This is a genomic window from Desulfosporosinus shakirovi (genome assembly GCF_020595055.1).
GTDB classification, from domain to species: Bacteria; Bacillota; Desulfitobacteriia; order Desulfitobacteriales; family Desulfitobacteriaceae; genus Desulfosporosinus; species Desulfosporosinus shakirovi.
The window spans coordinates 1-57,671 of sequence record NZ_JAJDOO010000010.1 but is presented as its reverse complement, the minus strand read 5'-3'; the positions used below and the strand labels follow the sequence as shown (position 1 = coordinate 57,671).

58 protein-coding genes and 2 riboswitches (1 of these 60 running past the window's edge) are annotated in these 57,671 nt (G+C 43.6%); of the genes, 50 read left to right on the top strand and 8 right to left on the bottom strand.

Annotated elements, in window-relative coordinates; all coding sequences use genetic code 11:
* The 16 genes from LJE72_RS26515 to LJE72_RS26505 all read left to right on the top strand — a co-directional run.
* A protein-coding gene (locus LJE72_RS26515; protein ID WP_312038918.1) for a xanthine dehydrogenase family protein molybdopterin-binding subunit crosses the window boundary here: on the top strand, positions 1–984 show its 3' portion. The gene continues 282 nt to the left of window position 1, outside the view; 984 of the gene's 1,266 nt are visible here — the last part of the coding sequence; its start codon lies off the left edge, out of view; its stop codon occupies positions 982–984.
* Positions 985–1,002: 18 nt separating this feature from the next.
* Complete coding sequence (locus LJE72_RS26510) at positions 1,003–1,986, top strand: xanthine dehydrogenase family protein molybdopterin-binding subunit (protein WP_312038917.1); 984 nt, start codon at positions 1,003–1,005, stop codon at positions 1,984–1,986.
* Positions 1,987–2,011: 25 nt separating this feature from the next.
* The gene (locus tag LJE72_RS10765; RefSeq protein WP_229247585.1) at positions 2,012–3,172 is read left to right on the top strand and encodes an amidohydrolase family protein; all 1,161 of its coding nucleotides are present in this window, start codon (positions 2,012–2,014) and stop codon (positions 3,170–3,172) included.
* Positions 3,173–3,208: 36 nt separating this feature from the next.
* Complete coding sequence (locus LJE72_RS10760) at positions 3,209–4,681, top strand: indolepyruvate ferredoxin oxidoreductase subunit alpha (RefSeq protein ID WP_229247584.1); 1,473 nt, start codon at positions 3,209–3,211, stop codon at positions 4,679–4,681.
* A gap of 475 nt (positions 4,682–5,156) precedes the next feature.
* Positions 5,157–6,275, top strand: a complete 1,119-nt coding sequence (locus LJE72_RS10755; protein WP_229247583.1) for a UPF0280 family protein — start codon at positions 5,157–5,159, stop codon at positions 6,273–6,275.
* Complete coding sequence (locus LJE72_RS10750; RefSeq protein ID WP_229247582.1) at positions 6,262–6,840, top strand: amino acid synthesis family protein; 579 nt, start codon at positions 6,262–6,264, stop codon at positions 6,838–6,840. The genes LJE72_RS10755 and LJE72_RS10750 overlap by 14 nt, the downstream gene beginning before the upstream one ends.
* 39 nt (positions 6,841–6,879) lie before the next feature.
* Positions 6,880–7,767 carry an NAD(P)-dependent oxidoreductase gene (locus LJE72_RS10745; protein WP_229247581.1) on the top strand — a complete coding sequence of 296 codons (888 nt, stop codon included), beginning with the start codon at positions 6,880–6,882 and terminating at the stop codon, positions 7,765–7,767.
* A gap of 25 nt (positions 7,768–7,792) precedes the next feature.
* Positions 7,793–9,214: an L-serine ammonia-lyase, iron-sulfur-dependent, subunit alpha gene (locus tag LJE72_RS10740; protein ID WP_229247580.1), complete on the top strand. Its 1,422-nt coding sequence runs from the start codon at positions 7,793–7,795 to the stop codon at positions 9,212–9,214.
* 20 nt (positions 9,215–9,234) lie between these two features.
* The gene (locus LJE72_RS10735) at positions 9,235–10,461 is read left to right on the top strand and encodes a 3-isopropylmalate dehydratase large subunit (RefSeq protein ID WP_229247579.1); all 1,227 of its coding nucleotides are present in this window, start codon (positions 9,235–9,237) and stop codon (positions 10,459–10,461) included.
* Positions 10,445–10,951 carry a LeuD/DmdB family oxidoreductase small subunit gene (locus LJE72_RS10730; RefSeq protein ID WP_229247578.1) on the top strand — a complete coding sequence of 169 codons (507 nt, stop codon included), beginning with the start codon at positions 10,445–10,447 and terminating at the stop codon, positions 10,949–10,951. Before LJE72_RS10735 ends, LJE72_RS10730 begins: the two co-directional genes overlap by 17 nt.
* A gap of 33 nt (positions 10,952–10,984) precedes the next feature.
* Positions 10,985–12,832 (top strand): cobalamin-dependent protein, encoded by a 1,848-nt coding sequence (locus LJE72_RS10725; RefSeq protein ID WP_229247577.1) that lies wholly within the window; start codon positions 10,985–10,987, stop codon positions 12,830–12,832.
* Between the two features lies 1 nt (position 12,833).
* Positions 12,834–13,973 carry a 2-methylaconitate cis-trans isomerase PrpF family protein gene (locus LJE72_RS10720; RefSeq protein ID WP_229247576.1) on the top strand — a complete coding sequence of 380 codons (1,140 nt, stop codon included), beginning with the start codon at positions 12,834–12,836 and terminating at the stop codon, positions 13,971–13,973.
* A gap of 34 nt (positions 13,974–14,007) precedes the next feature.
* On the top strand, positions 14,008–15,453 hold the full coding sequence (locus LJE72_RS10715) for a glutamate mutase L (protein WP_229247575.1): 1,446 nt from the start codon (positions 14,008–14,010) through the stop codon (positions 15,451–15,453).
* Between the two features lie 13 nt (positions 15,454–15,466).
* Positions 15,467–16,333 carry an isocitrate lyase/PEP mutase family protein gene (locus LJE72_RS10710; protein WP_229247574.1) on the top strand — a complete coding sequence of 289 codons (867 nt, stop codon included), beginning with the start codon at positions 15,467–15,469 and terminating at the stop codon, positions 16,331–16,333.
* Between the two features lie 217 nt (positions 16,334–16,550).
* Entirely contained in the window at positions 16,551–17,588 is a 1,038-nt protein-coding gene (locus LJE72_RS10705) for a PTS transporter subunit IIC (protein WP_229247573.1), read from the top strand.
* A gap of 389 nt (positions 17,589–17,977) precedes the next feature.
* Positions 17,978–18,787 carry a methyl-accepting chemotaxis protein gene (locus LJE72_RS26505; RefSeq protein ID WP_312038916.1) on the top strand — a complete coding sequence of 270 codons (810 nt, stop codon included), beginning with the start codon at positions 17,978–17,980 and terminating at the stop codon, positions 18,785–18,787.
* 98 nt (positions 18,788–18,885) lie between these two features.
* Here the strand turns inward: LJE72_RS26505 and LJE72_RS10695 are convergent, their stop codons facing one another.
* Positions 18,886–19,266: a RidA family protein gene (locus tag LJE72_RS10695; protein WP_229247572.1), complete on the bottom strand. Its 381-nt coding sequence runs from the start codon at positions 19,264–19,266 to the stop codon at positions 18,886–18,888.
* A 382-nt stretch (positions 19,267–19,648) separates the two neighbouring features.
* Between LJE72_RS10695 and amrA the strand changes: the two genes are divergently transcribed.
* From amrA to LJE72_RS10615, 16 genes are all read left to right on the top strand, one after another.
* Entirely contained in the window at positions 19,649–20,911 is a 1,263-nt protein-coding gene (gene amrA / locus LJE72_RS10690; protein ID WP_229247571.1) for an AmmeMemoRadiSam system protein A, read from the top strand.
* A complete protein-coding gene (gene amrS, locus LJE72_RS10685; protein ID WP_229247570.1) occupies positions 20,904–21,899 on the top strand; it encodes an AmmeMemoRadiSam system radical SAM enzyme in 996 nt (331 codons plus the stop codon). Before amrA ends, amrS begins: the two co-directional genes overlap by 8 nt.
* A gap of 113 nt (positions 21,900–22,012) precedes the next feature.
* Positions 22,013–23,770, top strand: coding sequence for a LytS/YhcK type 5TM receptor domain-containing protein (locus LJE72_RS10680; RefSeq protein ID WP_229247569.1), 1,758 nt, complete (start codon positions 22,013–22,015; stop codon positions 23,768–23,770).
* A complete protein-coding gene (locus tag LJE72_RS10675; protein WP_229247568.1) occupies positions 23,767–24,576 on the top strand; it encodes a LytR/AlgR family response regulator transcription factor in 810 nt (269 codons plus the stop codon). The genes LJE72_RS10680 and LJE72_RS10675 overlap by 4 nt, the downstream gene beginning before the upstream one ends.
* Positions 24,577–24,736: 160 nt before the next feature.
* Entirely contained in the window at positions 24,737–26,152 is a 1,416-nt protein-coding gene (locus tag LJE72_RS10670) for a carbon starvation CstA family protein (protein ID WP_229247567.1), read from the top strand.
* Between the two features lie 732 nt (positions 26,153–26,884).
* Complete coding sequence (locus LJE72_RS10665; protein WP_229247566.1) at positions 26,885–27,382, top strand: Na+/H+ antiporter subunit E; 498 nt, start codon at positions 26,885–26,887, stop codon at positions 27,380–27,382.
* Entirely contained in the window at positions 27,375–27,641 is a 267-nt protein-coding gene (locus LJE72_RS10660; RefSeq protein ID WP_229247565.1) for a monovalent cation/H+ antiporter complex subunit F, read from the top strand. Before LJE72_RS10665 ends, LJE72_RS10660 begins: the two co-directional genes overlap by 8 nt.
* 34 nt (positions 27,642–27,675) lie before the next feature.
* Positions 27,676–28,068, top strand: coding sequence for a monovalent cation/H(+) antiporter subunit G (gene mnhG, locus LJE72_RS10655; RefSeq protein WP_229247564.1), 393 nt, complete (start codon positions 27,676–27,678; stop codon positions 28,066–28,068).
* Positions 28,069–28,098: 30 nt separating this feature from the next.
* Positions 28,099–28,656 carry a DUF4040 domain-containing protein gene (locus LJE72_RS10650; RefSeq protein WP_229247563.1) on the top strand — a complete coding sequence of 186 codons (558 nt, stop codon included), beginning with the start codon at positions 28,099–28,101 and terminating at the stop codon, positions 28,654–28,656.
* Positions 28,653–29,141 carry a Na(+)/H(+) antiporter subunit B gene (locus LJE72_RS10645; RefSeq protein ID WP_229247562.1) on the top strand — a complete coding sequence of 163 codons (489 nt, stop codon included), beginning with the start codon at positions 28,653–28,655 and terminating at the stop codon, positions 29,139–29,141. The genes LJE72_RS10650 and LJE72_RS10645 overlap by 4 nt, the downstream gene beginning before the upstream one ends.
* Entirely contained in the window at positions 29,134–29,505 is a 372-nt protein-coding gene (locus LJE72_RS10640; RefSeq protein ID WP_229247561.1) for a cation:proton antiporter subunit C, read from the top strand. The genes LJE72_RS10645 and LJE72_RS10640 overlap by 8 nt, the downstream gene beginning before the upstream one ends.
* Positions 29,498–31,009 (top strand): monovalent cation/H+ antiporter subunit D family protein, encoded by a 1,512-nt coding sequence (locus tag LJE72_RS10635; protein ID WP_229247560.1) that lies wholly within the window; start codon positions 29,498–29,500, stop codon positions 31,007–31,009. Before LJE72_RS10640 ends, LJE72_RS10635 begins: the two co-directional genes overlap by 8 nt.
* A gap of 13 nt (positions 31,010–31,022) precedes the next feature.
* Positions 31,023–32,507 (top strand): monovalent cation/H+ antiporter subunit D family protein, encoded by a 1,485-nt coding sequence (locus LJE72_RS10630; RefSeq protein ID WP_229247559.1) that lies wholly within the window; start codon positions 31,023–31,025, stop codon positions 32,505–32,507.
* Positions 32,507–32,749 (top strand): hypothetical protein, encoded by a 243-nt coding sequence (locus tag LJE72_RS10625; protein ID WP_229247558.1) that lies wholly within the window; start codon positions 32,507–32,509, stop codon positions 32,747–32,749. Before LJE72_RS10630 ends, LJE72_RS10625 begins: the two co-directional genes overlap by 1 nt.
* Entirely contained in the window at positions 32,742–34,526 is a 1,785-nt protein-coding gene (locus tag LJE72_RS10620) for a Na(+)/H(+) antiporter subunit D (RefSeq protein WP_229247557.1), read from the top strand. Before LJE72_RS10625 ends, LJE72_RS10620 begins: the two co-directional genes overlap by 8 nt.
* Before the next feature lie 395 nt (positions 34,527–34,921).
* Positions 34,922–35,746, top strand: a complete 825-nt coding sequence (locus LJE72_RS10615; protein WP_229247556.1) for a manganese catalase family protein — start codon at positions 34,922–34,924, stop codon at positions 35,744–35,746.
* A 254-nt stretch (positions 35,747–36,000) separates the two neighbouring features.
* On the opposite strand, the gene tsaA is transcribed toward LJE72_RS10615, so the two are convergent.
* From tsaA to LJE72_RS10600, 3 genes are all read right to left on the bottom strand, one after another.
* Positions 36,001–36,579 (bottom strand): tRNA (N6-threonylcarbamoyladenosine(37)-N6)-methyltransferase TrmO, encoded by a 579-nt coding sequence (tsaA, locus tag LJE72_RS10610; RefSeq protein WP_229247555.1) that lies wholly within the window; start codon positions 36,577–36,579, stop codon positions 36,001–36,003.
* A 14-nt stretch (positions 36,580–36,593) separates the two neighbouring features.
* On the bottom strand, positions 36,594–36,794 hold the full coding sequence (locus LJE72_RS10605; RefSeq protein WP_229247554.1) for a CooT family nickel-binding protein: 201 nt from the start codon (positions 36,792–36,794) through the stop codon (positions 36,594–36,596).
* Positions 36,795–37,034: 240 nt separating this feature from the next.
* Positions 37,035–37,502, bottom strand: a complete 468-nt coding sequence (locus tag LJE72_RS10600) for a Fur family transcriptional regulator (RefSeq protein ID WP_229247553.1) — start codon at positions 37,500–37,502, stop codon at positions 37,035–37,037.
* 229 nt (positions 37,503–37,731) lie between these two features.
* On the opposite strand from LJE72_RS10600, the gene LJE72_RS10595 reads away from it, so the two are divergent.
* The 3 genes from LJE72_RS10595 to LJE72_RS10585 are packed head-to-tail and all read left to right on the top strand — an operon-like array spanning position 37,732 to position 40,320.
* Positions 37,732–38,661: a metal ABC transporter substrate-binding protein gene (locus LJE72_RS10595; RefSeq protein WP_229247552.1), complete on the top strand. Its 930-nt coding sequence runs from the start codon at positions 37,732–37,734 to the stop codon at positions 38,659–38,661.
* The gene (locus LJE72_RS10590) at positions 38,658–39,473 is read left to right on the top strand and encodes a metal ABC transporter ATP-binding protein (RefSeq protein ID WP_229247551.1); all 816 of its coding nucleotides are present in this window, start codon (positions 38,658–38,660) and stop codon (positions 39,471–39,473) included. Before LJE72_RS10595 ends, LJE72_RS10590 begins: the two co-directional genes overlap by 4 nt.
* On the top strand, positions 39,457–40,320 hold the full coding sequence (locus tag LJE72_RS10585; RefSeq protein WP_229247550.1) for a metal ABC transporter permease: 864 nt from the start codon (positions 39,457–39,459) through the stop codon (positions 40,318–40,320). Before LJE72_RS10590 ends, LJE72_RS10585 begins: the two co-directional genes overlap by 17 nt.
* Positions 40,321–40,501: 181 nt before the next feature.
* Here the strand turns inward: LJE72_RS10585 and LJE72_RS10580 are convergent, their stop codons facing one another.
* Positions 40,502–40,810, bottom strand: coding sequence for a ferritin family protein (locus LJE72_RS10580; protein ID WP_229247549.1), 309 nt, complete (start codon positions 40,808–40,810; stop codon positions 40,502–40,504).
* 297 nt (positions 40,811–41,107) lie between these two features.
* Positions 41,108–41,293: riboswitch (cobalamin riboswitch) on the top strand.
* Positions 41,294–41,412: 119 nt separating this feature from the next.
* Between LJE72_RS10580 and LJE72_RS10575 the strand changes: the two genes are divergently transcribed.
* The 4 genes from LJE72_RS10575 (at position 41,413) to LJE72_RS10560 (ending at position 45,216) form a co-directional block, all read left to right on the top strand.
* Positions 41,413–43,500 (top strand): ribonucleoside triphosphate reductase, encoded by a 2,088-nt coding sequence (locus LJE72_RS10575; RefSeq protein ID WP_229247548.1) that lies wholly within the window; start codon positions 41,413–41,415, stop codon positions 43,498–43,500.
* Complete coding sequence (locus tag LJE72_RS10570; RefSeq protein ID WP_229247547.1) at positions 43,500–44,183, top strand: anaerobic ribonucleoside-triphosphate reductase activating protein; 684 nt, start codon at positions 43,500–43,502, stop codon at positions 44,181–44,183. Before LJE72_RS10575 ends, LJE72_RS10570 begins: the two co-directional genes overlap by 1 nt.
* Positions 44,176–44,856 carry a class I SAM-dependent methyltransferase gene (locus LJE72_RS10565; protein ID WP_229247546.1) on the top strand — a complete coding sequence of 227 codons (681 nt, stop codon included), beginning with the start codon at positions 44,176–44,178 and terminating at the stop codon, positions 44,854–44,856. Before LJE72_RS10570 ends, LJE72_RS10565 begins: the two co-directional genes overlap by 8 nt.
* Positions 44,857–45,030: 174 nt before the next feature.
* Positions 45,031–45,216: a hypothetical protein gene (locus LJE72_RS10560; RefSeq protein WP_229247545.1), complete on the top strand. Its 186-nt coding sequence runs from the start codon at positions 45,031–45,033 to the stop codon at positions 45,214–45,216.
* Here the strand turns inward: LJE72_RS10560 and LJE72_RS10555 are convergent.
* Positions 45,213–45,404 carry a CooT family nickel-binding protein gene (locus tag LJE72_RS10555; protein WP_229247544.1) on the bottom strand — a complete coding sequence of 64 codons (192 nt, stop codon included), beginning with the start codon at positions 45,402–45,404 and terminating at the stop codon, positions 45,213–45,215. The genes LJE72_RS10560 and LJE72_RS10555 overlap by 4 nt on opposite strands.
* A gap of 419 nt (positions 45,405–45,823) precedes the next feature.
* Between LJE72_RS10555 and LJE72_RS10550 the strand changes: the two genes are divergently transcribed.
* From LJE72_RS10550 to LJE72_RS10515, 7 genes are all read left to right on the top strand, one after another.
* Positions 45,824–46,984, top strand: coding sequence for an iron ABC transporter substrate-binding protein (locus LJE72_RS10550; protein ID WP_229247543.1), 1,161 nt, complete (start codon positions 45,824–45,826; stop codon positions 46,982–46,984).
* A gap of 94 nt (positions 46,985–47,078) precedes the next feature.
* Positions 47,079–47,675 carry a class I SAM-dependent methyltransferase gene (locus tag LJE72_RS10545; RefSeq protein ID WP_229247542.1) on the top strand — a complete coding sequence of 199 codons (597 nt, stop codon included), beginning with the start codon at positions 47,079–47,081 and terminating at the stop codon, positions 47,673–47,675.
* 254 nt (positions 47,676–47,929) lie between these two features.
* A complete protein-coding gene (locus tag LJE72_RS10540; protein WP_229247541.1) occupies positions 47,930–49,417 on the top strand; it encodes an alkaline phosphatase in 1,488 nt (495 codons plus the stop codon).
* Positions 49,418–49,529: 112 nt separating this feature from the next.
* Positions 49,530–50,699 (top strand): YibE/F family protein, encoded by a 1,170-nt coding sequence (locus tag LJE72_RS10535; RefSeq protein WP_229247540.1) that lies wholly within the window; start codon positions 49,530–49,532, stop codon positions 50,697–50,699.
* Between the two features lie 107 nt (positions 50,700–50,806).
* A riboswitch (cobalamin riboswitch) is annotated at positions 50,807–50,982 on the top strand.
* Positions 50,983–51,224: 242 nt separating this feature from the next.
* Positions 51,225–51,548 (top strand): hypothetical protein, encoded by a 324-nt coding sequence (locus tag LJE72_RS10530; RefSeq protein WP_229247539.1) that lies wholly within the window; start codon positions 51,225–51,227, stop codon positions 51,546–51,548.
* An 11-nt stretch (positions 51,549–51,559) separates the two neighbouring features.
* A complete protein-coding gene (locus tag LJE72_RS26230; protein ID WP_312038915.1) occupies positions 51,560–51,979 on the top strand; it encodes an ABC transporter permease subunit in 420 nt (139 codons plus the stop codon).
* Positions 51,980–52,124: 145 nt separating this feature from the next.
* Positions 52,125–53,171 carry a DMT family transporter gene (locus tag LJE72_RS10515; protein WP_229247538.1) on the top strand — a complete coding sequence of 349 codons (1,047 nt, stop codon included), beginning with the start codon at positions 52,125–52,127 and terminating at the stop codon, positions 53,169–53,171.
* A gap of 138 nt (positions 53,172–53,309) precedes the next feature.
* Here LJE72_RS10515 and LJE72_RS10510 read toward each other — a convergent pair whose 3' ends face one another.
* Together LJE72_RS10510 and LJE72_RS10505 are read right to left on the bottom strand one after the other, a co-directional pair.
* Positions 53,310–53,549, bottom strand: a complete 240-nt coding sequence (locus LJE72_RS10510) for a DUF2922 domain-containing protein (protein WP_229247537.1) — start codon at positions 53,547–53,549, stop codon at positions 53,310–53,312.
* Between the two features lie 36 nt (positions 53,550–53,585).
* The gene (locus LJE72_RS10505; protein ID WP_073032673.1) at positions 53,586–53,810 is read right to left on the bottom strand and encodes a DUF1659 domain-containing protein; all 225 of its coding nucleotides are present in this window, start codon (positions 53,808–53,810) and stop codon (positions 53,586–53,588) included.
* A 265-nt stretch (positions 53,811–54,075) separates the two neighbouring features.
* Here LJE72_RS10505 and LJE72_RS10500 point away from each other — a divergent pair, with 265 nt between their 5' ends.
* The 4 genes from LJE72_RS10500 to LJE72_RS10485 all read left to right on the top strand — a co-directional run bounded on the left by LJE72_RS10500 (position 54,076) and on the right by LJE72_RS10485 (position 57,494).
* Positions 54,076–54,867 (top strand): DUF3102 domain-containing protein, encoded by a 792-nt coding sequence (locus LJE72_RS10500; protein ID WP_229247536.1) that lies wholly within the window; start codon positions 54,076–54,078, stop codon positions 54,865–54,867.
* 376 nt (positions 54,868–55,243) lie between these two features.
* A complete protein-coding gene (locus LJE72_RS10495) occupies positions 55,244–55,795 on the top strand; it encodes a GNAT family N-acetyltransferase (RefSeq protein WP_229247535.1) in 552 nt (183 codons plus the stop codon).
* Between the two features lie 316 nt (positions 55,796–56,111).
* A complete protein-coding gene (locus LJE72_RS26225) occupies positions 56,112–56,579 on the top strand; it encodes an alpha/beta hydrolase (protein ID WP_312038923.1) in 468 nt (155 codons plus the stop codon).
* A 339-nt stretch (positions 56,580–56,918) separates the two neighbouring features.
* Positions 56,919–57,494 carry a reverse transcriptase domain-containing protein gene (locus LJE72_RS10485; RefSeq protein ID WP_229247533.1) on the top strand — a complete coding sequence of 192 codons (576 nt, stop codon included), beginning with the start codon at positions 56,919–56,921 and terminating at the stop codon, positions 57,492–57,494.
* Positions 57,495–57,671: the final 177 nt, after the last annotated feature.

Sequence of the window (57,671 nt, the reverse complement as noted above, 5' to 3'; positions counted from 1 at the left end):
CGTAAGATTGGGGATCCGTTAGTAGTTGTTGCTGCTGAAACTGAGGAAATTGCCCTCCGAGCGCTTTCGCTTATTGAAGTGGAATTCGAAGAGCTTCCGGCAGTGTTTGACCCTGAAGAAGCTATGAAACCAGAGGCCCCCAAAGTTCATGACGGAGGAAATATTCAATCCATCAGAAAGATACGTAAAGGGGATATTGAGGCGGCCTTTGCCCATGCAGACATTGTCGTTGAAACTAGTTATCGTACGCAAATGCAGGAACATGCTTATATAGAACCGGAGGCGGGCGTAGCATATTTGGATGGTGATGTTGTGGTTCTGCGTGTCTCCACACAGAATCCCCACTTTGACTGTAAAGAGGTTGCTCGGAATCTTGCTTTGCCACTTAATAAGGTGCGAATTGTTCAAGCCCCAACCGGTGGTGGATTCGGCGGTAAGCTGGACATTTCAGTACAAATCTATATAGCCCTTCTGGCAATTCGTGCGAAGAGACCGGTGCGATTAGTGTATACCCGAGAGGAATCTATGCTTGCCTCCACAAAGCGTCATCCCTATGTGATTAAGTATAAAACGGCTGCGGATAAGAACGGTAAATTAATGGCTATTGATGTAATTGTGATCGGTGATACGGGGGCCTATGCCTCATATGGGCCAGGTACATTGACTCGGTCGGCTGTTCACGCTACGGGTCCCTATGAAGTACCTAATGTCAGGGTCGATGCCTATACCGTCTATACAAATAACCCAACAGCCGGAGCGTGTCGTGGTTTCGGGGTTCCTCAATTAGCGTTTGCTCACGAACAGCAAATGGATATGGTAGCCCAAAGAGCAGGAATTAGTCCAATTCAAGTACGTTTGTTGAATGCTTTGCGGCCAAACAGTCAAACAGGTACTGGCCAAGTCTTAGAAACTGGTGTGGGTTTTGTCGAGACTATTGAAGTGGCCCAAGCTAAGGCACTGGAAGTTCTAGGCCGAATTTGCTAAGAAAGGAGGGCTAAGGAGATGAAAAAAAGAGGTGTCGGTATAGGTTGTATGTGGTATGGGATCGGAAATACAGGCTTGCCGAATCCCGCAGGGGCCTTTGTAGATTGGAAGGATGATGCTACCGTTAGCCTGATGGTTGGAGCTGCTGATATTGGACAAGGTTCTAACACAGTCTTAGCTCAAATTGTGGCAGAAGAACTCGGCGTTGGTTATGAGGATGTTTTGGTAACCTCAGCAGATACGGGAGTTACTCCAGATGGGGGAGCGACATCTGCCAGTCGTCAAACTTATATATCCGGCAATGCAGCACACTTAGCAGCGCAAGAAGCGAAAAAAGTGGTTTTAGAAGAAGCGAAAGAAATGTTTGGGGTAGAGAAAAACCAGGTCATTATCCGAGATCGCCGTGTGTTTGTAAAAGGCCAGGAGGAAAATTACAAGAGCCTTGAAGAAGTGATTGGAGGCTGTCGAAGAAAGGGGAAAATGACCATCGGGCATGGCTGGTTTAATCCAGATACGACAGGATTAGATGGAGAAACTGGAGCGGGTAGTCCCTATGACACCTACGCTTTCGCTACTCAGATTGTTGAAGTTGAGGTGGATACGGAAACTGGTCAAGTTGAAGTACTCCAGATTATTGCGGCTCATGATGTGGGTCGAGCCATCAATCCACTCCAGGTTGAGGGACAGATTGAGGGCGGAAGTACCATGGGATTAGGACTCGCGCTTTATGAAGAGGTTAAAGTATTAGATGGAAAAATTAAGACCCCTTCCTTTGCCACTTATTTAATTCCAACCTCTATGGATGTTCCTACTATGCACCCATTAATCGTTGAAGAACCAGCAGAAAGCGGGCCATTCGGAGCCAAAGGGGTCGGAGAACCTGCCCTTATTCCGACGTCAGCGGCAATTGCTAACGCGGTTTTCAATGCTGTGGGAATCCGGATTACTGAATTACCTATAACACCGGAAAAGGTGTTAGACCAACTAGCCGAAAACCAATAAATAAGATTCTCAGGAGGTCAAAAGGATGGCAACTATAGCACTAACTAACATTGGAACACTCCTAACTGGGGATATACAGCAACCGTTGAGCAAAGCGAATACGATTGTTGTCCAAGATGGCCTAATTGCTAAGGTTGGGCAAGCAGATATCCTCAAAGATTATAATCTAGAGAAGACCATTGATGTAGCAGGGATGACAGTTACCCCAGGCTTGATTGACTCCCATGTGCATCCTGTGATTGGAGATTATACCCCTCGTCAAAAAACCCAAGATTATCTGGATGGTGCTGTCCATGGAGGAGTAACGACCTTTATCTCAGCAGGTGAACCCCATTTTCCCGGACGTCCTAAAGATCCCGCTGGCACCAAGGCTTTAGCAATACTCGTTCATAAGTCCTTTGAGAACTTACGCTCATCCGGGTTGAAAGTTCACGGTGGTGCGGTAATCCTGGAAAAGGGACTTGTGGAAGCTGATTTTGCGGAAATGGCCAAGGAAGGTGTCTGGCTCGTCGGGGAAGTCGGTTTAGGAAGTGTAAAGAAACCAGAAGATGCTGCGCCTATGGTTAAGTGGGCCAAAAAATATGGCATGAAAATAGCGATGCATACTGGTGGGACTTCAATTCCGGGCAGCTCAACCGTGACAGCGGATGACGTCATTGCTGTACAGCCTACGGTTGTTTCTCATGTTAATGGTGGTCCTACGGCAATTGCCCCTGCCGAAGTTGAAAAGTTAATTAACACGACAGATCTGGCCCTTGAGATTGTACAATGTGGCAATCCTAAGATTGCTGCTTTAACCGTACGTAAACTGGCAGAGAAAGATGCCTTGCAGAGAGTTATCTTCGGAAATGATGCTCCTTCCGGCACGGGTATTATTCCATTGGGAATCTTGCGGTCGATCAGTTTTATAGCTTCCATGACGGATGTCCCAGCCGAAAAAGTCATCGCCATGGCTACAGGCAATACGGCCCGGGTCTTTGGTTTGAAGACGGGCCTTATCGCTGAAGGTAAAGAGGCTGATTTGGTCATAATGGATGCTCCCATGGGCTCAATAGGCAGTAATGCTTTAGAAGCCTTGGCGGCGGGTGATTTGCCAGCTGTAGTTCTGGTTATGGTCGATGGAGTTATCAAAGTTACCAAGAGTCGCAACACTCCCCCTTCTGAACGTAACTATTCTATAAAGTGATGTTGTAGTTAAGGGATGAAGGAGGATTAAAACTAAATGGCAGTTGTGATTGACATTGAGTTATGTAAGGGATGTGGCATCTGTAGCAAGGAATGTCCCAATCAGGCTATCCTTATCAAGGATAAAAAGGCTTTCATTCAAGATAGTTGTACTAGCTGTGGGATCTGTACTAGAGTATGCCTTTTTAAGGCGGTTGCCAAGGTCAGTGAAATTAAAGAAGGGGCAGTAAAATGTACCTCTTGTCCTGTACAATGCGAGATTTTAGACGGGTACACGGGAGCTTGCCAGCGTTATAGGAATGATAGAGGGCAGCTTATCCGTAATCGGAAATTAGTGACGGATGTCACTCCGGGAGGCCCCCTGATCACTGCAGTTGGAGCTGGAACTGCCTATCCCTGCTGTCGACCAGCACCCTATATTGTTCAGGATACCATTGATGGAGTAGAGATGGTTACAGTGGTTACCGAAGCACCTTTGAGTTACAGTGGAATCAAGGTTAAGATTGATACAAATTTGTTCGTAGGTGAAGAAGGCACTAAGGTTAAGCGCAATGGTAAAGTTGTAGGGATGGTTGATACTGAGGAGTACGGTTCCAAAATGCTTTCAATTGGCGGTGCAAACCTTCTTACCGGTAACGATGGATTTATCGTAGCTCGAACCATTGTGGAAATCGCCAATGGAGAACGAGTGACGCTGAAGGTTGAGAATAATACCTTGGAACTTCAAGTCGGTTGCCCGCCCATTATTAACGGAGTAGCAGATACGAAGATGCGTGTGGGGTGCGGAAGTGCAACGATTGGTATGTTTGCTGCCAAGCTCAAAGAAGTTGTTGATGAAGCGATCATTCTCGATCACCATGTGGTCGGCTTGCTCTCGGAGCATATGGCTGGGGAAGCAGTCGGAATGAGCTGGAGCGGAGTGATTCCCAATGCTAGACGGAGTACGCGAGGACGTTACTTTGGCGAACATGGCCTAGGTTGGGGGGGGACTAATATAGAAAATCCCAACGATGCTATTAAGTCTGTCGATATGTCCCAAGCTACGTTAGGGATGAAAATACTTGTAACCGAAACTACTGGAAAGATGGCAGCCCTATTCGAAGTTCAAATCAATGGTTCAGTGCTTGAAATACCCATGACTGATGAGGTTAAGGCGGCAGTTGATGCTATCCGTGATACGTGTGAAAATGCACGAGTTTCCGCTCTCTATGTGGGAGGAACAGGTGGGAGCGCTCGTGCCGGAGTGGCGGTAAATCCACTTAAAGTAACCCAGGCCGTCCATAATGGAGAGGCATTATTAACCATTGGTGGCGCTCAGGTCTATGTGCTCCCTGGTGGGGGAATCAACTTCATGGTCGATGTTGAAAAAGTAGTATCTAAAGCCTTTACTTGGGTTCCCACACCTGCAACAGTTGCTCCCGTCGAATATACAATGCCCTTGAAAAAGTATGAGGAAATTGGTGGGCATATCCAGGCGATCAAGAAGCTAAGTCAGATCGTGTCCGAGTAGACGGGGGGGCGGTTCTTCTGTCTGGCTCTGGGGGCGGAGCGCTTTTCAGCACGCGTCTGCGAGTTCCGCCGCTGGCTCGCTGGACGGTTCGCGAGCGCGTCCGAACCTCTGGGTATTTCTGCATGTGTGCCGCTCCTTGCCATCCTTGGCACCGCGGCATCAGTCCATCCATGGACAAGTCCTGCGGCGCGCTACGGGGACGCGAACCGTCGGCGCTCGCCTTAGCGCGGCTCCACTGACGCATCCGCTTAACAGACAAGCGCTCCTCCTGTCATGTTTACTGGGAATGTAAGCAGAACTTTGAGGGTGCTCAGGTAAGGCTTCGCAGAATTTTTCGCGTGTTAGGTATTTTTCATCCTCTGCTGGTGCCGCAGCAGCGGCATGGGGGTCTACTCTGAAAAAAGATCCTACAAAAATAACCTGAACAATCCGCAGACCTCAAAGTCAGGCAGCTTCTTCCACAGGAGTGAACACATTGCATGGAGAGGCGGTAAGGCCCACAAAGCTGACCTGGGAAGCGCAGCCACGGGTTCACTTCAGGTATTACCCAGAGGTTTGGCGAAGCTCCCGGGTCAGCGCGTGGGCGAGCCTCGGAGTGCTGCGTGAACGGAGGTGGGAGAAGCTGCCCGACCCAAAGGACACTTTTGCATCTGTTGGTGTGCGGCAGCGGCATGGAGCGCTATCCCCAAAGGAACTTCGTGGCGAAGGGGGAGTCTACCCAATGATCAATGTCTTAGCCGAAGATCGAGTATTTCTAAATTATGGCCCAGTTCAAATGCAGTTAATGGCCAGAGCACATGGTCTGGCCATGACAAAGCAACTGCAGGAAGCTGCAGAGTATGTGATCAGGATTCTGTCAGATTTAGCCGAAGTCCAAAAACAAGCCAAAGATGTTTTAACATTGGATGAATTGGATCTTAGTGCCTATCCCTTGCCTTTACGATTGATGGTCGAGGCTGTGTTAGAAGTCGGAGATCGAACTTTAACGCCCATGGCAGCGGTAGCGGGTACCTTTGCGGATTTAGCGGGTGATTGGTTGGTGGAAAAAGGTGCCACCAAGGTCATGATCAATAACGGTGGGGATATTGCGCTAAGATTGCTAGGAAACGAAAAGACGAAGCTGGGGCTGACGTCGAGTATTGAAGCTTCAGGGTATAGCCATATCCTTAACATTACCGCTGGAGACGAGATTGGGGGAGTCGCAACCAGTGGTCTGGGAGGGCGCAGCTTTACAAAGGGTATCGCTAGTGCTGTGACAGTTGTGGCAAAGACTGCTCGAGTTGCAGATGCTTGTGCGACGCTGATAGCTAATCATTGTTTAGTGGAAGACCCCGGAATTTTGAGATTGCCGGCGGAACAATTGGACCCGAATACAGACATACCAGGTCATCTGGTTACAGTTAGGGTTGGGGATCTGAGTCCTCAAACCAAGGCGATGGCTTTGGAAAATGGCTTGCAAAAAGCCATTGAACTTAAGTCGCTAGGCCGTATTCACGGTGCGGTACTCTTTCTTGATGACCTGGTGGTTATGATACCGGATGATTTGTGTCAAGCAGTGAAATTTGAGGGAGGAAATCAAGATGGAAATTCGTAAAATTGTAACGGTCGTCGAAGAGACTCATAAAGATGGCGAAAAGACTGTAGCAAAACCAACACGTAAGGCGGTGGCTATGGCCGTTATTAAAAATCCCTTTGCTGGGAAGTACGTGGAAGATTTAACAGAACTGATGGAAGTCGGCGAACAATTGGGTTCAATCCTCGCTGAACGGGCAGTAAAAGCACTTGGAATTGCCAAAGAAGATGTTGAGAGCTATGGCAAGGGAGTCATTGTTGGTGAGAAAGGTGAACTTGAACACGCCGCTGCTATTTTACATCCTCGTTTAGGCAAACCTTTTCGGGAAGAGGTGGGAGGGGGAAAAGCGATTATTCCTTCTGCTAAGAAGCTGGGTGGAATGGGAACGGGCTTAGATGTACCTGTACATTACAAAGACGCTGCCTTTGTGCGTACACATTATGATGCTATGGAAGTGAGAATTGCGGATGCGCCTAGAGCGGACGAATTAGTTGTTGCACTGGTAGTTACGGATGCTGGGCGTCCACATCCCCGAATTGGTGGGTTGCAAAAAAGTGAAATTAAAGGGGAAGACGGTCTTAGATAAGGTGAACATTACATTAGTAGTATTGTAGGAGGCTTTACATTGAAAGTAGGCTTTATTGGAATTGGAGTCATGGGAAAACCTATGGCCAAAAATATACTAGGTGCGGGGTATTCGTTGTTTGTCAATGATGTGAATGAGGTGGCTGTTCAAGAGCTCGTTGTTGACGGGGCAAAAAAGGTACAGAGTCCCCGGGAATTAGCTCAAGAGGTCGATGTGGTTATCACAATGTTGCCGAATGGGGGGATTGTTGAGCAGGTCCTGCTGGGAGAGCAGGGGATTTTTGCCGGGGCAAAGCCGGGATTTACGATTATTGATATGTCGAGTGTTGCACCGACATTTACACATAAAATGGCAAAACTAGCCTTCGAGCAGCAGATTGGCTACATCGATGCACCAGTGAGTGGTGGGGTAAAAGGCGCAAGGGCAGGAACCTTAACCATCATGGTGGGCGGCGAGAAAGAACTTGTGGAGCGCTATCAATCCTTGCTAGAGGTCATGGGTAAAAATATTTATCACGTGGGTAAGGCAGGAGCCGGAGATGCAGTCAAGATCGTCAATAACCTCTTGTTAGGCGTGAATATGGCAGCAGCAGCAGAAGCTTTTGTCTTAGGAACCAAGCTGGGACTGGATCCTAAAGTCCTTCTGGAAATTATTGGAGTTAGTTCTGGCAATAGCTATGCACTGGCGGCTAAAATGCCTAACTTCGTTTTTAAAGGTCAGTTTGAGGCAGGATTTGCCATTGACCTCCAATATAAAGATCTTGAACTTGCTATCCAAACAGCCAAAGAGGCTAAGGTTCCGATGATTCTAACGAATGTTGCCCAACAGGTCTTTGAGCAAGCGCGTGCTGCAGGGTTAGGGCGGGAAGATATTTCAGCTGTAATCAAACCGCTGGAAGATCTGTTGAATCTTAAAGTCAGAGTTTAATACTAGAAGAAACTAGGTGAGCCAAGTGGACAAAATTATAAAACTGATTCAAGCCAAGGGATATCAAATTGGGAATTTAACTTTAGGTGAGGTTACTGAAATTGCGGAGGACTTAAGCTTGCGCACCAGTGATGTGATTATCACCGAGGCCATGTCCCAGAATGCTATGACCCGAGAAGAGGTTATCGATGCGGTGATCAATGCCTTTGCGCACAACGTTTATGCTGCAGAGGTAGGTATTACTTCTGGTTCTAGTTTTTTGCTTGGTAAAGTACCTCAAGAATTAGCTTATAATGACTTTTCTAATCGTTTATTTGAGGATGACCTCATCAATAAGATACTTGTTTATACTCTAGCCGCTCAAATTGGCAATCATTCTTGCGGATTGCAACCTTGCGCCGGAACAGGGGATTCTTGTACCTACACTGGAATTTTCCGAGCGCTGAAGGAGATTATTGATGATAAAGAAGAATTGGCACGAGTCATCGCTGTGATGTTAAAGGTAGGGACCATCTTTCGGGCGGGCAAAACATCGACGGGTTGTAATATGGAAGGCTTCGGTGCTGGTGCAGCTGCCACAGCTGCAACATTGGTCGAATATCGCAAGGGACAACCCCAAGCGTTGGCTAAAGCTGTCGTATTGGCCTTATCTCCTACGATTGGCGTACCCTGCACTCCTCGAGTAATGGTATCCGGGCTATGTGCCACTCATATCGGTGGTGGCGTGGTTATCGGCAATTTGGCAGCAAACCTAGCAATGCATACTAATATACCGGTTGATGTACCGGTTGATGTCATGATTGCCATGGCAGCAGCGGTACACCCAGTTTCAGCGGAGCAAATTGTGCCTGTGGTTAACGATTATATGCAGCCTTTCTTTAAAACGAACCTTGAGGTTGAATACTTTGTAGAGGATTCAATCAAGGAAAAAGAAAGGAAAAACATTGAAGTGACTATGGACAGGGCCTTAAAAGAGGCCCGTGGGCTGGCGGAAAAAGCCAATTCGATTGTAAAACCTTTTGGCGAAGCAGTGGTTGGGGGAAGTAGCCAAGCCGTAGGGTCACCGACGAATACTGGTCGTATTGCGCATGCCTTGGCGAAAGGGGAAATCACGGGAGTCAAGATCGAATTGTACGCCGAACTTTTCGCACGTCGTGGAATTAATGTTCCGGGAATTCTGATGGCAGCAGTCCTGGGGGCAAGCACAGATGATGGTAAAGCCTATCGAGAAATCATGCAAAGAGTCCGGGAAAAAAAGTTGAAGATTGAAATAGTCAAAGTGGCTGAGCCTCAGATGCAAAGGATTACTATCTACGCTACGGAGCGAGATTCAATGGTTGAAGCTTTGAACAGAGGGGGAGCTCGACTGGTTCTTAAAAAGGCCAAACCGTCCATGGAAGAAGCTAACATGGCAGCAAAGCGGTTAGGAATTGTTCTGGTCGATTGATCGAATGGAGGAGAAGTAGAGTGAACCAAATAGAAGGATATCTGGCAATGGCAGCAGGCAAAGATGAGGTTCACAACGGTGATGATATAACGGTAAAGGTTGATCTGGCTATTGCCCATGACATTACAGGGCCCATGGCAGTTGAACAATTCAAGAAGATTGGTGTTGGTCAGGTTTTTGATATGAAAAAGGTGGTCTTTGTCCTGGATCATATCATTCCGGCAGCTACGGTAGAGGCCAAAGTATTGCACAATGTTCTTCGAGAGTTCTCTAAAAGATACGGAGTAAAACTTTATGACAAAGGAGAAGGGGTTATTCACCAAGTTATAGCCGAAAAACACCGTTTAAAACGAGGTTCGATCTTGATTGGTGCAGACTCTCATACCTGTACTGCCGGTGCTTATGGTGCTTTAGCAATTCCTGTAGGTGCTACTGAATTAGCGGCTACGATGGCCACAGGTACCCTTGATTTAGAGGTGCCGGAAATCTGTGAGATTCGTATCGATGGGAAGCTGAAGCCTGGAGTTTATGCCAAGGATGTTATTTTGCACTTGATTGGACATTTTGGGACGGCAGGATTTACCGATCAAGGAGTTATTTATACGGGTAGCTTAATGGATCAGCTTACTATGGATGATAAAATGACGATTTCTAACATGGGTATCGAGATGGGAACCATGATTAGTTACTTTGCCGATCCGGATCAATCCGTCGGAAGGGTCAAAGAGGTGTATACCTTCAAAACTGAGGATATTCCAGCAAGTGTAGCTTGTCCGCCAAATCCCGGTAACGTAGTCAGAGCAGCTGATCTCTCCTCAACTAAGATTTCTCAAGTGGTTATTGGAAGTTGTACGAATGGACGCTTAAGTGACATGTTGGTAGCTGCTGAAGTGCTTAAAGGCCGCAAGGTAGCTGAGGGTGTTACTTTATTGATCATACCCGCTTCTGTAGATATTGCTCAGCAAATGGAGGATCAAGGTTTAAACCGAATCTTTCGAGAAGCTGGTGGTGTGATAACTAGCCCAGGATGTGGTCCTTGCTTCGGTGCTCATATGGGGCTTTTAGCTGCGGGGGATGTGGCCGTTTCTACAACGAATCGAAATTTTCCTGGCAGAATGGGTCATCGGGACGGAAAAGTATATCTGGCATCCCCTCGCCTGGCGGCAGAAAGTGCGATTGCGGGCACTATCGTATCTCCAGGCCAGGTGGTACCTTTAGGAGGTTTGGCTGATGAGCTGGAAGTGTAAGCTGCACGGTCGTGTTTGGAAGTTAGGTGGTAACGTTGATACAGACCAGATTTTTCCGGGCTATGCCATGGCAGCTCCAGCAGATAAGTTTAAAGACTATGCGCTGGCAGGCAGTGAGATTCCGGATTTTGCCGGGAGGGTGCAAGCTGGAGATATTATTGTAGCGGGTGAGAATTTCGGTTGTGGCTCGAGTCGGGAGCAAGCGCCCGTCGCTCTGAAGGCAGCAGGGGTTGGCTTAGTAATCGCTAAATCCTTCGCTCGGATCTTTCGGCGTAATGCTATTAACATTGGTTTGCCGGTTTTGGTATGTGACTTGGAACAGCAGGTGGAAAATGGACAGGAAATTGAGGTAGACCTAGTAGCGGCTGAAGTTACAATTTGTGCGAGGGGCGAAAAGATCCGGGCTACTATTTTAGCCGCCAACGTTTTACAGACCTTAGAAGCGGGTGGGCTGATTGCCAAAGTCCGAAAGCAATTGAAGATTTCATAATAGTCCCCCGTAAAAGTCAGGAGGAAAAGCCTAATGCAGGAAAAAACAAAGCAGATTATTAGAGAAGACTATGAACGAGTTCAAGCCTACGAAAAGGTTTTTGGAGTAGAAATGCCTAAAGTTGGCCCGGATGGTTCGATTACAGGCTTGCCGGCACCTTTTCCCAGAGTTGTTAAGGGGGTTGAACGCAGCGGTTACCGTATAACGGAATTAGGGCGTCTGGCAGCCTGGACGGGTATTCCTGCCCAAAACCCTATTTTGGGTCGTAACTCTGCTGAAGAAACTTATCAGGAATCAAAAGCCATGTATAAAGTAGCCGAGGAATTCAACATAGATCTTTTCCATTTTGTGCATTCTGAAGCTACTCGGCACATTGATCCTTTAGACGGGGCAGATTTGATTGAGCAGTCCCGGGGTAAGGGGGGTATAACCCCTGCCGGAGAGCGTCAATTTATAGAACTGGGTGGTGGAGCTAAACATCCTCTGCGTATTAACGCTACCGGGGATACACCGCACTTATCCATCATTAATTCCCTGATCGCTGGCTTCGATGGTACAGATATTGGTCCTGTTATCCACGTTCATTTCGGTGGGCGGGGTATTCATGATTATAAAACGAAGGTCTTTAATGGGTATAAAGCCCTGCAAATTTGCGCTGAAAATAATATTTTCGTCCAAACGGATTCCCATAAACACCTCAATAATATTGGTGGAACAGACGGCATGGCCCTAGCAATGTGTTTATTAGCTGAAGGTCTAGCAATCCATGCCGGGTTACCCAGCGCACTTAGCGGTATCCAAATGAATGTGGCTGGAATCAATTTACTGGCTGACTTGGCGGTCATGCGGGCCTTTAGGCAACTTATGTGGAGTGAGTTCTTAATTGTTGTGCCTGAGACCTTCCAGAACCCTCCGGCTGATCTGATTGCCGAGCAAGCTCACTTTGCCCGGATGGCGATCAGTGCCAAATTAGGCGGAGCAAACTTCTATAGGCCAAAAGCAGCGGAAAACGTCGGGATTCCGACGGGAGTATCCATGGCTAAGGCAATTTGGGCCACGCAAAACGTCTTTGAAAATACCGCCTCCTTTAATATTGAGGATCCGGCGATTGAGCGCCGCCAAGCTGAAATAGTGACAGAGGCTTTAGCTATTTTGACGAGCACATTCGGATTGTCTCGAGAATTAAGTCCGGAAGAGATCGGGCCGGAATTTTGGCTGAGATATGGGGATGAGGAGCTTGTCGATATCATTGTCGCTGCCGGCAAAAAGGGCATTCTCGATGCTCCGAGAGCAGCTGCCTGGGATCTAAAACGGGGGGTCAAAACTCACCGTGGGAAAGATGGGATTCGCCGCTATATTCCGGGTTATGGTCCAGTTGATGTTCCAGCGGATAGAATCTCCTATACCGTTGAGAAGGTTACAGTGGAAGATGAGAAGCCTATTTCCAAAAAGGAAAAGATACTTTTGGCGACGGTGGGTGCGGACGCTCATGTGGTAGGGATTAATGTTATTCGTGAGGCTTTTGAGCAGGACGGTTATGAAGTGATCTATTTAAGAGGAATGAATTTACCTGAAACTGTGGCTGAAGTCGCTGCAGAAACTAAAGCAGATGTGGTTGGGGTCAGCAATCTCTTAGGCTTAGGTTTGACCTTATTCCCGCGTGTGGAAAGGCGTCTTAAGGAACTTGGCATTAGAGATAATGTCCTGCTCATGGCTGGAGGACGGATCGCAGAGAAGGAAGAGGAACACGCTCAGATCGAAGAAAAGATTAAAAACGAAGGAACGGATTTTCTAGGAGTTGAGAGTTTCTTTGGTCCTGGTACTGAGCCACAAGATGTCATTAGGTGGGTAGAAGAGAGAATGAAGGAAAGGGGAAAATAGGATGAAGGAGCAACGCAGGATACGATGTGCAATCTTAAGGGCGGGTACGAGTAAAGGAATTTTCCTTATGGAAAATGATTTGTCATCAGATAAACAAAGCAGAGATCAAGAGATCCTGGCCATCTTTGGCAGCCCGGATGTAAGGCAAATTGACGGCTTGGGTGGGGCAGATCCTCTCACGAGTAAGTTAGCCATTATCGGTCCTTCCACACGAGGGGATGCCGATGTCAATTACACATTTGGGCAGGTGAGTATCGGAACAGGACTGGTTGATTTTTCCGGAAACTGCGGGAATATATCGTCCGGCGTGGGGCCTTTCGCCATTGACGAAGGTTTAGTAAGGGCCGTCGAGCCGGTCACCAAGGTCCGTATACACAATACAAATACGGGTAAGATTTTGGTGGCCGAGGTTCCTGTGCAAGAGGGTAAGGCCAAAGTAAGGGGTGACTATAAAATCGCCGGAGTTCCAGGCACTGGAGCAAAAATTATGTTGGACTTTGCCGGTACCGCAGGTGCCGTAACTAATAAGATGTTGCCGACAGGGCAGGTGGTTGATGTCCTTGATATCGAAGGTTTTGGCGACTTAGAAGCCTCAATTATTGATGTGGCCAATCCGATGGTTTTTGTACGAGCCAAGGATTTAGGTCTTACAGGGATTGAAACTCCAGCTCAAATTAACGCCAATCAGGAAATGCTTGATTTGTTAGAAAAAATCCGGGGCAAAGCTGCAACGATGATCGGTATGGCTAAAGATGAAGCAGATGCCTTAAAAAACAGCCCTGCCTTTCCGATGATTGCCTTTGTCAGTGAACCTCAGGATTATCTCGACTTTACTACGGGCAATACCATTAGAGCTGATCAAGTCGACTTTGTATCCAGACTCATGTATATGCAAGTGATGCACAAAACCTATGCCGGTACTGGGACAACTTGTACCGGGGCAGCAGCAAAAATCCCGGGTTCGATTGTTAACCTTGTGACCCCTTCAAAATCTTCACTGGTTAGAATCGGCCATCCAGCGGGTGTTATTGATATCGAGGTAGAAGCTGAAAAAGAGGGAGACGGGATTAAGCTCCAACGAGCGGCTTTCGGACGTACTTCACGCCGCATTATGGACGGTTATGTTTATATTGCAATGTAGCTGGGAAAAGCGGTGGCAAAGGAAGTGAATGATAATGCCTCAGGTTGATCTTTTAGTCTACGATGTGGGAAGCACTTATACCAAGGTATCAGCATTCAAGCGTCTGGAAACCAACTTAATGTTTATGGGCCGTTCCCAAGCTCCAACCACAGTGGAAAACATAGAACTGGGACTTATCAAGGCTTGCCATAATCTGGCGTGTGATCTGCAGTGGGATGAGATAACTTCTTTCCGCACCTTGGCAACGAGTTCAGCTGCAGGGGGGCTGCGGATGGTTGGGATGGGATATATGCCCAGAGTTACTGCCAAGGCTGCGAAAGAGGTGGCCATGAGCGCCGGTGCCCGGGTATTGGAGATTATTTCCCATGAGACACCTGTTGATTTTCGCTTAGAGGTTTTACAAGAAATCAAGCCCGATATTATTCTCTTGGCTGGTGGAACAGATGGAGGGGATCAGGATTCTCTCCTGGAGAATGCTGAGGTTATTGTTAACAGTAAGGCGCATAGTGTGGTCATTATTGCCGGAAATACTGAAGCTCAAGCAAAAGTAGAAGAGGTCTTGAAAATAGGCGGGATTCTCACGATTCGAGTGCCTAATGTTATGCCAACCATCCATGAGTTGAGGGTCAAACCCGCTCGGGAAGCCATTCATCAGGAATTTATCAGGCAAATCACCAGGGCCAGAGGTTTAGGGCGTCTGCTGGAAATTGTCTCTAATGGACGGGTTATTCCCACCCCCGGTGCCGTGCTCATGGGGACAGAGCTCTTAGCTCTGGGTACCCATGAAAAAGAGGGCTATGGCAATAGCTTAGTCATAGATATTGGTGGAGCAACTACGGATGTTCATTCTGTATTACCTGATTTGGCAAACCTAACTAAAGAAGAAACGGGCTTAGTTGTTGCCAATGAGAAGCAGTTATCCTACAGAACCGTCGAAGGTAACCTGGGATTAAGGGTAAGTGCCACAGGCATTGTGGAAACGGTTGGAGCAAGCGGAGTTTTGGCAAAGGTTGATTTAGAAGGGGAAGATTTAGCGGAGGAAATCCAAGCTTATGCCCAGTATCTGGAGAAGAACCCAGGACACATCAGCATTAGTGAAAAAGAGCTGAACTTTGACAAAGCGTTAGCCATTAGTGCCATTGAACTTGCTCTTAAGCGACATGCTGGGTATTTTGCTCAGAGTTTTGATCCGATTCTGGGTATTGTGCCGGGAACACCCGTCGGTCGCGATTTGCGTAAAGTTCAGAGAGTTATCGCAGTGGGTGGTATTTTCGCTCATTCGACAAAAGAAGGGGCCTTGGAGATTTTACACAAATCCTTCGCCAAGCGAGGAATTTCTTTACTGCCAGAAAAACCTGAGTTTGTGGTCGATCATAATTATCAGTTATATACCATTGGGGCTATGGCCGAAGAATATCCTAACGAAGCACTTGCTTTAGCAGAAAATAACATTTTAAATGATAACAAAAGTTTGAATTAAGGAGCTAATCATCATGAATAAGGGTAAAGTGTTAAGGAGTCTATTGGCTGATAAGAAAATTTTAGTGGCCCCTGGGGCACATGATGTCTTAACAGCAAAGATCATTGAAAAAGCTGGTTTCCAGGCCGTTTACATGACAGGCTATGGCCAAGCGGCAAGTCATTTGGGGACAGCGGATGTTGGATTAATGACCATGACTGAGATGTTAGCTAGGGCAAACAATTTTGCCAGCGCTGTAGATATTCCGGTAATAGCCGACGGGGACACGGGATTTGGAAATGCTATTAATGTTATGAGAACCGTGGGTCAATATGAAATGGTTGGGGTAGCTGCTATACAATTGGAAGACCAATTGGCACCTAAGAAGTGTGGACACATGACGGGGCGTCAAGTTATTCCAATGAAAGAAATGGTGGGCAAAATCAGGGCGGCTGTCGAAGCGAGGAATAATCCTGATTTCGTGATCATTGCCCGAACGGATGCCCGAACTATTCATGGAATTGACGAGGCTATTCACCGTGCTAAAGCTTATGAAGAAGCCGGGGCAGATATAATTTTTGTTGAATCACCAGAATCGATTGATGAGATGAAGAGAATCACAGCTGGCTTTAACGTTCCGGTTTTAGCAAATATGGTAGAGGGTGGACGAACCCCTCTTTTACCAGCACAAGAATTGGAAAATTTAGGATATAATATGGTCATCTTCCCGACGGCTTCGACCTACATGGCAGCACAAGCTATGAAGAATTTAATGGAAGAACTTATGAAGACAGGTACGACTGAAAGCTTAATATCGGAAATGATTTCATTTCCAGAATTTAATGAGCTAATTGGTCTGACGGAAATTCGTGAGTTAGAAGATAAATATGTGATAGGTTAAGATCTATTCTAAAGAGGCTTCATTCCTTAAAAACAACATTTGCATGTCTGATTTTCTGGGAATGGAGCCTTTATCCACTGTAAATAGCGACTAGGGCTATTTTATCAACCACGCTACTGGCTTTTGAAGTCATTAACATATCCATCATATCTGGGCTAATTTCGCCTTTACTCAATCAAATATAGTTGTCTAGTAAACGAATTAGGAGGTAGAAAAAATGACTGAAAATCTAGTAAATCAAGAAGAAAAGGTTAGCTTTTTACAACGCAAAAACATAATATTCTCTGTAAAAAGGTATGGGGTTGATGCCTTAGGTGCAATGGCTTTAGGTTTATTCTCCAGTCTTATCGTAGGACTTATTCTTAAAGTGATTGGAGAGCAGCTTGGCGTACAATTACTCATTGATTTTGGGAAACAGGCTATGGCAATGATGGGGCCAGCCATCGGTGTAGCTGTGGCCTTCGGCCTTGGAGCTCCTCCACTCGTATTGTTCTCTTCAACGATTACAGGTATGGCAGGTGCTGCAGTTGGAGGACCCGTCGGTGCCTTCGTAGCAGCTGTTGTAGGGGCTGAATTCGGAAAATTGGTTTCCAAAGAGACAAAGGTGGATATTATTGTAACTCCTGCTGTTACTATTTTGCTGGGGGTCGCTGCTGGGACCTTCATTGGACCACCTTTAGCAGAATTCATGAAGTGGTTGGGAGCTGTCATTATGATGGCGACAGAGCTTGCCCCAATTCCGATGGGTGTGTTGGTGTCCGTACTTATGGGTATGATTTTAACCTTGCCGATTAGTAGTGCCGCTTTAGCGATGATGCTTGTTCTCGGAGGTCCAGCCGCAGGGGCCGCAACCGTTGGTTGTGCTACACAAATGGTCGGCTTTGCAGTAGCGAGCTATCGGGAAAACGGCTGGGGTGGTTTAGTTTCCCAAGGGCTGGGAACATCTATGCTCCAAGTACCTAATATTGTTAGGAACCCGTTAATATGGATACCTGCTACATTAGCCAGTGCAATCTTAGGTCCTTTAGCTACCACTATCTTGCCAATGTCGAACATCCCTGCCGGTGCTGGCATGGGCACCGCAGGGTTAGTCGGACAGTTTGGCACAATCTCAGCAATGGGAATGAGCGCTGGTGTTTTATTCAAAATTGGCTTATTACACTTCGTTTTACCGGCTATTCTAACTCTGGCTATTGCGGAGTTTATGCGGAAAAAAGGTTGGATTAAGTTTGGAGATATGAAATTAGATGTTTAGTTTAACATAGAGACCTAGGCATCATTTATGCCTATACCCCAAAGCTATCCGGACCCCATTAAATTGTTTTTGAGGGTGTTTACCCTCAAAAACAATTTATGTGGATTAATTACATATTAAAAAGGAGTGCACTATTTGTAATTACGAATAGATCCATGCATCAGTCTTTTTAGGTTATTTGTTGAGTTGGACAAAGTTCACCATTGAATCAACAGAAGAGATTCCCTCTTAAAGTTTATTACAGGAATCCCTACAACAATAACGACGAACTAAGAAAGTGCTTCCAGGATTGAGCAACATTTAGATTAAGTTGTAAATTTGAGTCCAGCTTTGAACTCTTAAGTATAAAGTGTGAAGTGAGTGAGAAGAGAATTGAGAGGGTGAATTAAGTGAAACTAGAGGCCTTTTTAGAAGTTGCCAGGGAGTTACCACAACTCTTTGATGAGGAAGTAGCGGTATGTATTCTAGATACAGAGAAAGTGTTAGCCTGGTATCCGAGTCCTAACCTGAACATGAAAATTGAAGTGGGTGATCCTCTGCCTAAAGGTGGAATATCAGAAGAAGCCATTCGTACAGGAGAGCGTATTATAAGGCGTGTACCTAAAGAGGTATTGGGAATTGCCTACGTGGGAATAGGTTACCCGATCAAAGAAAACGGCAGTGTGGTCGGGTGTGCAATGATTGACATTTCAGTTGCTAAGTATGATACATTGATCGACTCAGGTCAGGATATTTTAGCATCAGTAGAGCAAATATCTGCCTCTGCTGAAAACTTGTCCGCTTCGTCTGAGGAACTTGCGGCAACGGTCAGAAATATGGAAACTGAGACTACCCGTGTTCTTCAGGAAATTGAACATACAGGTATAGTGAAGGATGAAATTCATAAGATTTCTATGCGGACAAATGTTCTGGGGCTGAACGCATCTATTGAGGCAGCTAGGGCTGGCGAATTCGGTCGAGGGTTTGCAGTTGTCGCTGATGAAGTCCGGAAGCTTTCCCAATCCACCAGAGTATCGACAACAGAAATTGAGATGGACTTAAACACTGTTCAAAATTCCGTCCTTAATTTGATTGAAGGGATAAATCAACTGGGTACAGTTACAGAGTCTCAAGCTTCTGCGGCTGCCGAGCTGTCATTAGCCCTTGGACAGATAGCTAGTTTAGCTGAAAAGCTTGTGGAGATAGGTACCCGTAGGTAACCGACGGGTTGGATTAAACAGGCTGAGTGAATTCTTAGTTAAAGCCCAAAAGGATCCATGAACTAAAATTAGTTTTCATGGATCCTTTTGGGTTTTACTTATTCAGTGAGAGCAATCGCTTCAATTTCTACAATAGCGTCTTTAGGCAACCGAGCTACTTGTACAGCGGATCGGGCTGGTGGATTATTGGGGAAGTAGGTGGCATATACGGTATTCATGGCAGCAAAGTCATTCATATCTCTTAGAAAGACCACAGTTTTAACGATTTTGTCCATAGAAGAACCGGAGGACTCCAAAATCGCCTTGACATTATCTAAGGATTGTTTAGTAGCTCCTTCAATATCAGCCACCAATTCTCCGCTTTGGGTGTTTATAGGAAGTTGTCCGGATGTGAAAATCAAGTTTCCTACTTTAACCCCTTGAGAATAGGGTCCGATAGCCGCAGGTGCATTCTGAGTATTGAGAGTTTGTTTGTTCATAGTGATCTACCTCCTGAAGTTGTTATGTATTAGCGAAAAGCTCTTTTGAGGACACAACTAAATTTAAGTATACCTGACTTTATAAGAATAAATCAAGCAAGATATTGGGATTTTAGGTAGCAGAGGAATACTTTAGGTTAGTTTTGCCCGGTTAGTCGGATTTTATCAACGTCATCAAGAAGACCAGGAGTTCAAAAACTCCAGGTTGTAAATTAAGGAGGAATTTGAGTTAGTATTTTAGAGTTGTAAAAGGAGAACCCTGGTTATTGAATATGAACAAATGATTATAAGCAGGATATTTGTAAACCAGGCAAGAACACAAAGTGAAAAGCAGTGTTTTGTATTAAGATATAAATGATATTTCAAAAAGGAAGTGTTTATCATGAGTTTAATTTATACAATATTTGTTCCGCACCCGCCCCTCCTAATTCCAGAGGTGGGTCGGGGAGAGGAACGTAAATGTCAAGCGAGCTTAGACGCCTATCAGGAAGTCGCACGGCGCATAGCTCAAGCGGAGGTTGAGACGGTCATCCTGGTTTCACCCCATGCCCCGCTTATTAAAGATGGAATGACTCTCGCAGTGGATAATATTATGCAAGGGAGTTTTGCTCAGTTTGGGGCAGCTCAGGTCAGTCTGTCCTTTGAGAATGATCTAGTGGTTATGGCACAATTTCAAAATCTCTCGGGAGTTGTTCCGATACAGGGTTCTATCGATCATGGCGCATTTGTGCCCCTCTATTTCTTGCAAAAAGCAGGGTGGAAAGGAAAGGTTGTTCTCTTAGGAATGCCCTTAGAACGACCGGAAGAGTATGGTGAGCGTATAGGACAAATCCTCGAGGATTTACCCGGACGTTATGCTATTGTGGCTAGTGGGGACCTCTCCCATCGCTTGAAAGAGGATGGACCCTATGGCTTTGATCCTGCAGGACCTGAATTTGACCAATTCGTGGTAAATACTCTTCAGAGGGATTCTAAGAAAATAGACAATTTGTCGGAAGCTCTCATGGACAAAGCCGGGGAATGTGGGTATCGGAGTCTCCGCTTGGCGCTGGCTGCTAAAGAGGGAGCACCTGAAGTGCTTTCTTATGAAGGACCGTTTGGGGTAGGATATCTGGTAGCAGATTTATATCATTCTTCACCTTTGCCACGGTGGGCGCGACGTTGTCTAACTTCCTATTTAAAAGGGAGGAACTCTGAGCTATTGGACTTAAGCTACATGTCCAACGAGTTGACTGGACGGAGGGGGTGTTTTGTCACGCTAAAACAAGGCGGAAATTTACGGGGATGTATTGGAACCACTGAGCCCTGGCAGGAAAATCTAGCGTTAGAAATTCAACATAATGCCATTGCTGCCGGAACCCAAGATCCACGTTTTCGTCCTGTTCAAAGCGAGGAATTAGATACCATAAGTTTCACGGTAGATGTTCTGGGGGAACTTGAGAAAATATCAGGACCTGAAGGGTTGGATCCTTGGAAGTATGGTGTTGTTGTTCGCCAAGGTGGCAGAAGCGGACTTTTACTCCCCCATTTAGAAGGGGTTGATACGGTTTCGGATCAAATTAATATTGCTAAACAAAAGGCGGGGATTCCAGCAGGAGATCCGGTTGAACTTTGGCGCTTTGAGGTTAAGAGGCATTATGAATAATGAAAAGCAACATGAGATGATTAAGGAGCATACGGAATCCTATAATGCGAGTTGTCTGCTGTGTCCCCAACGTTGTCAATTGCGACATGGTCAGTCAGGGCGGTGTCATGTCAGGGAAAATCGAGAAGGAGAGGTTGTATCTAAAACATATGGTGAAGTGGCGGCCTGGAATATGGATCCGATTGAGAAAAAACCCCTTTATCATTTTTATCCCGGTTCTTGGATTGTCTCTGTTGGGGGTTTTGGCTGCAACCTAAGCTGTTCCTTTTGTCAAAATCACGAGATCTCCCAACAACATAAAGTTGGAAGAAAGGTCACTCCTCCGGAGCTGGCAGAGCTTTCTTTGCAGGAAAAAGAATCATTAGGGCTGTGTTTTACATATTCAGAGCCGAGCGTGTGGTTTGAGATGATCCGAGATACCGCCCCCCTTGTACGAGCACAAGGAGGGAAGGTAGTTTTAGTTAGTAACGGAACTATTTCTCCGCGCTTTCTCGAGGAGCTGATTCCATGGTTGGATGCGGTGAATATTGATATAAAAGCATTCTCAGAGGATTTTTATCACCACTATTGTGGAAGCAAACTGGCTTGGGTATTAGATAATGTTGAGCGTTTGGCCGGCAGGGTTCATCTGGAAATTACAACACTCATTATTCAAGGGGCAAATGACAGTCCTCAAGAGCTGACCGAATTGGCTCGTTGGCTGCGCCAGCTTAATGTTCCGCTGGCCTGGCATTTGAGTGCCTACCATCCGGCTTATCGACTCACGGTTCCGCCTACAGAGCGAAAGACCTTGGAGCGAGCATGGGATATTGCCAAAGAACATCTTCCTTATGTATATTTGGGAAATATTAGAGGCGGCAGTACGACGTTTTGTCCTCAGTGCGGTGAGGGTGTGATTCGACGCGAACCTGTCTTGCTTAATTGTTTGAATCAAGGGTGTTGCCCAAAATGTGGAGTGGGCATTTTCGGGGTTGGAATGAAGAGCTAGTATAATAAGGAACACCCACTTGAAGAGGTTGAATTCTCTGAATTGATCAATTGAAATTGCAATTCAGAAGTGATAGCTTAAAAATGGATAAAATGTAAAGGAGCCTCCTAACTGTGCAACTCTTATTCCTAATGATTGAACATATCGGGCTGATCGTGGCCATCGCCTTTATCCTAACTCGGCTAACGACGTTTCGTAACCTCATCGATCATAAGCTTGATCGTTGGACGATCATTCAGCTTTCGCTAGTATTTGGGTTATTCGGAATCGTCGGCACGTATACAGGGATTTCGATTCGGCCAAGTACGGACTCTCTTCTTTGGATTCCCCGCGTAGAAGCAATCGGCTTTGAAGAGGCTCTCGCGAACTCGCGGGTCGTTGGTGTCGTAATCGGCGGACTTTTAGGGGGGCCTTGGGTTGGTCTTGGAGCAGGACTGATCGCTGGTATTCATAGAACTCTCCTTGGTGGCTTTACTGGGTTAGCTTGCGGGATTTCCACAGTGACGGAAGGCTTAATTGCCGGCCTCGTTTATCTTAAGATCGGGAATCGTAGAATCCTCCCTACCTCAAAAGCATTTATGACAGGGGTTGCTGCGGAGACATCTCAAATGCTGATTATCCTTTTGATGGCTAAACCTTGGGAAAGTGCAGTTGCTTTGGTTCAAGTTATTGCCCTTCCGATGGTCCTGGCAAATAGCTTAGGAATCGCACTTTTTGTAGTGATTATACGGACTGTCATACACGAAGAGGACCGTATTGAAGCCAATCAAGCTCAAAAAGTTCTCCATATTGCAGATCAAATGTTGGTCAATCTCAGTAGAGGACTTACCGAAGAATCAGCAACCCAAATTTCTAAGCTTCTTTTAAAAACAACAGGTGTTTCCGCCGTCTCAATTACAGATCATGAAAAGATTCTCTCCCATGTAGGGTTAGGGGATGATCATCACTTGCCGGGACATACGGTTTTGACTGATGCGACAAAGCAAGTACTCAGAACCGGAAAACTGTACATACCTAGATCCTTAGCTGAAATTCACTGTCCCCAAAAAGGCTGCCCACTTGCGGTGGCAATCATTGTGCCCTTAAAAAAATCAGATCAAGTGATTGGGGTTTTGAAATTCTATTTTTCAAATGCCAAACAGATTAAACCAGTAGATGAAGAAGTAGCTCAAGGTTTAGGTAAACTTCTCTCCCATCAGCTTGAAGTGGTCGACGCTCAGAATCATGCTCAACTTATCCGAGAGGCTGAAATCAAAGCCCTCCAAGCTCAGATTAACCCACACTTTCTGTTTAATTCCTTAAATACTATTGTCGCTCTCGTCCGCACTCAACCCAATATGGCACGTAAAATTCTCATTCAACTTGGAAACTTTTTCAGACAGAACTTAAACGCCTCTCTTTACGAATTCATTACTTTAAGGCAGGAACTTGACCATACTTCTGCTTATCTTGATATCGAGCAAGCCCGTTTCACAGAACGTTTAAGTGTTAAACTTGAGATCAATCCTTTGCTGGAAAATGTTCTCCTACCGCCACTTACCCTTCAACCTCTCGTCGAAAACGGGATACGTCATGGATTAAAAGGGCTTGAAAAAAACGGCGAAATTATCATTCATGTAACAGAGGTTGAAGGGTGTGCCCTGGTTTCTGTGAAGGACAACGGAATTGGAATTTCCCCGGAACGAATTTCAAAATTACTCCACACTCAAATCGAATCTCAAGAAGGAACAGGCCTGGCCCTATATAATGTGAACCAGCGTCTGGTGTACCATTTTGGCGAGGAAGCCCAACTGCATATTGACAGTGAACTGGAGAGGGGAACGTGCATCTGGTTTAAAATTCCACTGCAGCAGGGAGGGGGTATAGCTTGATTTCAGTAGTTATCGCTGATGATGAACCACTTGCTCGGGATGAATTGATTTATCTCTTAAAACAATGCGAAGATATCAAGATTGTGGGAGAGGCAACTCAAGGCGCTGAAGCTTTAGAAAAAATCCTGACTCTTAAGCCTGATGTAGCCTTCTTAGATATCCAGATGCCCAATCTTGATGGCTTAACCCTGGCCAGGAAATTGCTTGAAGAAGATCCGGCTTTAATGATTGTATTTGCAACAGCTTATGATAAACATGCCATTCAAGCCTTTGAAGTCAATGCTATTGATTATCTGCTGAAGCCTTTTGATGAGGAACGCGTCTTAAAAACAGTTGAACGAATTCGACAAAGAGTCGGTGACTCTAAACTCGATTCGCAGAATGAAACACTCAATAATTCACTGGTGGAACTTCTCAAAAAAATCGCCAAAGATAGTGTATCCACGGTGGCTGGCCGATTTCAGACTCCAAAAATTTCAAAACTTGCAGTTCAAGGGGAAGAAAGCGTCGTTTTAATTGATCCTAAAGATATTCTCTATGTCTATCGTGAAACCAGGGATGTCTTTATCAAAACCTCTAGTAAAGTGTATTCAACTAAGTACACTCTACAAACACTCGAAGAAAAATTAGCGAGTTATCCTTTTTTTCGACCTCACCGAAGCTACTTAGTGAATTTAAGCTTTGTACATGAACTGGTCCCTTGGTTTAATGGAGCGTACACGCTAATATTAAATGACGAAAAACGGTCTGAAGTACCGGTGAGCCGAGCCTATGTCAAAGCATTAAAAGATCTTCTGGAGATTTAATTCAGAGCATTTTCACAAAACGTACTTAGAAAACTCACTCTCAGACATCATATTCGACATTGTAGACTGTAAATTCACATCTTCCTCCTGGCATGATTTAAACTAAGGTCAGTCAGTTGACAGCAATTATTCTAGTTTTAAATCTGAGAGGAGGATTCTTGTGATTACTTTTTTACTTTCATTTGTAGCACTGATCGTTGGTTACATGGTCTATGGTAAGTTTGTAGAAAAGGTTTTTGGAATCAATGAAGGCCTTGAAACTCCAGCCTATACCAAAACGGATGGAGTCGACTATGTTCCTATGGAATCAAACAGAGGAAGCCTGGTTCAACTCTTAAACATTGCTGGTCTGGGGCCGATCTTTGGACCGATCGCGGGTGCTTTATGGGGTCCGGTTGCTTTTCTCTGGATCGTTCTCGGAGGAATTTTTGCGGGTGCAGTCCACGACTATTTTAGTGGTATGCTTTCCGTGAGAAACGGCGGCGCACAGATCCCGGATATTGTGGGTAAGTATCTGGGCAAAGGTATGCGTCAATTTGTTAATGTCTTTTCTGTGGTACTCTTAATTCTCGTGGGAACGGTTTTCGTTGCCGGTCCTGCCAACCTTATTGTTACTCTAACACCGTCTTGGATTAGTTTAAGTGTCGTGACTGCAGTGATTTTCTTCTACTATATCTTGGCTACACTTTTACCAATCGATAAAATTATCGGTAAGATCTACCCTGTCTTTGGTCTCCTGCTTATTATCATGGCTGTTGGCGTCGGTGTCGGATTGGTTGTTAAAGGATATACTATTCCTGAATTGACCTTAAGTAATCTTCATCCTGGGAATTTGCCCATGTGGCCCTTACTCTTTATTACCATCGCCTGTGGTGCAGTCAGCGGTTTCCATGCGACCCAATCTCCGCTTATTGCTCGTACGGTCCAAAATGAAAAATACGGGCGTAAAGTATTTTATGGCATGATGATCGCAGAATCCGCTATTGCGCTTGTTTGGGCTGCAGCTGGAATGGCGGTCTTTGGTGGAACTGGAGGGTTGCAAGAAGCCTTAGCAGCGGGCGGTCCCGCTGGAGTCGTCCGCACCGTATCCATTACTATGCTTGGAGCTGTCGGTGGAACGCTGGCTATTATCGGAGTTATCATTCTCCCGATTACTTCCGGAGATACTGCCTTCCGCGGTGCTCGAATGGTTATCGCTGACTTCTTTAAAATGAGCCAAAAGCCTATCTCTAAACGCTTGGCTATCTCTATTCCCCTGTTTGTCGTTGCTTTCGCCTTAAGCAAGATCGACTTCAACTTCCTCTGGAGATACTTTTCCTGGGCAAACCAAACGACAGCGATGATCCTTCTTTGGGCCGCTGCTATGTTTCTGGTCAAGGAAAAACGCCTTCACTGGATTGCCACAATTCCTGCCATCTTCATGACGGCAGTCACTTTCACCTATCTCTTACAAGCTCCGGAAGGCTTCGGTCTGGCAACTGGCATTTCCTATCCGGCCGGACTCCTAATTACCGCCGGAATTACGGTGCTCTTTGCCAGTAAAGTAAGCAAAGAACGCAAAATGGACATTTCGTAAGATGGTCCAACCCCAAATAGACCTTCAGAATACTATGAATTGGTTTTAGAAGGCTTGTCGAAGTGGAAGGTTCTTAGGGTATATTAATGAAAAACGAGGTGGCTCAATGCAAAGCTTTGAGCCACCTCGTTATAAATAATATTTCATTAGGAATACTGATCAAGAATATTGATTAAGAACATGCTGATTCCCTCTAGACACATTAATTTCATAGTGATAAGCTGTTATGTAGAAAAAACATTAAAAAAATTGTAATAATTTTGTAAAGCTTATTGCCGTAACTAAAGATTCAAAAGTTATCGAAACATTCTTAATTACTTTTATAAATTCTTGACATGCTTTAATGTATATGATATGTTTATGACCGATTATAGGCTGTATGTGACAGCAAACGGTTGTTAGGGATTTATATCGAAGTTTTGCATGCCCATAAATTTCTAGTTTATGTAATTTACATAATGTCATTATTAATTTAAATAGCTTTTTCAGGCTGTAAGCTGATTATTATTAAAGAGTTCTGCAAACGATCTTTTCAATACTGATATTCGGTAAAATTCTTAAGTGTAAAAATGTCTATAAAATCTACTTGGCAACTGCCAAAATCCCACTTGAAAAACTTTATGGGGGGTGCTTTTTGAGGAGAGGTGTTCTGAACATACTATTGCCACTAACAATAAAACCAAATATTCCACTAGTGACCAAGAATAACAAAAGATTGTGAGTTGTGGAAAAATGCTCAGTTTTTTACTAACAGCCATGTTAATGTTTATTTTCTGGTTTAGTTTATCCGGGCAAACAGAACCTATTTTCCTGATATTGGGGGTGGTTTCTAGTCTGCTGGTGGCCTACTGGTCCCACGATTTATTAATAGGCAAAATTAAAAGGGGACCAAACATAAGGAGAATTATTCTCCTTTTTAAATATTTCTTATGGTTATCCTGGGAAATAGTGATATCAAACCTGCATGTTATATACGTCGTCTTGGATCCCAAGATGCCTATTGACCCTACTATTGTAAGATTTAAACATGATTTAAAAACAGACTTGGGTATTGTGCTTTTGGCCAATTCAATCACCCTTACACCTGGAACTGTCACAATTGAGGCTGACCATCATGAATTTATTGTTCATGCATTGACAAAAAAAACTGCTCAAGATTTATTATCTGGCGAAATGCTGGCCAAGGTAAAGGAATTAGAAGGCGAGGAGATGAGCAAAGCGCATGGTTAATATGTTTGAATTAGCTACAATTATTATCGTATTAGCTGCAGTGCTTGTCCTATATCGGGCAGTTGTTGGCCCTTTCGTTTTTAACAGGATTTTATCAGTAAACTTTTTAGGTACCAAAACGGTGGTGATCCTGCTCTTGGTTGGTTTTATGTATGACAGGCCAGACGTCTTTATAGATATCGCCATTGTTTATGTCCTGATTAACTTTACTGCAGTATTAGCTTTTCTAAAATATGTTGAGTCTGGTCGTTTGGACTGATGAAAATAAAATTTAAGCAACGGGATGGGAAAATATGCATATAGATATTCGCCTTTTCTTTACGGGAGTATTCCTGACCATAGGATGTTTCTTGTTACTGGTTGCCTCCATTGGGGTGATCAGATTTCCTGATTTCTTTTCCAGGATGCATGCTGCAGGCAAGGCAGATACCATGGGGCAATCCTCCATTATTATCGGACTGATTATTTATTCAGGATTTAACCAGGTAAGCCTTAAATTGCTGATTATTATGGTTATGATTTTGATTATTAACTCCACGGCTACCCACTTTTTGGCCAAGGCAGCTTATATGAAAGGTGTTAAACCTTGGAAGAAGGGCGGCAAGAATCTGGAAACCGACCCTTTTGCTGTATCCTCTGCTTCTAATGTTGCCGGTAAGAAAGCCAAAGTTGAGTTAAAAAGATAAACATAAAATCAGATTTATGGAGTTGAAGGCATGATTGATATAGCCATTCCACTTTTTCTTGTAGTATGTGGTATTGCAGTATTGTTCGTAAGAGGTTTATTTAGTTCTATTATGATTTTCTCAGTCTACAGCCTGGTGATGGCTATTGAGTGGGTCCGACTGAATGCAGTAGACGTAGCTATTACCGAGGCGGCTGTGGGTGCTGGTATTTCCACGGTTTTGTTTATAATTATCTTAAGCCGCACTAAATATGTAGATGAGGGTAAACACATGAACATACCTGCTCTGCTAGTTTCGGTTAGCGTTGCAGCTGTACTGCTTTATGGAACCCTCGACCTTCCCAACCTGCGCGATCCTAATATTGCGCCAAATACTCATGTTACGCCCTATTATCTGGAGCACTCCTACGAAGAGACAGGTCAGCTAAACGTTGTGGCTGCTATCTTGGCCTCTTACCGGGGCTATGATACCCTAGGCGAAACTACTGTGGTAGCGACGGCCGGTTTTTGTCTGATTCTTCTTCTCAGGGGATCGAACAGGAGGCAGGGCACTAAAGATTCACAGAAAAGGACGGGGTCACGGACATGAATAAACATACTGCCGGTGGTGTTGGAATAAATCCAACTGAAAAGAGTCCGACCGTCACAGACCAGGACAAAGACATTATTAAGAAAACAGTAACCAAATTTTTATTGCCGTTTATTCAACTCTTTGGGCTATATGTAATAGTCCACGGAGAATTAGGTCCTGGCGGGGGGTTCCAGGGTGGGGTTATTCTGGGGGTAAGCGTCATTGTTTACGCCTTGGTATTCGGCTTGAAAGAGGCTCAACAGAGGATGTCGGTAAAGACAAAAGACCTGTTGGTTTCCTCGGGAGTTTTAGTTTATGGTGGTATCGGAGTTATAGCGCTTCTATTTGGAGGTAACTACCTTCAATATAATGTACTTTTGCCTGACCCGAAATTTGCCAGTACCATTGGAATTATGGGTATTGAAATAGGTGTAGGTATAACTGTTGCCGCGGTAATGATAACCTTATTTTATGAAACGGTAAGGGTAGATGACAATGATTGAAATATTAGCGAAATATAATTATTGGATTGTAATAATTTTGCTGTGTACTGGGTTGTACGGAATAATGGCCAAACAAAATCTGATTAAAAAGATTATCGCGTTGAATGTCTTCCAAACATCGGTTCTCCTGTTTTATGTGTCAATGTCTAAAATTGAGGGTGGAACCGCCCCTATCCTCTTAAATCATGGGCATGGTGTACAACCTCTTTTCGATAACCCCTTGCCTCAGGTATTAATGCTTACTGCCATTGTGGTAGGAATTAGCACTACCGCTGTGGCTTTGTCCATTGTTATGCTTATTTACCGTCAATACGGAACCATAGAGGAAGATCAAATACTGGAGTTGAACAAACATAATGATTAAACATTTGCCGGCTCTGTTGATAGTGATACCCCTGCTGGTCGCGATTATTACCCCCCTAATCGGTCGCATAAACAGGGCATTAAGTTGGTATACCGCAACTATAACAACTTTCATAAGCTTTGTTATCTCTCTTTCCCTGTTGAAAACTGTTTTGGAACAAGGAAGGATAAGCTATTGGATGAGTGGCTGGGAACCACCTTGGGGTATTGAGTATGCAATTGACTATCTAAATATCTTTGTGCTGATAATTATTTCCTTTATGGCTTTTGTCGGAGCAATATACTCTAAAAAAAATATTGACATCGAAATTGATGAAGAGAAAAAACCTTTTTTCTATAGTGTTTATCTCTTGTTTGTAACCGGTATTATGGGTATGACTGTTACCGGAGATATCTTTAACATCTATGTCTTCTTAGAGATAACTTCACTTTCCAGTTATGCGCTGATAGCTTTAGGCAAAAAGCGTCAAGCCCTGTTAGCAGGGTTCAATTACCTGATAATGGGCTCTATAGGTGCTACATTTTTCTTGCTGGGAATTGGGTATCTATATCTAATGACCGGTACCTTGAATATTGCTGACCTGGCGGTCAGGCTGCCCGAATTCTATCACACGAAGGCAATTTTTACCGCTTTTACGTTTCTAGCGGTAGGCCTTTTGATGAAATTGGCTGTATTTCCGTTACATTTTTGGATGCCAAATGCATATGCCTTTGCCCCTTCTACTATAAGTGCTGTTATGGCGGCAACTGGCACTAAAGTAGCCGCCTATGTCTTGATTCGGGTAATGTTTACGGTGTTTTCTCTGGAGTTTTATGCACAGGCACCCTTTAACATCCAGTATATTCTTCTGGTTTTGGCGGTAGCAGCTATCTTGGCAGGGTCTATCATGGCTTTAGCGCAAACCGATATTAAGAAAATGTTGGCTTATTCGAGTGTTGGGCAAATCGGTTATATTTTGCTCGGTATTACATTAATGAATACCAACGGTATGATAGGCTCCCTAATACATTTGTTAAATCATGCTCTGATGAAAGGTACTCTCTTCCTTGTAGTGGGTGCCGTTGTTTATCGAACCGGTCTTACCAGCATAGAGAACTTCCGGGGGTTAGGTAAAAAAATGCCCTTCACCATGGCTGCTTTTACTATTGCCGCATTATCCATGACGGGGGTTCCCTTGACTGTCGGGTTTGTTAGTAAATGGTATCTTTCTGTTGCTTCAATCGAAATTGGAATGTGGTGGCTGGTTCCAATAATCTTGTTAAGCTCTCTTCTAACTGCGATTTATTTCTGGAGAATTATAGACAACGTATGGTTTAAGCCTGCCCTGGGAGAAGAAGGTCTTGAGCATGGACATGATAACCACCGGAAGCCTAAGTCTAACGATGCTCCCGCTTCTATGTTGATTCCTACATTTACAGTTGCTATGCTGTGTTTGGTTTTCGGTGTCTTTGCCTATGGACCTGTATCTTTGGCGGAAAAAGCGGCCATGATTCTTTTGAAATAATGAGGTGATAAACTTGGAAATAATCGAATCAGCGAGGCCGGTATATGCAATTCTGGTTTCACTGCTGGCAGTAGTACTTATAAGTTTTTCTGGCAAATCTCCAAACCTAAGAGAAATGTGGACAATGCTCGCCGCCTTGCTAAAATTCGGCCTGGTAGTTTCAATGTTACCAACAATTCTTGCGGGTAAGGTTATTGAATATCATGTGACAAGGGTTCTTCCGGGGCTTGACATTGCGTTCAGAGTAGATTCACTTGGGATGGTTCTTGCCTTAACAGCATCATTTTTGTGGATCATAACATCTGTTTATGCAATAGGCTACATGCGCTCCATGGATGAACATGCTCAGACAAGGTTTTTTATGTGTTTTGCCATTGCCTTGTCGTCAGCCATGGGTGTTGCTTTTTCAGCGAATGTATTCACACTATTTGTCTTCTATGAGATTATTACTGTAACTACCTTTGCTCTGGTTGCCCATGAAGAAACTCCTGAAGCCATTAAAGGAGCGAGAAGATACCTGGCCTATTTGTTGGGCACCTCGATTTTCTTCTTCCTTCCAGCTATGTTTTTAACTTATAATTATGCAGGTACTCTGGACTTTGCCGGTCAGGGAATTTTGGCTGGCAAAGCTTCCTATACAATAATTAGCATAATTTTTGTCCTTTATATCGCAGGTATAGCAAAAGCAGGTATGATGCCATTTCATTCTTGGTTACCAGCTGCTATGGTTGCGCCCACTCCTGTAAGCGCCCTGCTCCACGCTGTTGCAGTGGTAAAGGTCGGCGTTTTCACAGTAATTAGGATTTTGCTTTTTGTGTTTGGGGTCGACCTGCTAAGTAAAATTGGACTTGGTACCTATTTAGCTTACTTTGCATCTTTCACTATTATCACTGCTTCTATAATGGCGTTGAGGCAGGATAATCTTAAGTTAAGGCTTGCATACTCTACAATAAGTCAACTTTCTTATATCATATTGGCAGTAGCTTTGCTGACTCCCAGCGGTATTACCAGCAGTATGATGCATATTACTATTCATGCCTTTGGCAAGATAACCTTGTTCTTTGTCGCAGGAGCGATTTATGTTACAACTCACAAAAAGAATGTGAGCGAGCTTAATGGTATCGGCAGACAAATGCCCTTCACCATGGCGGCTTTTACCATAGGATCATTTTCTATGATAGCGGTACCGCCCTTCGGTGGGTTTATTAGCAAATGGTATCTTATAATGGGTACCTTTGAGGCTAAACTTATTCCCATACTGATAGTCATTGTGGTAAGTACTTTACTTAATGCTGCTTACTTTTTGCCCATAGTCTATGCGGCGTTCTTCAAGCAACCGGAGTCAGGAGAAGTTCATGGGATCAAGGAAGCTCCTGCATTGATGGTGGCACCAATTCTAATTACCGCCGCTGGAGTTCTGGTCTTATTCTTTGCCTCGCCGCTTCTCCTTAACCTTGTTAAGATTGCAGTAGCCAGTGCTTTGGGAGGTATTTACTAATGAAAAAAGAATCTGATTTTTTTGATCGACCTAAAGTTAGAAAGACATTGTTAGCAATGTTTGTAGTGTCTTTTATTGTTCTTCTGGTGTCAGATTTTTTCGTTCATAAACATTCCTATTTCTATTGGGATGGACTCCCTGTTTTTAATGCTGTATTTGGTTTAGTGGGAAGTCTTTCTCTTGTGTTAATCGCAAAATATTTGCGCCCGTTGATTATGAGGGAGGAAGAATATTATGACTAGCATTTTTCCACCGGCAATTGTATTTATCATGGGCGCGTTATTAATCCCATTTCTTAAGGGAAGATTAAAGTCTGTCTATATGCTTATTTTGCCAGTTGTTGCCTTTCTGGTTTTACGGGGAATTCCTGAAGGGAACTATGTAATCGGCCAAATAATGGACAAAGATCTCTCTCTAAGAATCGACAGACTTAGCTTAGTTTTTGGCTATGTGTTTATTCTTGCGACTTTCATTGGCATTATCTATGCTTTGCACGTCAAAGAAAGTGGTGAGCACATTGCAGCCTTCGTTTATGCGGGTAGTGGCCTAGGTGCTGTCTTTTCAGGTGATCTAATTACCCTGTTTATATTTTGGGAGTTATTGACTATATCAGCCTTATTTATAATATGGTCAAATAGAACTAAAGCAGCTCAAGGTGCTGGATTTCGTTACTTGCTGGTACACCTTTTCGGCGGAGTGAGTCTGCTGTCAGGTATAATACTAAGGGTCGTCGAAACTGGCTCCACGGATTTTGGCTATATCGGATTAAGTGGGTTATCTTCCTACTTAATCCTGCTTGGTGTAGCAGTTAACGTTGGAATTCCACCTCTGCATGGTTGGCTGGTGGATTCTTATCCCGAAGCAAGTGTAACAGGTACTGTATTCTTAAGTGCTTTTACCACTAAAACTGCAGTTTATGTCTTGGCGAGAGCTTTTCCTGGAGAGGAAATTCTCATAATAGCCGGCCTTGTTATGGCGGTATTCCCCATCTTTTTCGCAGTACTGGAGAATGACCTTAGAAGGGTTTTGTCCTATAGTTTAATTAACCAAGTTGGTTTTATGGTAGTTGGTATCGGAATTGGCATTCCTTTGGCTATTAATGGTGCTGTAGCCCACGCCTTTGCCGATATATTGTTTAAGTCTTTGCTGTTTATGGGCGTGGGAGCAGTGCTATATCGAACCGGTACAGCAAAGGGTACTGACCTTGGAGGTCTCTATAAATCTATGCCCATAACAATGATTTTCACTTTGATTGGTGCAGCTTCTATTTCGGCTCTTCCGCTCTTCAGTGCATTTGCTACAAAATCTATGATAATTACAGCATCAGGCCATGAGGGAATGACTATTGTGTATTTCTTGCTCCTCTTTGCGGCCGCGGGTGTGTTTCATCATGCTGGTATTAAAATTCCGTTCTTTACCTTTTTTGCTCATGATTCAGGCAAGAGACCTAAAGAGGCTCCTCTTAACATGTTGGTTGCGATGGGAATTGCGGCTTTCCTGTCAATATTTATTGGAGTGTATCCTCAAGCCCTTTACAGCATTTTGCCAAATATGGTTGATTATGTTCCGTATACAGCAGACCACGTGATTTCTCAACTATTGTTATTATTTGGTGCGTTTTCTGCTTTTGCTTTTTTAATGTATACCCGTATCTATCCGCCTGAGAAGAGATCGATTAACCTTGATACTGATTGGTTTTATAGAAAGGCTGGCCCTGCAGTAGTCTCTCTAATTGGAGTTCCCTTTGCTAGAATTTATGCTTTCTTAAGCAGAACAGTTTTAGAGACATTGCCAGGATTTCTTGCCTGGTTTAGTAGAAATCCCTATGGCGCAATGAAAATCGGTGCTGATATCATCTTGCTGTCTCTTTCAGGTGGTGGTAAGGAAGCCCAGAAAAATTTGCAAAAAGAGAAGGCTGCCTATCCTGGCACACTAAAGGAATGGTCTGTTAGTACAGCCGTAACTATTGCCCTGCTTATCTTTGCTGCTTATTTGATACTCTTTTTCTTCAGTCAATAAAAAATAACTTGCTCAAGACGATTTCCTTAAGTTGTTATCAATACTGAGACACCCACTTCTTCAAGTAGGTGTCCCTTATCTTACTTCGGTGACGAAAGGCTCCAGTAGGAACACTTAAGCGCGAAGGGAGTAGACTCCATTCTACGGCGCGTAAGTTATTCGACTAGATCGGTTGCACAATAAAATTCGGATCAGCCGCTGGGCTGGAGATTACATGAGATAAAGGTTTCTTGAATCTGTATAGTTCATAACAGATTCAAGAACCTATTTTTTTTCTTAAAGAGTAGGAGAGAGCATTAACGACCAACAATACTTGGATAAAAACCTGAAGTCAATCAAATAATAGATATTGAAATGAGTCTTTTGACTATTTACAACATAAAAGGAGGTCTATAATGTTTAAACATGTCAAAGATATGGAGTATACCGTACATGTCGATCAGCCGGATCCTCGATTTGCAGTTCTATTACTTGAACAATTTGGCGGTGGCAATGGTGAACTTAAAGCAGCCATGCAATATTTTTCTCAGAGTTTAGGATGCAATGATCCAAAGATTCGGGATTTATTGCAAGATATCGCAGCTGAAGAATTAAGTCATTTAGAAATGGTGGGTGAGTGTCTGGGTATGCTGATCGGTCCAGTCGATAGCATTCCTAAAGATTTCGCGGCTAATCATATGGCCCTGCTCGGAGGTGGTCCGCTTCTGATTAACTCAGGTGGAGAACCTTGGACCGCTAACTATATTAACTCAACGGGTGATCTTTATACTGATCTTATGTCAAACGCCGGAGCTGAACTTCGTGCGAAACTGATTTATGAGCGCCTTCTCCAACAAACAGACGACGCAGGGGTCAAAGACATGATCCGATTCCTGTTAAGTCGTGAGGAATCACATAACTTCTCCTTCATGCAAGCCATCAACACTTTACAAGGCAGCGGAGTGGACAAAGACTTCCGTGATTCTGATTTTTCTAAGAAGTACATGAATATGTCCACAGGTATGGGTGATAGCAGAGGCCCTTGGAACCAAGGCAACGAGATTTCATATGAAGAGAACCCTAATGAAAAGTATGGCGGTCCCGCACAGTATGGTAAAGATCCTCAACCAGCGGGAGCCAAGGAAGTTCAGCCAGGGTATAATGACCATACGCGAAATAACCCGCAGTATGCTCAACCACAACCTACTCCAAATCCCAATCCTACTCCTAACCAACATTAATACCCTCTAGGTTTTAGATCCCCCAACAAAAAATATAGGGGATGTAACGAAACTTGTTTTCCGGTTTGTTTTATCCCCACTCTATTTGTAATTCCCGTATATATTGGAGGACTGTTCACCACTTCAAAGGTGTACAGTCCTCTATTTTGGGATAAGGCACCACCAGTTTGAAAAAATCTCAAGTTTCGTTACGACCCCTATATTTTTTATTAGACTTGGACTTGCGTTATAAAGTGGAGAAAAGCCAATTTGTTTTAGTCGTTATGATTGTGCAGATGCTTAGTTTGTCTATGTAAGAGATCGTGATGATCATGAGTGTGCTGATTGTCAACTTGAACTGTTTGGTGGCTGTGAGAAACCCCAAGAGCATGAGCCATTGTATGTTTCCTATCAGGAAGAGCGTCTAACCAGCCATTATTTGCGTCCTCTTTGCTGTCGAGGAAATGAATATACGGCTTAATATCAATTAAGGGAGTTCCATTATAGGCATCAATTCCAGAAATAATTAATTCATTATTGTGCAGATCCTTTATTTGAACAATACTTAGGCCCAAGGGGTTGGGCCTATTAGCAGAACGGCTGGCAAAGAGTCCGATTTCAATTTCAGGAGCCCAAGGGGATCTGGTAAGCAGTTCTATGGGTGAGGTCGCCTCATTTAGGTGATATATAACATATATATAGTTGAAGGTTCGCAAACCTTCAAGGGCAGTGGCGTAGTCCGGATGTAATGTAATCCAGAAATCACCGGGTGCATTGGGGATTGCTTGATGAGGGGCATTTAAGGCAAAATAGGGTGTATGGATTGTACCAATCGATTGAAATGCAATGGACATATGAAGCCCCTTTCTTACAGTTGCTTATCGACTCTTTCCAATACAATTCTGTGGTTAAGAAGGGTCATATCTTTGATTTTAGCTTGAATAAACTTCTGCATTCCAAAAATGTCGATAAGCTTTAGGCCATTTTCGTATGGCTCAATAACATCGACTGATTCCATGAACATAACTTCCTTTTCGCCATCTTTAAGATAGGCATTGGCTTCACACATATAGATTACTCCTTCTTTTTGTCTTAGACAGAAGTATGACTTATCGTTACATACTTTTTGAAGGTCCCTTATCGCCATCACGAGAACTTGCCATTAGGGCAGTGTTACTAACTTCGAACATTGTTGTTCGAGTCTTGGCGGTGAATAACCACTTACTTCGGTTTATAATTTATTCGCCAGCTAAAAAATATTTCCTGCAAAGCTAAACAAACGTAAAAACTTCTTTTAAAATAGAGAGAATTACAAGTTGTCATGATCTGAAGGAGGCAGTTTATATTTTTTACAATCATGACAATAGCCATAAATTTCCAGTTTATGCCCTGTAATGTCAAAATCTATCTTATTTTTTAGAGTTTGCTTTAATTCACCAATAGGACAGTCTTCTATCGAAATTAATTTGTGGCAGCCCACGCATAAAAGATGGTGTTTATGCTCATTGTGGTTAAGTTCATATAAAGCTTTACCATCATCAACTCTATTGGATTTAAGGACTAAGCTTTTCGAGGCAAAGGTATCAAGGGTTCTATATACAGTTGATAAATCTATTGAGGCAGTTTTTTCTCTTAAGGTTATATATAGTTGTTCTGCAGTTTGTGGAAATTCAGATTCTTCGAGGAGTTTAAGGATAGCATTTCTGTGCCGAGTGCTTTTAATACCTTCACGATTCAGCAATTCTTTATACTTAGAGTTTTCTTCCAACAAGATCATTCCTATTCTTCAATTGCTTTCTATGTCCATTTTAATCTTTTTTTATATTTTAGCAATATTTTTACTCGTTTAATTACTATATATAGGAATTTAATGCAGTACCTATGCACTATTTTGATAAATTTATAAAAGATTAAGAAGTAAAATAATGGTTTACAATTGTTAATAATAGAGTATAATCTATTTAGATATGCAAATGCAAGGCAGTTGCATTTGGTGAAGGAGGTAAATGTATTTGAAGAAGTCAAAACTTGTCTGGGTGGTATTAGTGAGTCTTCTGGTATTGGTATTAAGTGGATGTGGGACAAATAACGAGGTTAAGCCTATTATCAGTCAGAACACAGATACTAAGACCGAAAGATCCTTAACTATAGCAGCTTCATTCTACCCTATGTATATCTTTACTTTAAATATTACTAGGGATGTCCCTGATGTGAATGTTGTGAGTTTGACTAAGCCTACGACCGGATGCCTGCATGACTATGCGGTTACTCCTGACGATATGAAGAATTTAGAGGGTGCTCAAATTCTAGTCATTAATGGGGCAGGAATGGAATCCTTTATGGATAAAGTTATAAGTCAAATTCCTGATCTAAAAGTCATTGATTCAAGTCAAGGTATTCCATTAATTCAAGGAGACGGAGATGAAGGAGATAATCCCCATGTTTGGTTGAGTGTTACCAATGCCATTGCCCAAGTTAAAACCATCGGAGCTCAACTTGCTTCCTTGGATCCCCCACATGCCTCCAAATATCAGGAAAATACCCAAGCCTATATTGAGAAGCTTGAAGCACTTAGGACTAAAATGCATCAAACTTTAGATGGAGTGCAACAACCTAATATCGTCACATTTCATGAGGCCTTTCCATATTTCGCAAAGGAATTTAACTTGAATACGGTAGGAGTTATTGAACGGGAGCCGGGTTCCGCACCTAGCGCCAAAGAATTAAGTGAAACAATAGAACAGATTAAAACTCTAGAGATTAAGGCCCTATTTGCTGAACCCCAATATCCTACCAAAGCAGCGGATACCATTGCTAAAGAGACGGGGGCTAAGGTTTATATCCTTGATCCAATTGTAACAGGGCCTATGGAGGCAGATGCTTATGTTAATCTTATGGAGAGTAATCTCATTACTTTGCAAGAGGCGTTGAAATGAAGCATCCAAAATGTGTAAATTCCGAGTGTAAAACTTGTGAATGCAATTTATGTTGTACCAAAATTAATAACTTCGGAGTTAAACGCAGCGGCATAGAAATATTGAAGGATGTCAATCTCCACATTCATTGTGGAGATTTGACAGCGGTCATAGGCCCTAATGGTGCGGGGAAAAGCACACTACTCAAGGCTATTTTAGGAGAAATTTCTCATACTGGGGAACTTCAATTTCTTGATGCAAATAATGGAATAACTAGGCCTTCCATGGGTTATGTTCCGCAAAAGCTTGATTTAGACTCTACTTCCCCAACCAGTGTGCTTGATCTATTTGCTGCGGCACATACAAATATCCCAATTTGGGTCGGGTATCCGAAAAGGATACGTGAAGGTGTCAGAGAAAGCTTAGCCCGAACTCATGGAGAACACCTAATCAATAAACGCTTAGGGGGGTTATCAGGCGGTGAGTTACAAAGAGTCTTATTAGCACTGGCCCTTGATCCAATTCCTCATCTCCTGCTATTGGATGAACCCGTATCAGGGATTGATCAGAAAGGATTGGAACTATTCTATCAGACAGTTTCAACCCTGCGTAAAAACTATGATTTATCCATTATATTAGTTTCCCATGATCTTAATTTGGTGGCGGAGTATGCTGACAGGGTGGCCTTCGTTAATAATAAGACGATTGAATGCTGCGGGACTCCCCAAGAAGTCTTTACCAATGAGAAAGTAATTCAGACCTTTGGGTTAGATTGGTCTAATCGTTTCCAAAAGGATGAGAAGGATAGGGTGGCCAATGCACTTATGGTATAGCCTGGTAGATTTATTACTCCCTTTCGAATGGATGCAGTATGGGTTTATGAAGAATGCTCTTTTGGGCGTGCTATTGGTGACCCCAATTTTCGGACTGCTGGGGACTATGATCGTTAATAATAAAATGGCCTTCTTTTCAGATTCATTAGGACATTCCGCCTTAACAGGAATTGCAATCGGAGTTATAGTGGGGAACATCTTCCCTTTCCTGGAGATTAAACCTATTTGGTCAATGTTGGCTTTTTCAGTGCTGATTACTATAGCTATTCTTGTGGTTAAAGAAGCAAATACGGCTTCCACCGATACCATCATTGGGGTATTTTCTTCCACTGCGGTGGCACTGGGGTTAGTCATACTTACTCGCAATGGAGGGTTCAACAAATATTCAGGGTACCTGATTGGAGATTTTTTAAATATTAGCCCCTCAGATTTATTGACACTTGGAATTGTTTTCTTACTAGTCATCTCATTATGGGTCGTAATCTTTAATAAGCTTCTGCTGGCGAGTATGAACCCATCTTTGGCACGCAGCAGAGGAATAAAGGTTAAACGTTATGAATATTTATTTGCCATAATGATGGCGGTTATCGTGACAATTTCTATTCAATGGGTTGGAATCCTGATTATTAGTTCTCTCTTGATCATACCGGCAGCTTCATCGCGAAATATCGCGAAAAATATGAGGCAATATCATAGTTACTCAGTTCTGATTGCACTTATTTCAGGACTGTCAGGGTTAATCTTATCCTACTTTTGGGGAACAGCTACCGGAGCAACAATTGTATTGATCACATCGGGATTTTTTGCCCTTACCTTTGTCATGAAATTAAGACTTGGGCAAGGTTAAAGACCTTGGCGCTTATGGCCAAAGGCTTAAATGGGATACTTTTGCTACTATAACATAAAATACAAGCGTTCTCACTCCACTTTGACAGTGAAATGAGAACGCTTTTTGATGGCATAACTACTTTGTTTTTTGGGGACTGAGATTTCACTGTCCTTACATCCATCTTACACCGGAAATGGACTTATTTTTTCTTCAAGGCCTCAATTTCTTCTTCGACTTCCTGAGCACCTTCCTTGTAGAATTTTTCTTCGTCAGGAGCTAACTCTTTTAAAAGTCTTAGAAACTTTCCGGCATGGACCTTTTCTTCGTCGGCAATATCCTTCAATACTTCAATGGCTAATTCGTTGTCTGTTGATTCAGCTAGTTGCATATACAATTGAATAGCTTCATATTCGGCGGAAATCATGAATCTAATGGCTCTAATTAATTCCTGGTCAGTTAATTTACGGTCTTTCGCAAGCCCGGAAAAAGGGTTCCCAAAATATGGCATAATGATTACCTCCTTATTGTTAATGATCATGAAATAGCTTTAGGATTGGTATCTGCATTGTATAATGTATAAGATAAGAACCAAGTCAGAGTGCTCTAACTTGGTTCTTATCTTATGTTTACGCTTAAAGTAAGCGAAAGAGTTTCGGTAATAATTCATTTGTATAAAGTAGTATCACGAGTATTGGCGAAGGTCCTTTTAACAGACGGATTTTGTTAGAGATAGATTCTCCAAGCTGAATTATTTACCAACTTAATGGTTGACACATTAGGCTGATTTACGATAACATTATATCAATTGAATGATGGAAATAAAGGTGCTAGTACTACGAGTACAGCTTAAAAGGGAAGCAGGTTGAATTCCTGCACGGTCCCGCCACTGTAATGGGGAGATGTTTTACACAAGGCCACTGGTTCCATACCGGGAAGGCGTGAAGCATTAATGAACCAAAGTCAGAAGACCTGCCTTTGTTTAATGAACCAATAACTCTACGAGCGATAGGGGGGTTCCATAGTAAGTGTTGTATTCAGGGATATACACAGCCTCTTGTCGCTTAGCGTCAAGAGGCTTTTTAAATTGGAAGAATTGGAGGTTGTTAAAGGATGATATCAGAAATTATTAAAAGAGATGGAAGACTTGAGGCTTTTACGCAAGAGAAAATAGTGCATGCCATTTTTAAAGCCGCTGCTGCTTGTGGAGGGTCAGATTATGAGCGTGCTGAGGAAATAGGCAGGCAGGTTGTAGTACTCTTGCAAAAAAATTACAAGGACAAGCAACCGGACGTAGAATCAATCCAAGATATCGTTGAAAAAGTCCTCATTGAAAATGGTCATGCCAAGACTGCCAAAGCATTTATTCTTTATCGTCAGAAAAGGAAAAACAGCCGTGAAATGGATGCTTTGATCGGGGCAACCATTGGTATGTTTTCTGACTACTTGGGGGATAAGGATTGGAAAATCAAGGAGAATGCCAATGCTCAAAAAAGTATTAATGGACTCAATAATTATATCCGAGAGGTGTTCACCAAAAAGTATTGGCTTTATGAGATCTATCCTCAAGAGGTTCGAGAAGCTCATGAAAGTGGAGATTGCCATATCCATGACCTGGGGTTTTTCGGGCCCTATTGTGCCGGCTGGGACTTGCGTCAACTCCTTATGGATGGATTCGGAGGAGTGCCGGGCAAGGTAGAAAGCGGCCCTGCCAAACATTTAAGGTCTTTCCTGGGGCAAATCGTTAACTCTACCTTCACAACCCAGGGGGAAACCGCGGGAGCTCAGGCATGGTCAAGCTTTGATACCTTTTGTGCCCCCTTTATACGAGAGGATCAATTGACCTTGGCCCAAGTCAAACAGTGTTTGCAAGAATTTGTCTTTAACATCAATGTGCCCACACGGGTAGGATTTCAATGCCCTTTTTCTAACCTGACCTTTGATATTCGGGTGCCCTCCACCTTGAAGGATGAACATGTCATAATCGGCGGGCAATATAGGGAGGATAAGTACGGGGATTTCCGGGAGGAACTGGATATGTTCAATCTGGCCTTCTGTGAAGTGATGTTGGAAGGAGACTCTAAGGGGAGAGTGTTCACCTTCCCGATTCCAACCCTTAATATTACCAATGACTTTGAGTGGAACAGCCCTGTGGCAGATGCTTTCATGAAAATTACCTGTAAGTATGGCATTCCCTATTTTGCCAATTATGTAAACTCGGACTTGTCCCCGGAAGATGCTGTATCCATGTGCTGCAGGCTAAGGTTGGATACGGGGGAACTCAGAAAAAGAGGCGGAGGCTTGTTCGGAAGCAACCCTCTCACAGGCTCCATAGGTGTATTTACAATTAACCTGCCCAGATTAGCCTATCTAGCCAAGACAAAAGAGGAGTTTATGGAACGCTTGAAACGTATGGCAGAAATCGGGCGCACGGCTTTGGAGATCAAACGAAAAGTGATCGAACAGCAATCGGATAAAGGACTGTACCCTTATTCATGCTATTACCTGAGACATGCCAAGGAGAGAACCGGACAATATTGGCATAATCATTTCAGTACCATCGGTATCGTTGGTATGAATGAGGCCTTACTTAATTTCATGGGAAAAGGAATAGAAACTAATGAAGGACGAGAGTTTTCGGTTAGTGTTATGAACTACTTGAGAGAACTGCTGATTAAGTTTCAGCAGGAGACGGGCAATGTCTATAATTTAGAAGCTACCCCTGCCGAGGGAACCTCTTATCGGCTGGCCATGCTGGATACTAAAAAGTACGACTCAATCATTACGGCAGGTGAGCAAGTTCCTTACTATTCAAACTCAACCCAACTGCCCGTAGGTTATACGGAAGATATTTTTGAGGTTTTAGAGCTACAGGATGAGCTCCAATCCCTTTATACCGGGGGGACGGTTCAGCACCTCTATTTAGGAGATGCCCTTGAGGATACAGAGGTCTGCAAGCGGCTCATCCAAAAGATCTTCAACAAGCATAAGATTCCCTATATCTCCATTACTCCCACCTTCAGTATCTGTGATTCTCACGGCTACATCAGCGGAGAGCATTTTAATTGTCCTGAATGTGGCGCCGAAGCTGAAGTTTGGTCCAGAGTGACAGGATATCTTAGACCCGTTAAAAACTACAATCTTGGCAAAAAGGAAGAATATGATCTGAGGAAAAAATTCGTGATTGGGGAGGCGGTTTGATGAAGATTGCAGGATTTATGAAGACATCATTTGTCGACTATCCCGGCAAGATAGCATCTGTAGTTTTTACCCAGGGTTGTAATCTAAGATGTAGTTATTGCCACAATGCCGGTCTTATAGAAGCTAAGGAAGATTTCAGGGGTATTTTGCCTGAAGAAATCTTCCAGTGGCTTTCTAAAAGAAAAGGAATGATTGATGCAGTAGTTATTAGCGGAGGAGAGCCGACGCTGCAAAGGAACCTTAAAGTTTTTATCGAAGAATTAAAAGCCATGAAGCTCCTTGTAAAGCTGGATACCAACGGAACTAATCCGGATAGTTTGAGAACCTTGATCGCCGATGAACTGCTGGATTTTATTGCTATGGATTTAAAAGCCCCTCTCAATAAATATGAAGAAATTACTGGGATGGGTGGGTTAGAGCTATCGTCAATTCGAGAAAGTGTGGAAATTATTAAAAATAGCGGGCTTGCTCATGAGTTTAGAACCACACTTTGTCCTAATCTAGAAGCAGATGATATACCCAGCATTATATTAGGATTTGAGATCACTTCAAATTATGTCGTTCAGAACTGTAAGGACACAGGGGTTCAAAAAGCATCTAAGAAAAAACAGGATTTAAAAAATTTGATTATGTACAATAACATAAATTGTGCCTTATTCCTGCGAGGTTTTGAAGTTGGCTGATTTAACTTGCCCTAAAAAAGAAGCTTGGGAGTCATTGTTGATTAAATATGTTGGGCGAGGGGGAAACCTTCAGGTGTTAGATGTCGGAACTGGAGATGGCTTTTTAGCAATATTATTAGCCGGGCTGGATTATTCAGTTACAGCAATAGATCCCCATCCAGATAGGTTGGAACAAGCTCGGAAAAACGTTGAGGCATCAGGAAAGAACATACGCTTTTTGAAAGCTGAGGCTCATGCTATTGATCTGCCCAATGAAAGTGTTGATGTGATTGTCTCCAGAAATGCCATGGGACTTTCCCTTCACCCGAAGGAAGTGTATCAGGAATGGTTTAGACTTTTAAAACCCGCCGGTAAGGTATTGGTGTTTGACTCTAATTGGTACCTAGGCCTTAACAATCCGGAATTGAAACGACAATGTGATAAGTATCGGCGCCTTGCTATCAAAAAAGGTTATCAAGACAAAATCATCTCCAAGCAGCCAGTAAGTGACGCAATTGCTCGGAAAATGCCGTTATCCCATGAAAGGCGGCCACTATGGGATCATGGTGCATTTCGGCGCTGCGGTTTTCAAGAAATCGAAGTTGAGGAAAATATTAGTTCCTTGGTTTTCAATGAACTGGAACAAATCTTGTACCATCCAACTCCAATGTTCGCTATTTGTGCCAAAAAATAACTCTTTATTAAAAAATAGTAGAATAAAGAAGGTATTTTGAATTTTTTGTAGAATAATAATATTACAAAATAGTAAAAATATTAAGACATGGATGTCTGGCATTGAGAGGTAGTCAGCCCCATGGTTCTTTTAACCTAATTTATTTGAAATTTTAATAAACAGGAGGGTTAGGCCATGAAACAAAGAACCAGAATGCAGGAGACAGAAGATCGCAGACAATCGTTGCATGACAAAAAAGGCGAGATTTTAGGGAGATTCATGTCGGAAAGAGAACAACGCTCTCGGTGGATTGTGCAGCTTATGGATATTGAAGATGAGCTAGAGGAACTGTCGTGTTCGTCCGGAAAGAGAGACTTCTAAGGTAATTTTTCAACAATAATTCTGTGGTTGAGCAAAGTCATAGCTCTGATTCTGGCAGGAACAAACATCTGTCTGCCAAGTATGTCCATTAGATTCACCCCGTTCTCACAGGGTTCAAGGGTATCGACAGACTCCATGATCAGGACTTCGTTTTCACCATCTTGGAGATAGACGTTAGACTCACACATTACAATCATCCTCCCTCGATATTCAAAAAGGCCATGGCAAATCTAACTCGACCTAATGTCAAGTCAAGACCTCCATGGCCCTTTTTATTGTATATTTATGATTATTCTATTCCACACAAAGTGAATAATTCCTTCTCAAGGATGGTTGGATTCTTGAGTAATTATTTAGTCTTTAAGGGCCCCTTAAGAAATATTTTCCAAAATGAGCAGGGGTTTCAGGGCTAATGTCGAATGCTTAAAGGAATTTAATTAGTGCATTTAAGACCATGGAGGTCATAAGGCGGCATAAGGCGCGCCTGTGATTTCTATGGTCTTTTTATGTATTCCAGGAATTGAGGTGATGCCTATATCTAAGCAGATGGTATACATAATGACATGAAGAATTTAGGTTCAGATAAATGAGGAAGGAGATTTACAAAATGAATAAAAAGATCAGGGAAAATTGCCCATGGTTGCTATGTTTACTGCTGGTCGGTATGACCTTGTTGGGCTGCTCAGCAGGGCCGGGCAGCAATAAGGCGGAGACAGATCAGCCCGCAGTAAGGGCACAGGGAACAGTCAATTCAGAAATGCAAACCGTGACTGATCTGGTGGGGCGTGAGGTGAATTTGAAAATTCCGGCTCAACGAATTGTGGCAGTCGGGCCGGGGGCCTTAAGGCTGGTTGCTTACGCGGAGGGAACCGACCGAGTGGTTGGGATCGAGGATATGGAAAAGAAAGTCCCCACAGGCAGGCCTTATATGTTTGCTTATCCGAAACTAAAGTCCTTGCCCACCATTGGGCAGGGAGGAATAGATACGGTGCCCGATGAAGAAGTCCTGCTGAGCGTCAAGCCGGATGTCATATTTATCGCCTATCTGGTGGACAGAGCTAAGGCAGATAATCTTCAGAACAAGACTGGGATTCCTGTCGTGGTTTTGAGTTATGGGCCATTGGCAACCTTTAATGAGGAAGAAATCTACCAGTCCTTGGATCTGGTCGGCAAGGTTATCGGATCACAACAACGGACTGCAGAAGTCATTAACTATGTTAAGAAGAGTCAGCTGGATCTGGCAGAACGCACTAAGGGTATAGCAGACGCTGATAAGCCCAAGGTCTATGTAGGTGGGTTAGGAGTGAAAGGAACTCAGGGCATTGAAAGTACTCAGGCCAAGTATCCTCCGTTTATGAACATTGGAGCCCGGAATGTCGTCGATGAAACGGGAAAAAGCGGTAGTTTAATGATTGAACGAGAGAAGCTGGTGAGCTGGGACCCGGATATTCTCTTTATTGATGAAGGCGGTTACAGTAAGGTGCTTGCCGACGCTCAGAAAAACCCGTCCTTTTATCAGTCTCTGCGGGCCGTCAAGAATGGGCGGGTTTACGGTCAGATTCCCTATAATTTTTATACTACGAATATCGATACAGCCTTGGCAGATGCTTATTATGCGGGCAAGGTAATTTTTCCGGAAAAATTTCAGGATATCGATCCCGTTGAAAAGAGTGAGGAAATCTATACCTTTCTCTTAGGAAAACCTGTTTATGAAGAGATGGCTAAGGATTATGGCGGCTTTAAAAAACTCGATTTAACTCAACCCTAAGAGAAGTTAAATCTGCTCAGGTCAAAAAATGATGTTAGGCAAGAGATCGCGGTTTAACTATTAAAGGATTAAAAGGACAAAAGGAGAGAGCGGGATGAGTCATAAAAAAGCCTATTTTGATGAGAAGGCTGCCAAGTGGGATACTCTAATGGAAGATGAGGTAATAATCCGGCTGAAAAATATGGTGGAAGAGCTGGCCTTGCCTCCGGGATGCAAGGTGCTGGATTTGGGGACAGGCACGGGAGTGCTGATTCCCCTGTTGATCGAAGCCGTGGGTTCAACCGGAAAAGTGATGGGGCTAGATTTTTCTCCCCGGATGCTGGCGGAAGCCGGAAAGAAATATCAGTACCCTAACTTAGAGTTCTTAGAGGGAGCCGCTGAAGAGATTCCCTTAGCAGCTCAGGCAGTCGATGAAGTAGTGTGCAACTCTGCCTTTCCCCACTTTGATGATCTGAGGCGGGCAGCCCAGGAAATGGCCCGGGTTCTGAGGCCCGGAGGGCGGGTTACTGTTATGCATCCCCACAGCAGAGAGTATATTAATAATCTTCACGTGTCTCTGGGTGGTGCAGTCCAAAACTGTCTGTTGCCGGAGGAGAAGGAGATGAAGTCCATCTTTGCCGAGGCGGGGTTTGCAGAGATCATCTTGGAGGATGCCTCTCAGGGTTATTGCTTATCGGGAAGGAAAGCATGAGCCTGTTAAAGGAAATGACCAAGGGAAATGAATGAAAGGGTTGGCGAAAGCTTAGGGACGGCAAACAACGGGATTTGTTCCTTGGAAAATTGAATGAAATTAATGCGTTGGGGAGAGGATAGAGATTCTCCAGACCGGCGCATTTTCTTTTTGGCTAAAATAGAAAAAAATAACAGTAAGCTTACAAAAACGTAATTGGCGCTTAATACTAGTGTTGTACAATTAAGAAAAATTTTCGGAGGTGTAAAATAGGAATGTTCAAAAGAAACCATTCCAAAGGTATCGCGTCTATAGTCCTTATTGGTACAGTACTTATATCCCTTTTGGCGGCCCAGCCGAACCTGGGAATAGCAAAGTCGGCGAAAGAGGAGGTTTATCAAGGAAAAAATCCAAAATATGTTTTTATGTTTATTGGAGATGGCATGAGCTATGCCCAAGTCAGCAGCGCTGAAATGTATCTGGGTGAAAAATCTTTGCCCGGAAAGCTCGCTCCTGAGCAATTGAGCTTCACTAAGTATCCTGTTCACGGGGCCCTTATGACTCAGGATTCTTCTTCCTTTATTCCCGATTCTGCTTCAACAGCTACTTCTCTCGCTTCAGGTCAGAAAACTTTGTCCGGCGTCATAAATATGGATGAGAGTAAAACCAAGACTTACACCCCCATCACGGAAGATTTGAAGGCCAAAGGCTATAAGATTGGCATTGTAACCAGCGTTCCCATCACCCACGCTACTCCGGCGGCTTACTATGCTAAGGTGGCCAATAGAAATGATGCCTATGAAATTGGAAAACAACTGGCAGCCAGTGGCTTTGATTATTTTGGCGGCGGGGATTTTGATCAAAAAACCGGGCCTAAAGGAACGGATCAACCTATATACGAGATTGTTGAGAAAGCAGGCTATACCATAGCCAATACTAACGAAGAAATCCAGGCTTTAAATAACCGTTCAGGCAAAGTCGTGGCCATTGATCCAGACAATTATGAGACAGCTTTAGACTATGAAATCGACCGCGAGGCAGATGAACTGGCCCTAGCTGATTATGTCAAAAAGGGAATTGAAGTATTAGACAATAAAAAAGGCTTCTTTATGATGGTGGAAGGGGGGAAAATCGACTGGGCCAACCATGCCAACGATGCCACAGCTTCCATCTATGATACCGTCGCCTTTGATGATTCTGTGAAAGTTGCTTTTGATTTCTACAATGCCCATCCTAAGGATACGTTGATTCTTGTCACGGCTGACCACGAGTGCGGCGGTATGACCATTGGGTATTCTCTGACAGGCTACAGTACCCATTTCGAGAAGCTTCAGCCGGTAACCATGTCTTATCAGGAATTTGACAAAATTAGTAAACAGTACAAAGAAACTAATCCTGCTACTCCAAAGCTGGAAGATTTAAGCGATAAGATTAAAGGGGCCTATGGCTTAGATACAGCCACTCTGACTTCTTACGAATCTTCCTTGCTGAACAATGCTTTTACCAAGTTTATGTCATCAGAGACAAAGCCTTCAAATGATCAGGAAAATGTTCTTTATGGGACGTATAACCCCTTATCGGTGACGCTCTCTCATATCATCAATAATAAAGCCGGGCTAAGCTTCTCCTCCTATTCCCATACAGGTGTACCCGTACCCGTTTATGCTGTAGGTACCGGTTCAGAGATGTTTGGCGGGTACTATGATAATACCAAGATTTACAACAAACTGTCTGCGATTACCAAAAGTGCACGGGGGAAGTAAACGCCTGTAAAGAAGTCAAATCCATAAATCAGCTGTTTAAATAAGGTATCAGTCCTGAGGGGGTCAAAACCCCTCAGGGCTGATACCTTGGTAATTGCCGGGAGGGAATGCTTTGCAGAGAATACTTCTTGAGATTTTAGAGAAGAAAGCTGTTTATCTAAAAAAAATACCGTTGAGAGAACTTGTTTTTAACCTTATTGTCCTAATCTTTGTAGTTATTTTGCTTCTCCTGCCCACTGGATTTCAAGAGAATACCTATCCGGATAGTATGCGAGCAGTAGTTAAAGTACTGGAGGTTAATAACGATAATGTTTCGAAGACGGTAAGTTTTGTCTTCGAAGGGGAGCAAGTTTGTAAAGTAGAAATTCTGGATGGTTCTTTTAAAGGGCAGCAAACCTTTGCCCACAATCGGTTCATGGGCAGATTGGAAATGGATAAATCCTTCGTTGAAGGAGACAAAGCCCTGGCAGTCATTGACTATACAGACCAAAACATTAGAAATGTCACAATGATTGATCATTACCGCATTAATTTAGAGAGCATTCTCATCGGAATTTTTGCCGTCTTCTTAATTCTCTTTGCCCGTTGGACGGGAGCAAAGGCCCTGTTATCTTTTTTAATGACGGTCTTAATGATTTGGAAACTACTGATCCCCTTGCTTCTAAAAGGGTGGAATCCTATCATTATTTCCTTGTATTTTGTAGTGACAGCTACTTCCATCATTATTTTCATGGTTGGGGGGCTGAACCGTCAATCTATGGCAGCGGTTTTGGGTTCTCTTTCAGGAACCTTACTCACCACTATTTTGGCCATCATTTTTGGCCACAGTTTTAAAATTCATGGTGCAGTGCTGCCTTATTCTGAAAGTCTGCTCTATGCGGGATACGCTCATTTAAATTTGACCCAGATCTTGATTGCCGTCGTTTTTATCGCTTCAGCAGGAGCGGTAATGGATCTGGCTATGGACATTGCCGCTGCGGTTCATGAGGTGGTGGAAAATAAACCGGATATCACCAGGGCAGAAGCCATACTTTCCGGACTGAACGTAGGCCGGACCGTGGTGGGAACCATGACCACCACCTTATTGTTCGCCTACACGGGAGGGTATATTTCCTTGCTGATGTTTTTTATGGCTCAAGGAACGCCGGTTGTGGATATCTTTAATTTAAAGTATGTCTCCATGGAGATTATGCACACGATTGTGGGAAGTTTCGGACTTGTGGCAGTGGCTCCTTTTACAGCCCTGGCCTCAGGAATCCTTTTGACCAAGAGGCCTGTGTAGAGGTTTTCTCCTGAGCTCAGGTAAGCTTAGTTCCCCAGCTTAGTCTCTATTGAGGGCGCTATGCTGACCCTTGACCATGTAATGGGTATGTGATACATTTGATTTGATAATTCAATATTGGGCTTGAGATCTCTCTTAGGGGAGAATCATCACAGGGAAGTCGGTGCAAATCCGGCGCGGTCCCGCCACTGTAAAGGGGAGTTTATGTCATCCACTGAGGAAACTTGGTCGGGAGGCAGTAAACAAGAACCTAAGTCAGGAACCTGATGCCTTATAGCTTTACTCACGACGGATGGGTGAAGGGACTTGTTTATTCAGCCCTTCATTAGTTTGAAGGGCTTTTTTATTATTGAGGGTACATAAAGGTTTCCGGAGGGAAACGAACCTGTAAGGTTATGTCTTATTCAAGCGGGATCTGTTTTCAAAAATGCCCAGGCGACTTGAAAGTGGAGAAGAACGCGGTGTCTGAGACAACTGCTTGATTGCTGATTTTAGATTGGCAATCAAGGGGTTGTCTCTTTATTTATGTTCAAGACTAACCCCGGCAAATATATCCACATAAATGTTATTCTTCCGGGGCGACAAAGGGAAAAATATCAGCCTGCTCTGAGCCGTCAGGAGATTGTAGATAAGGTAATGAACAAAGAAGCTCTAAAGCATTTCCAAGCGTCGGGGATGACAGTACAGGACGGCAAAGTACTTAGAAACGGTCAGCCCATTAAATTGCGAATGGCTACTTATATAGCTCGTCCTGAACTGCCTCAAATGGCTCAAATTGTTCAGGCTTCGGCTAAACAAGTAGGAATTGAGATGGAAATCCAAGTGGCGGAAAATATTGATGAAGTTTGACGGTGGTTTTGGTGGCGATTTTTGGATCTTTGGCCGCTCGCTACGCCGGGAGTTGGGTGGATAAGTTCAGTACGGGATTTTGTCTCATAGGAGCTTCCATTCCTACTTTTTGGCTGGGGTTGCTGCTGATTGATTTATTTGCCGTTCGTCTTCATTGGCTTCCCGCTGTTGGCATTGACCTTAGCAATCCTCGTCGGAGTGCCCATTGGACTTTTGGTCGGTTATTTGGGGGGACGGGTAGTCTGGACGTATCTATTCAGGCGAAGGTTCTTAACTTGCTGAAAGACCTTCAAGAAGAGCTAGGTCTTTCATATCTCTTCATTTCCCATGATCTCAGCGCTGTCCACTTCATGAGCCAACGGTTGATGGTCATGCAGCAAGGAGAGATAGTAGATGTCTGTGAAGGAATGGAGCTTTTTGATGTGAACTGAACCTTTAAACCTATAAAGCCAAGACTCAGCGTTAGAAAAGGAGAATGGTTGCCTTGACTAAGGAAGATCTACTAATTCGAAGGATTACTTCGGAAGACATTGATGCTGTACAAAGATTTTTGTTTGGGCAATTGAAAGAACTATTATGAGAAATAAAACAGCAATATCTATAGCAATATTGGCGGCGGCACTTTTTGGGATAAGCTCACCAGTATCTAAGCTATTGCTTGAGGAAATACCTCCTACGTTAATGGCAGCACTCCTTTATCTCGGAGCGGGCTTCGGAATGTTAACCATTAATATAGTAAAAGCACTTAGCAAAAGCGAACAAATTGAAGCTAAGATGACAAAAAAAGAAATGCCGTATATTCTGGGTATGATTATCCTTGATGTGGCTGCACCTGTTTGCTTGATGATTGGACTTACGATGACAACATCTGCAAACGTCTCCCTACTCAGCAACTTTGAAATTGTGGCCACATCCCTTATTGCTTTATTGATATTCAAAGAGGCTATTGGCAAGAGAATGTGGATCGCCATTTCACTGATAACCTTAGCAAGCATTATTTTATCCATTGAGGATTTAACGAGCTTTTACTTCTCAAACGGCTCAATATTTGTTATCCTCGCTTGCATTTGCTGGGGGTTTGAAAATAACTGTACTCGTATATTGTCTCTGAAAGACCCTCTTCAAATTGTTGTCGTCAAGGGTTTCGGCTCTGGAGTAGGGTCACTCATAATTGCACTTGCCCTAAAGCAGTACAGCACCAACGCCTTATACCTATTAATGGCCTTAGTGCTGGGATTTGTGTCCTATGGTCTTAGTATCTACTTTTATATTATCGCCCAAAGAGAACTCGGCGCTGCAAGAACAAGCGCTTATTACGCAGTTGCTCCTTTTACTGGGGTGTTATTCTCGATAATACTTTTCGGTCAGCACATTACCCTATCCTTTGTGATCGCCTTAATTATTATGATAATGGGTGCTTATTTTGGAGGAGTGGAATACCATAAGCATCTCCATACTCATGAAGAGGGCACTCACGAACATAGGCATAATCACGAGGATCATCACCATACTCATCCTCATGACTGCAAAGGTGAAGGCGAACACAGCCATGTTCATACCCATGAAAAAATAGAGCATACACACGCGCACACACCAGATATGCATCATGTTCATTCCCATTAGAGTTAAGGTGGAACATGCTTTGCGTTTGTCGGATGGTTTTTTTGTCGTGTCGCGTAGGCTCCTATGACCCTTCGCGACACGACAAGTTTTAGCTGTTAGTTACTGGGGTTGCGCCAGAGTTGGGATCAAGGCTGGTGTTTAAGCCTGAGGCGGGTCAAATAAATCATCGGTAACAGTACCGATGACCTTGATGTCCCGTATGCCTGTAAGGGCACCGCTGGTCGTCAGGAAAACATTGCTTGAAACAATCGTATTCATGACGGTCAGGACCTCAGCTTGATTCAGGTCTTCCCGGGGATTGGGAATTGTTATCGCAAACGTCTTTCCACCCTCGGTGGTAAAACTTAACCTGACCACTTTGGTATCAGTTGTAGCCATAGACTCACCTCCTTTTCTTTGGATTTTCATAAAGGTTTACTCCTCTATCAGCCTGAAATTTTTTCTTAACTGCACGTCCAGCAATGGCTGCTGTGACAGGCTGAATAAGGCCTGAGCCACATCGAAAAGGGCTTCTTCGGAGGCATCCGCCCGCACATAGCTCAGGCTTTTTTGCCTGGTCACCGGGCTTCCGGTGGGAGTAGATCCGTTTTGGTAAATGGCTATCAGTGCGGAATTTAAAGCTTCAGCGATGATTGACATTTGCTTGCTCCTTTCTAAGCTTTTGACAAACCGGCTGTTCCGGCATGTCCCTATATACTATGAACTTGCATCACTGGAGGTTACCCCTGAAATATAAAGAATGTCCCAACCAGCTGACGTTGCCTGCTTCGGACATGATCTTAGCCGAAATTGTCATCGGATTTCCATTTTGGAAGGTGATTTGCCGGGTTCATAGTCAAGCTTTCACCCTTCGAAACCCGCCTGCGTATGCTGTCCTAAAAGCTATTAAAAGGCGGGAATCAAAATGAATGAACTCAGCACTGAACGTACTCCCCTAGCCATCGCGGCTGAGATTAATAGGATCAAACAAGAGACTTGTAAAATTATGCTTACCAATGCCCTGGAGATCGGCAAGCGCCTGAAGGAGGCCAAGGATTTGCTCCCCCATGGAGAATGGGGAAAATGGCTGGTGGAATCGGTGAGCTATTCTCAGCGCAAAGCCAACAAGCTGATGCAGCTTTATAAAGAATATGGAGATAAACTATTCGCTGACGGCGCGGGGGAAGGTAGGTCAAATTCGCCGACGTGGGCGAATTTGACCTACAACCAGGCTCTTCTCCTGCTGGGAATTCCGGAAGATGAGCGGGAGGAATTTATCCTGGAGCAGGATGTTAATAAGATAACCATCCGTGAGCTGAATCGGGCTCTTAAAGAACAGAAGCAAACCCTTCAGGAGAAAGAGCCGGCTCAAGTCACATCTCTGCCCAATAATCCCGGGGAAATCAAGATAGAATATCAAACCGTCAAAAAAACCGCCAAACCAATAAGCAGGCCAAAAACTGCTGCCTCCCAAGCCTTTACCACGAAGTATGAAGAAAAATGCATCGCTTGCCGCCAAACGATTGCCGATGCATTCCAGGAACTGCTGGAAGCCCTCTGCCAACTGGCCAGACTTGATCCGGCGGTGCAGGAGAAATGCAGCGAAGACGCGAGGGAGCTTGCTGGAAATATGGTGGAAAGGCTCAAAGAGTGGCCGCCTGTTACCAGGACGAATATGACGACGGTTGAGACCTACGCTACCCATGAAAGGTGGTAGATTATCTAGGTTGCTATTGGCGTTACTTTTTGCATGTAAAGCCCTGAAGGTCTTGTGGAAGGCAGAAAATGTTTTGGCTTAGCAGGAATTTAGCAAATGATGAGAGAATACAGCTCAAGAAAGAAAAGATGATATTTGCTTAGCAAGACCATGGAGGTTTGACTCATTAGAGAGTCGGCTTCATGGTCTTTTTTATACAAGGATTTATCCATTGATCTTTTCTCTCAGAGTTTTCATTAAATCTTTATGTGAGATCCGCTCCATTCCTGAATTGCTTTGCGCTTCGGCTTCTCCTCATTGAGATGGGTTAAAGAACATTAAATAAAGGGTTTTGTAGAAAACTGGAGAACAGTAAAATCATGGAAGGGGGTATTCTATGTCTAGCAGAGGATTTGTTATGGAGGGAATAAAGATGGAAATAAGAAAAGCAACGATTAACGATGTTAAAGATATTAGTCGTATATATGCCTTAAGCTGGAAATTTGCATATAAAGGGATAATTCCTAAAGCCTTTTTAGATGAGTTGAAGGAGGATCATTGGGAATTAGCATTTATAGATTGGATAAAAGATAAGGTTTTAAATGTTCAGATTTTATTTGAAAATGGAAAGCCTATTGGCTGTGTTGCATATGGAAAATCTAGAGATCAGTCACTCCCTAATTTTGGAGAAATTGTTTCTCTTTATTTGTTGCCGGAATATTTCGGTAAAGGATATGGTAATAAGATTCTAGATTTTGCATTATCAGATTTAAAAGAATCTGGTTATGAAAGCATCTACTTATGGGTACTAAAGGATAATCAGCGGGGAAGACGCTTCTACGAAAAGAATGGATTACGGTGTAGCAATGATGAATATATTTTAGAAATTATGGGGGAGAAGCTTATTGATGTACGATATGTTTATTCTTATAAGAGTTGTACCCAATAATCACGAAAAGAGCAAAGAATATTATAGTGTAATCTGAATGTCTTTACTGAATGCTTAAGGTAGCGCAGTTATAACCAGACTTCGGGATACGCGTGACTATGTAATCCCTTGTAAGTATTTCTTAAGATTAATTTACGAGGAGAGCCTTCGGTGAAATATTCAGGTGAAGATTTTTGAAAGAACTATATGGAGAATTGGTTTGGGGCGGAACTAATTAGCAAATGGAGTGAATGGCGACTGAAGAGACTATTATATCGAATAACAGAAAGTTACATATAGAGATTTATGATGCTGATAACCCAATAGTCCAACGTTAATTTTTGCTCATGGAATTGCCGGGTATGCACGATTGCTATTGCCTTTTTTGATTCCACTACGGGAAAAGGGGTACAACATTATTGCTCCTGACTTGCAAGGATTTGGATATAGTGAGGGACTTAAGGGTGATTTCGAGTGGGACGTTCATCTTCAAAACCTTTCCGACACAATAAATTATGCAAAACAGAGGTTCAGTGGAAAGGTTATTTTAGGAGGAGCAAGTATGGGAGGTCCTTTATCTTATGCAACAGCGGCCCGTTTTGGGGGAATAGATGCACTTGCTTGCTGGTGTCTATGGGATTTTAGCGACAAAGAATTTATGTTGAATGAAACTAATACAAAGAACTTTACATATCTGCTTATTCCCGTCTTTAGGATTCTAGGTTCGGTAATGGGTTCGGAAACGGACAAAGTGCAGGTGACCACGTGTTTAACGTCACGGAAGTCAATACAAAGGAATCACTAAAGGTGAGATTCCGGAGGGCCTGTCGGGGTCAGAGAACATGGCATGTATGGAGAGAAGTATCAGGAACTTGGGAGACCCTGCCGGTTCCAGCAAAGTCTGGTAAGTCTTACCAATCGAAAAAGAGGAAGGCTGAAGACCATCAGGGAGTCGGATTAACTCATAGTACTCCGAGGACGGGAAAGCCGACTACAAGGGGAAAGGGTTAACAAGAGTATGCAGCTTGCAAAGGAAACATCAACCGGACATGTAGGATCGGAACCATTGATGCGAACCTCCCTGCAGGGAATAGCGCAGAAAGCAATTAGACTCAAGAACTACTGATTTCAAAACCTTTATCGGTTGCTCAATTACAACGCTTTAGCAGAAGCATGGAGAAATAACAACAAGAGAGCAGCAGCAGGAGTCAATAAAATAACTGCTAAAGAATTTGCAGGAAAGCTTGAGCAGAACTTAGCTGACGTGAAGCAACTGGAAAAGAAAAGATATCGGGCTAAACTGGTATGTAGGGTAGATATACCAAAAGGGGAAGGGAAAACCAGGCCTTTAGGAATTCCAGCTATAGCCGATAAGCTCGTTCAGAGTGCCGCAGCTAAGGTACTAGAAGCCATCTTCGAACAAGATTTTTGTTCTAGTAGCTATGGCTATAGACCCAAGCTTAGCGCACATACGGCAATTAAGGACCTGACTAAAGAATTGAACTTTGGCAATTACAGTTACATAGTAGAAGCAGATATTCGAGGATTCTTTCAAAATATAAATCATACGTGGCTTATTAAGATGTTAGAGCAGAGAGTTGACGACAGAGCATTCCTTGGGTTAATCAAGAAATGGCTTAAAGCAGGGATATTGAAACAAGATGGCGAGGTAATACATCCGGCAACTGGATCTCCTCAGGGTGGGTTATGCAAAGCTTAGCATAACCCACCCTATGCAAAGTAAGTAACTATGCAAAGAGATGTACAAAAAACGTTGATTTTCGGCCATTCCGAATTAAATTACTTTGCATAGAAAGCGCATTCTTTTTCCAGGGAGCTCCTGGCAAGCCGATGACTCTGGGGAACGTCTATAAAAACTTCCGGCGTTTTCTGTGGC

What these genes read in the sequence shown, in the direction of transcription:
- LJE72_RS10715 (WP_229247575.1), top strand. Translation starts at nt 14,008, where the DNA reads ATGCCTCAGGTTGATCTTTTAGTCTACGATGTGGGAAGCACTTATACC.
- LJE72_RS10705 (WP_229247573.1), top strand. Translation starts at nt 16,551, where the DNA reads ATGACTGAAAATCTAGTAAATCAAGAAGAAAAGGTTAGCTTTTTACAA.
- LJE72_RS10730 (WP_229247578.1), top strand. Translation starts at nt 10,445, where the DNA reads ATGAGCTGGAAGTGTAAGCTGCACGGTCGTGTTTGGAAGTTAGGTGGT.
- LJE72_RS10585 (WP_229247550.1), top strand. Translation starts at nt 39,457, where the DNA reads ATGCACTTATGGTATAGCCTGGTAGATTTATTACTCCCTTTCGAATGG.
- LJE72_RS10765 (WP_229247585.1), top strand. Translation starts at nt 2,012, where the DNA reads ATGGCAACTATAGCACTAACTAACATTGGAACACTCCTAACTGGGGAT.
- LJE72_RS10725 (WP_229247577.1), top strand. Translation starts at nt 10,985, where the DNA reads ATGCAGGAAAAAACAAAGCAGATTATTAGAGAAGACTATGAACGAGTT.
- LJE72_RS10590 (WP_229247551.1), top strand. Translation starts at nt 38,658, where the DNA reads ATGAAGCATCCAAAATGTGTAAATTCCGAGTGTAAAACTTGTGAATGC.
- LJE72_RS10665 (WP_229247566.1), top strand. Translation starts at nt 26,885, where the DNA reads ATGCTCAGTTTTTTACTAACAGCCATGTTAATGTTTATTTTCTGGTTT.
- LJE72_RS10710 (WP_229247574.1), top strand. Translation starts at nt 15,467, where the DNA reads ATGAATAAGGGTAAAGTGTTAAGGAGTCTATTGGCTGATAAGAAAATT.
- LJE72_RS10640 (WP_229247561.1), top strand. Translation starts at nt 29,134, where the DNA reads ATGATTGAAATATTAGCGAAATATAATTATTGGATTGTAATAATTTTG.
- LJE72_RS10510 (WP_229247537.1), bottom strand. Translation starts at nt 53,549, where the DNA reads ATGGCTACAACTGATACCAAAGTGGTCAGGTTAAGTTTTACCACCGAG.
- LJE72_RS10760 (WP_229247584.1), top strand. Translation starts at nt 3,209, where the DNA reads ATGGCAGTTGTGATTGACATTGAGTTATGTAAGGGATGTGGCATCTGT.
- LJE72_RS10530 (WP_229247539.1), top strand. Translation starts at nt 51,225, where the DNA reads ATGTTCAAGACTAACCCCGGCAAATATATCCACATAAATGTTATTCTT.
- tsaA (WP_229247555.1), bottom strand. Translation starts at nt 36,579, where the DNA reads ATGTCCATTGCATTTCAATCGATTGGTACAATCCATACACCCTATTTT.
- amrA (WP_229247571.1), top strand. Translation starts at nt 19,649, where the DNA reads ATGAGTTTAATTTATACAATATTTGTTCCGCACCCGCCCCTCCTAATT.
- LJE72_RS10575 (WP_229247548.1), top strand. Translation starts at nt 41,413, where the DNA reads ATGATATCAGAAATTATTAAAAGAGATGGAAGACTTGAGGCTTTTACG.
- LJE72_RS10555 (WP_229247544.1), bottom strand. Translation starts at nt 45,404, where the DNA reads ATGTGTGAGTCTAACGTCTATCTCCAAGATGGTGAAAACGAAGTCCTG.
- LJE72_RS10505 (WP_073032673.1), bottom strand. Translation starts at nt 53,810, where the DNA reads ATGTCAATCATCGCTGAAGCTTTAAATTCCGCACTGATAGCCATTTAC.
- amrS (WP_229247570.1), top strand. Translation starts at nt 20,904, where the DNA reads ATGAATAATGAAAAGCAACATGAGATGATTAAGGAGCATACGGAATCC.
- LJE72_RS10645 (WP_229247562.1), top strand. Translation starts at nt 28,653, where the DNA reads ATGAATAAACATACTGCCGGTGGTGTTGGAATAAATCCAACTGAAAAG.
- LJE72_RS10495 (WP_229247535.1), top strand. Translation starts at nt 55,244, where the DNA reads ATGTCTAGCAGAGGATTTGTTATGGAGGGAATAAAGATGGAAATAAGA.
- LJE72_RS10570 (WP_229247547.1), top strand. Translation starts at nt 43,500, where the DNA reads ATGAAGATTGCAGGATTTATGAAGACATCATTTGTCGACTATCCCGGC.
- LJE72_RS10615 (WP_229247556.1), top strand. Translation starts at nt 34,922, where the DNA reads ATGTTTAAACATGTCAAAGATATGGAGTATACCGTACATGTCGATCAG.
- LJE72_RS10515 (WP_229247538.1), top strand. Translation starts at nt 52,125, where the DNA reads ATGAGAAATAAAACAGCAATATCTATAGCAATATTGGCGGCGGCACTT.
- LJE72_RS10650 (WP_229247563.1), top strand. Translation starts at nt 28,099, where the DNA reads ATGATTGATATAGCCATTCCACTTTTTCTTGTAGTATGTGGTATTGCA.
- LJE72_RS10635 (WP_229247560.1), top strand. Translation starts at nt 29,498, where the DNA reads ATGATTAAACATTTGCCGGCTCTGTTGATAGTGATACCCCTGCTGGTC.
- LJE72_RS10625 (WP_229247558.1), top strand. Translation starts at nt 32,507, where the DNA reads ATGAAAAAAGAATCTGATTTTTTTGATCGACCTAAAGTTAGAAAGACA.
- LJE72_RS10660 (WP_229247565.1), top strand. Translation starts at nt 27,375, where the DNA reads ATGGTTAATATGTTTGAATTAGCTACAATTATTATCGTATTAGCTGCA.
- LJE72_RS10560 (WP_229247545.1), top strand. Translation starts at nt 45,031, where the DNA reads ATGAAACAAAGAACCAGAATGCAGGAGACAGAAGATCGCAGACAATCG.
- LJE72_RS10540 (WP_229247541.1), top strand. Translation starts at nt 47,930, where the DNA reads ATGTTCAAAAGAAACCATTCCAAAGGTATCGCGTCTATAGTCCTTATT.
- LJE72_RS10550 (WP_229247543.1), top strand. Translation starts at nt 45,824, where the DNA reads ATGAATAAAAAGATCAGGGAAAATTGCCCATGGTTGCTATGTTTACTG.
- LJE72_RS10750 (WP_229247582.1), top strand. Translation starts at nt 6,262, where the DNA reads ATGGAAATTCGTAAAATTGTAACGGTCGTCGAAGAGACTCATAAAGAT.
- LJE72_RS26510 (WP_312038917.1), top strand. Translation starts at nt 1,003, where the DNA reads ATGAAAAAAAGAGGTGTCGGTATAGGTTGTATGTGGTATGGGATCGGA.
- LJE72_RS10600 (WP_229247553.1), bottom strand. Translation starts at nt 37,502, where the DNA reads ATGATCTTGTTGGAAGAAAACTCTAAGTATAAAGAATTGCTGAATCGT.
- LJE72_RS10695 (WP_229247572.1), bottom strand. Translation starts at nt 19,266, where the DNA reads ATGAACAAACAAACTCTCAATACTCAGAATGCACCTGCGGCTATCGGA.
- mnhG (WP_229247564.1), top strand. Translation starts at nt 27,676, where the DNA reads ATGCATATAGATATTCGCCTTTTCTTTACGGGAGTATTCCTGACCATA.
- LJE72_RS10500 (WP_229247536.1), top strand. Translation starts at nt 54,076, where the DNA reads ATGAATGAACTCAGCACTGAACGTACTCCCCTAGCCATCGCGGCTGAG.
- LJE72_RS10545 (WP_229247542.1), top strand. Translation starts at nt 47,079, where the DNA reads ATGAGTCATAAAAAAGCCTATTTTGATGAGAAGGCTGCCAAGTGGGAT.
- LJE72_RS10580 (WP_229247549.1), bottom strand. Translation starts at nt 40,810, where the DNA reads ATGCCATATTTTGGGAACCCTTTTTCCGGGCTTGCGAAAGACCGTAAA.
- LJE72_RS10605 (WP_229247554.1), bottom strand. Translation starts at nt 36,794, where the DNA reads ATGTGTGAAGCCAATGCCTATCTTAAAGATGGCGAAAAGGAAGTTATG.
- LJE72_RS10620 (WP_229247557.1), top strand. Translation starts at nt 32,742, where the DNA reads ATGACTAGCATTTTTCCACCGGCAATTGTATTTATCATGGGCGCGTTA.
- LJE72_RS10595 (WP_229247552.1), top strand. Translation starts at nt 37,732, where the DNA reads ATGTATTTGAAGAAGTCAAAACTTGTCTGGGTGGTATTAGTGAGTCTT.
- LJE72_RS10720 (WP_229247576.1), top strand. Translation starts at nt 12,834, where the DNA reads ATGAAGGAGCAACGCAGGATACGATGTGCAATCTTAAGGGCGGGTACG.